Raw genomic sequence first — 57,370 nt, forward strand, 5'->3', positions numbered from 1 at the left:
TAGCGCTTGGGATGATGTTCGTGGGTGCCGTGGACTTCCTGCAGAAACACCACGTCGGCGGCCACGCTGCGCACCGCTTCGCGCAACTCCGGGAGGATGAAACGTCGGTTGAGCGCGGTGAAACCCTTGTGTGTGTTGACCGTCAGCACGGTGAAACGACGCACCGACACTTCAACGCTGGTCTGCTCGTCGGTGAACCCGACCGGCTCTGGACTCATGCCAGCACCCCTTCGGCAGCCGGTTCACCGGGGGTGGTGGCGAGCGATTTATCCAGCTCGAATCGGTGGAGCAAACTGCGCGCGTCGTAGGGCGCGCGGACTTTGATGTCGTTGTCGAAATAGCAGAACACTTCGCGGGATGTACGCGCCCGCGGCTTGAGGCGCGGCGCGATCAGATGCGCATCGCCCGGTTGCCGGCCGTGATGCCAGGCGTCGATGCGTTCAGCCCATTTGTTCAACGCGGCGTCGGTGTAGCCGCTGGCGTACAGCTCTTCGGCGCCGTGCAGGCGCAGGTAGACGAAATCGCTGGTGAGGTCTTCGCGGTACGGCCATTTGCCGGCGGTGTCGGCGATCACCAGAGCGGTGTTGTAGCGTTTCAACAAGCGCACGAAGTCGGGGTCGATGAACGTGTCATTGCGCACTTCCACGGCATGGCGCAGCGGTTTTTTGCGCCAGGCTTTGAGGCTGGCGTGGCCGTGAAGATGTGAATCGTGTTGGCGGGCGAGGGCGGCGGCCGCTGCAGTATCGTGGGGCAACAATGAGAGGAAGTGTTCGAAGCGCTCGGGGTCGAATTTGAAGTTCGGCGGAAACTGCCAGAGGATCGGCCCGAGCTTTTCCTTAAGCTCCAGCACCCCGGAGGCGAAGAAATTCGCCAGCGGCTTTTCGATCTCGCGCAGGCGCCGGACGTGGGTGATGAAGCGCGGCGCCTTGACGCTGAACACGAAGTCGTCCGGCGTTTCGTTGTACCACTGGGCGTAACGTTCGGGCCGTTGCAGGGCGTAGAACGATCCATTGATTTCGATGCTGTTGACCGCCCGCGAAGCGAACTGCAATTCGCGCTTCTGCGTCAGTCCTTTCGGGTAGAAATCCCCTCGCCACGGAACGTAGCGCCAGCCGGAAATACCGATGTGAATCGTTGCCATGCCGCCCTCCCGTTGTCAGTCCTCGTACAGCCTGTGTCTGTTGATGACTGCGGGCGGTTCGGGAAAGTTTCGGTGGCGTTACGGACGGTACATCCCTGAGAGCAACACAAAGCTAATGTGGGAGGGGGCTTGCTCCCGAAGGCGGTCGTTCAGTCAACATCAATGGCGACTGATACACCGACTTCGGGAGCAAGCCCCCTCCCACAGAGTGACTCAATGCCCCGTGAATACTCGGCCTTGAGCCGGTTCGGCATAGGCCGGACCGAGGCGATCCAGTCGCCCGCTCCACGCGGTCAGCGCCAGCGCCAGCAACACCACCAACCCACCGATCCACGCCGTGTGAATCAGGCCCAGATGTTCGACGATCAGCCCGCCGCCCCACGCCCCGCCGGCAATCCCTAGGTTGAACGCAGCAATGTTCAGCCCGGATGCCACGTCCACTGCCTGCGGTGTGTGATGTTCAGCCTGACGCACCACATACACTTGCAACCCCGGCACGTTGCCGAACGCCACCGCGCCCCACACCAGCACTGTCGCCAACGCCAGCCATGGATTGGCGGCGGTGAAGGTCAGCACGAACAGCACGGCGGCGAGCAGGGCGAAGATGATTTTCAGGGCGCTGATCGGCCCGCGCTTGTCCGCCAGTTTGCCGCCCCAGATATTGCCGACCGCCACCGACACGCCGTACACCAGCAACACCAGGCTGACGGTGCCGGCGCTGAAACCGGAGAGGTCCTGCAGGATCGGCGCGAGGAAGGTGAAGGCGATGAACGAGCCGCCGTAACCGATCGCGGTCATGGCGTACACCAGCAGCAGACGCGGTTGTTTCAGCACTTGCAGTTGCTGCAGCAAGGACGCTGGTTTGCTGTGGGCGATGTTGTTCGGCACATACAGCAGGCTGCCGATGAAGGCGATCACACCCAGCGCCGAGACGGCGAGGAAGGTTTCGCGCCAGCCGAAATGCTGACCGATGAACGTGCCCAGCGGCACGCCGGTGACCAACGCCACAGTGAGGCCGGTGAACATTATGGCAATCGCGCTGGCAGCTTTTTCCTTGGGCACCAGGCTGGTGGCAATGGTCGAGCCGATGGAGAAGAACACCCCGTGCGCCAGACCCGTGACGATCCGCGCCAGCACCAGCGATTCATAACCCGGCGCCATCCACGCCAGCAGGTTGCCGAGGGTGAACAACACCATCAGCGACAGCAGCAACAATTTGCGCGGGACTTTGCCGGTGAGGGCGGTCAGCACCGGCGCGCCAATGGCGACGCCCAGTGCATACAGACTGACCAGCAGCCCGGCGGACGGCAGGCTGACGCCGAGATTGGCGCCAATGGTGGGTAACAGGCCGACGATGACGAACTCGGTCGTCCCGATGGCGAATGCGCTGAGGGTCAGCGCGAGCAAGGCAATGGGCATGACAGCACTCCGGTAGAGGTTTGAATGGAGCGCAGTGTCGGGGTTTGGGTTGTGCGGAAAAATACAGGGTTGGGCATTTGATATTTGCCTTGGACGCAAAGGTCAAAAGCGCTCCCCTCACCCCAAACCTCTCCCCCAAAGGGGCGAGGGGGAAAGGAGCTGATCTCGGTTGCACTCAATATTGAGTTCGGCTGGATAATTCAGGTCGATGTAGCTCGAGAGCTCAATTCGGTCGGCCCCCTCTCCCCCAAGGGGGTGAGGGGGAAGGGAGCGGATCTCGGTTGCACTCAATATTGAGTTCGGCTGGATATTTCAGGTCGATGTAGCTCGAGAGCACAACTCGGTCGGCTCCCTCTCCCTCGGGGAGAGGGCTGGGGTGAGGGTGCTCTTGAACTTGCCAGACAATTACCGATCAGTTCCTTACAGGTTCAGCCAAGAGGGATCGGAGTTTTGATCAAGTTCAGGATCGCCATTTTGCTGGGAGCGCTGCTGTTTCTCGGCGCCAGCGAACTCGAAGCCGCCACGCTGCCGGGTGTTCCGGCCGCTGCTGAAGAACCGGCCAAACCCGAGCCGATTGTGCAGGGCGGTCTGCTCGGCGCAATCAGTTCGAGCATCGACGACGTGCAGGACAAACTCGATCTCAATGAGCATCTGGTCGACGCGTGGCGCCTGCGTGCCGATCGCGCGGCGGATGAGGTCGACAAACTGGTCAACCAGCCGTCGAACCGATCCGGCTGGAGCGTCGCCGGGGATTTCCTGACTCTGTCCGGCGTGTGGCTTGGCGCCTTCGCGTTGCTTACGGTGCTCGGCAGCCTGCTGGCCAAGCGGCTGAGTCAGGGTCGTTGGCTGCGCACCCGCCAGCGCAGTCAGGATCTGGTGGGTTACTTGCTGCCGTACACAGTGCCGGCGCTGATCTGTCTGCCACTGACGCTGTACGTCAGCCACTTTCTGCAAGCCTCGGTGGGTCGGGCGCTGGCGTTGTGTCTGGCGTATGCCACCAGCAGCGGGATTTTCTCCACCTCGATGCTGTTGTGCGTGGTGGTGATGTTCAACGTCGGCCACAAACGGCCGGCCGCGCGGATCATCCGCGACTACTGCCCGAAGCCGCTGTTCCTGATTGGCTTTCTCGCCGCCCTCAGTGACGCGTTGACCAGTCCACAGATCGCCCGTCAGTTGGGTGGCAACATCACCAGCAGCGTCGCGGTGTTCACCGGGCTGATCGCCTCGATCATCTTTGGTCTGCTGGTGATTCGCCTGCGTCGGCCGGTGGCGCACCTGATCCGTAATCGGCCACTGGCGCAACGTCTTAAACAGCCTTCGTTGCAGGAGTCGCTGCGGATTTTTTCCGGGCTCTGGTACTGGCCGATCGTGCTGATGGTGCTGGTTTCGGCGGTGAATCTGATCGGCATCGGCGAAGACAATCAAAAGGCCCTGCGCTGTGCGCTGTTCACCACGGTGCTGCTGATCGGCACGGTGTTCCTCAGCACCATCCTCCAGCACCTGTTCAAGTCGCGCAAAGCCGCAGCGATCCAACGCAGCAGCGCCTACAAGGAGCGCTTTCTCAGCCTGTTGCACGCGCTGCTGCGGATCGTCATTGCGATTGCCTTTATCGACATTCTCGGGCGGATCTGGGGCGTTTCACTGCTCGACTTCGCCCAGAGCAGCACGATCGGCCGCGCGATCAGCAACGCGTTGAGCAGTATCGGCCTGATCTTCCTCGTCACATGGCTGTTGTGGGTGGTGCTCGACACGGCAATTCAGGAAGCGCTGAAACCACCGGTCAGCAAGCGCTCGTCGCGCCAGCCCAGCACCCGGGTGAAAACCATCCTGCCGCTGCTGCGCAATGCGATCAAAATCATCCTGGTGGTGATCTGCGCGATTACCACCATGGCCAACCTCGGGATCAACGTTGCGCCGCTGTTGGCCGGTGCCGGGGTGGTCGGTCTGGCGATCGGTTTCGGTTCGCAGCAACTGGTGCAGGACGTGATCACGGGGTTGTTCATCATCATTGAAGACACGCTGTCGATCGGTGACTGGGTTGTGCTTGATTCCGGACATGCCGGCACCGTCGAAGGCCTGACCATTCGCACCCTGCGCCTGCGTGACGGCAAGGGGTTTGTGCACTCGGTGCCGTTCGGCCAGATCAAGGCTGTGACCAATCAATCACGGCAGTTCGCCTATGCATTTTTCTCGGTGCAGTTCACTTACGACACCGATGTCGACAAGGCCATCGAACTGATCCGCGAAACTGGCGACTCGATCCGTGAAGACCCGTTCCTCAAGTACAACCTGCAAGGGCCGCTGGATGTGTTCGGGGTGGACAGGATGGACCTGAACGGCGTAGTGCTGACGGCGCAGTTCCGTACCGTGTCGGGCGGGCAATATGCGGTGAGCCGGGCGTTCAACCAGCGTTTGAAAAAGCTTGTGGATAACAGTCCCGACGTGCATTTCGCGCAGACTTATCCACAGCAGGTTTTGTTGCCCAAGCGGCAGGGTGAGGGGGAGTTGGTGGCGAGCGAGGCGCCACAACGGTCGAGTACCTGACCGCCGGATTTTGTGCTGGGATTGCCGGCCTCTTCGCGGGCAAGCCCGCTCCCACATTGGATTTGTGAACGACGCAGATCCCCTGTGGGAGCGAGCTTGCTCGCGAAAGGGCCGGAACTGTCGACATCAATGCCGGATCAGCTTGCTCCGCACCTGTTCCATGGCCATCTGATCCAGCTCACTCCAGAAAACCTGCTTGCCGGCAATCTCCGCCGCCACCGGCAAGCCATCCCTATACACCAACCGATTACTCACCAACGCTGGCACCTTCGCTCCCGGTAACAATGTCCCCGCCAGGTTCAATGGATCCACCCCGCACACCGCGATCAAACTGCCGTCATGCGCCCGCCGCCGTACTTCGCGCAGCAACGGAATCGCCTCGGGCAAGGCAAACTGTTCCCCCGCCAGACCACTGACAAAGCGCCCGCCGCGAATCTCGCCACGGGCCTCCAGCCGATGAAACGTGCGCAGCAATTCGCGCCAGCTCGGCAGCCAGTCCGCTTCGCGCTCCAGCAGACGCCAGAACACCACGCCGTAGCGGCGCAGCAACGTCATGGCGACATGTTCGAGGGTTTCCGGCGAAGCGCTCTGGCTGTTCTCCACGAGCGGCCCGCGCCGCAACAACGCCCAGCGCCCGGCATCGTCCATGCCACCGACAAACGCCCCGCGCCCGCGTCGACTGCTGAGTTGCTGGCGCTTGCTCGCCGGGGTAATCAGGGCGCGCAAACCGGCGAAGCTGTCGGCGTTCACCAGGCCGGCACCGACCAGTTCCTGCAAGGCGATTTCCAGCTCGGTGCGCAGCAGATGCGCTTCATGCATCAACTCATCGAAAAACAACGCGCCGTGCTGACTCAGCGCCTCGTAGACCTTTTGCGTTTTCGCTGACAGTTCGCTGACCGGCGTTTGCTCGGCCAGCGCACTCCACAGTCCGACCTGACTGCGCGGCAGCAGCACAATCGGCGTACTGCGCAACGCCGTGCCGCTGACTTTCTGCCGGGCGCTGAGGCGCGTCCACACCAGTTTGCCGTTGCGGCACAGGTCATCCAGCCAGCTCGGCGAATAGTCTTTCAGGCGTGCCGGGAGAATGTCGCTGTCCCACGCGGAGGCCGCTGCCGGGTAACCTTCGAACTGGCCGACAATCGCCGGCAACACCGCGCTGCCCTGAGCGCGCGTAGCGGAGGACAGATGCTGCCAGTCGAACAGAAAACGCATGAAATCCTGCAGAGCCACCGGCTCGATTTCCCGGCGCAAACGCTTGACCGTGTAGCGATGAATGCGCGCCAGCAGATGCCGTTCGCACCATTCTTCAACCGTCGCGCCCGGGGTGAATTTACCGCGCAGCACGTAGCCTTCGCGCTCCAGTTGCGCGAGGGCCTGATTGACCTGCGGTATCGGCAACGCGAGTGGTTCGGCAATGGCGGCTAACGGCAGCGGGCCAAATGCGCCCAGTCGCGCGCGGAGCACTTCGACCAGCGCTTCCTCTAACGTCCAAGGTTCGTTGAAACCGGGCAAGGCCTCTTGCTGCGGTTGCAGCGTGGCCTGTGGATAAAGCGCCAACAGGCAGGTCAGGCGTTCTCGCGCCAGCCACAACGAGCCAGGCTGTGGATGTGTAGTGACTGTGAGGCCGTCTTCGCGAGCAGGCTCGCTCCCACAGTTGACAGTGTTCCAACTGGCGGAACGCGGTTGAATGTGGGAGCGAGCCTGCTCGCGAAGCTTTTCTTTTGCCGTTACTGGCGGAACGGCCAAGCGGCAGGCGCGACCGCTCGCAGTCAGCGCGTCAAGCCATTCGCGCCAGTGTTCGCCAGCCTGAACTTCAAGGTCGCTGATGCAGGCCAGGCTCATCAGCGCCTCGTGCATTTCATCGACGTTGGCCGGCGTCGGCCATGCTTCCTCGCGCACCGCGTTGATAGCGTCCGCGTCCAGCGCACCGAGGTCATCGGTGGATTGCGGATCGCTCCAGCGCCGGTTGAGCACCGCTTGGGTGCGGCGTTCTTCCAACGGCGCATCGTCGAGAAAGCTGTACGGCCGCGCGCTGAGAATTTCTGCCGCCAGCGGTGACGGCGCCGGCAGATCGCGGCTGATTAACCGCACCTCGCCGCGCTCCATGCGCCGCAGCAGATTGAGCCAGCCGTCGCTGTCCATGGCCTCGTGCAGGCAATCGTCGAGGGTCTGTTCCACCAGCGGATGTTCGGGAATTTCCCGTTCGCCGGCGAGGTTTTCCAGGCATGCGATCTGGTCGGGGAACACGCTGGCAATCAGGTCTTCGCTTTTTATCCGCTGCAATTGCGGCGCAACTTTGCGCCCGCCAGTAAAACGCGGCAACGCCAACGCCACCCCGGCATTCCAGCGCCAGCGCACACCGAACAATGGCGCGTCGAGAATCGCCTGAATCAGGATGTGCTCGGCGCTGTTGCTGTGCAGGTACCGCCAGACGTCATCCAGTTCGAAACTGTGGCTGGTGGACAGCGACAGGACAATCGCGTCTTCGCTGGCGGCAGCCTGCAATTCGAAGTTGAACGTGCGGCAGAAACGCTTGCGCAGCGCCAGGCCCCAAGCGCGGTTGATGCGGCTGCCGAACGGTGAATGGATGATCAATTGGGTGCCGCCGGACTCATCGAAAAACCGCTCCATCAGTAACGTGTCCTGCGAGGGCAGGGCGCCGAGGGTCAGGCGAGCGCGGGCGAGATAGTCCACCAGTTGTTCGGCGCTGGCGCGGTTCAGGCCGAGGGTTGCGGTCAGCCAGTCGAGCGCCGGTTGCAGATCGCCGGGGCTGGCGCCGAGCAACAGGTCGAGAGTCGCTTGCAGCCGCGCCACCGCCGCAGACAATTCATCGCTGCGCCCCGGGGCTTCGCCGAGCCAGAACGGAATGGTCGGCGGCTGGCCCTGAGCATCCTCGACCCGCACCTTGCCGGTTTCAACCCGCAGGATTCGGTAGGAGGTGTTGCCGAGCTGGAACACATCACCCGCGATACTTTCCACGGCAAAGTCTTCGTTGACGCTGCCGATGCTCAGGCCCTGCGGTTCGAGCAGCACGCTGTAGTCGGCGTTGTCGGGGATGGTGCCGCCGCTGGTCACGGCGGTCAGTTGCGCGCCGCGACGGCCACGCAAGGTGCGGCTGACGGCGTCGCGGTGCAGGTAGGCGCTGCGAATGCCCTGACGACCGTTGTAGCCTTCGGCGAGCATGGTCAGCAGCGCCTGATAGTGTTTTTCGTCGAGATCGCGATACGGCGAGGCTTTGCGGAACAGCGCCAGCAATGCGTCCTCCGCCCATTCCTTGCAACTGACTTCGGCGATGATCTGCTGCGCCAGCACATCCAGCGGCGCTTCGGGAATGTGCAGGGTGTCGAGTTCGCCACGGCGCACGCAGTCGAGCAGGGCGGCGCACTCGATCAGGTCGTCGCGGGTGGTGGCGAACAAGCGGCCCTTGGGTGTGCCGCCGACCTGGTGCCCGGAGCGCCCGACCCTTTGCAGAAACCCGGCAATCGAACGCGGCGAGGATATTTGGCAGACCAGATCGACTTCGCCGATATCGATGCCCAATTCCAGCGAAGCGGTGGCGATCAGCACTTGCAGTTCGCCGCGCTTGAGCCGCTGTTCGGCGTCGAGGCGGAATTCCTTGGCCAGGCTGCCGTGATGCGCGGCCACCGCGTGTTTGCCCAGACGTTCGCTGAGGTGTCGGCTCAGGCGTTCGGCGAGGCGCCGGGTATTGACGAAAATCAGCGTGGTGCGGTGCTCGCGGGCCAGTTCGGCGAGCCGGTCATAAACCAGCTCCCAGACGTCGTTAGCCATCACTGCCGACAACGGCACCGGCGGCACCTCGATGCCCAGATCCCGTGGCCGGGCGTGGCCGATGTCGATGATTTCGCAGGGGCGATCGGTGCCGACCAGAAACTCCGCCACGGCGTCGATCGGTTTTTGCGTGGCGGACAAGCCGATGCGGGTCAGTGGTTCTGCGCACAGCGCCTGCAGGCGTTCGAGGCTCAGCGCCAGATGACTGCCGCGTTTGCCAGCAGCGATGGCGTGGATCTCGTCGATGATCACCGTGCGTGTGCTGCCGAGCATTTTGCGTCCGGACTCGGAGCCAAGCAGCACGTACAGCGATTCCGGAGTGGTCACCAGAATGTGCGGCGCGCGCTTGCGCATGGCGGCGCGGTCTTTTTGCGGGGTGTCGCCGGTGCGCACAGCGGTGGTGATTTGCAGTTCGGGCAGGCCCGTCTGGCGTAATTGTTCGGTGATTCCCGCCAGCGGGTTCTGCAGGTTGATGCGGATGTCGTTGGACAACGCCTTGAGCGGTGAGACGTAGACGACGAGGGTTTCGTCTGGCAGGCCTGCGGGGTTTTCCAGACCCCGGTGGACGAGGGCGTCGAGCACGGCGAGAAACGCGGTAAGGGTTTTACCGGAGCCGGTGGGCGCGGCGATCAGCGTCGAGCGGCGCTGGCGGATCAACGGCCATGCGCGGGCCTGGGCGGCGGTGACCGTCGGGAAAGTGCTGCTGAACCAGGCGCTGACGGCGGGGTGAAAGCCTGCCAGGGCCGCGTCCTTGGGGATGGGCAGATTCATGGCTCAAGTTATGCGGGTGGGGGCGGCAAGATGCAAGTACCGCTGGGATCTTCAGCGTTTGGCCGGGCCTCTTCGCGAGCAAGCCCGCTCCCACAGGGGAATGCGGTCAACTGTGGGAGCGGGCTTGCTCGCGAAGAGGCCTGCTGCAACGCCAAAAATGCCAGGGATCTACACTTTACGGGTGACGGTTGCGCACTAAACCCGCAAAATGCAACGATTCCGGCAATTATCGATGACGGTGTCACCAGCACCGTCGCTAAAGCCATCGTTCCAATCAGACTGGGCCTGCTGACTCTATGCGAATGCGCCTTATGTTACTGGGCGGCGGAAATGCCCTTGGGCAGGCGCTGATTCGCCTCGGTGCGGAAGAAGACATCGGTTTCCTCGCCCCCCGCCCGCCAGAAGACGGCTGGGATGCCGCGAGCCTGACGCAACTGCTCGACGATACCCGTCCGGATGCGTTGATCAACCTCGCCTACTATTTCGACTGGTTCCAGGCCGAGACCGTCAGCGAAAGCCGTCTGGCCGGTCAGGAACGCGCCATCGAGCGACTGGCCGAGCTGTGCCAGCACCACAACATCATCCTCGTGCAGCCTTCCAGCTATCGGGTGTTCGACGGTTCGCGGGCGACTGCCTACAGCGAAAAGGACGAGCCGGTGCCGCTGGGCCTGCGCGGCCAGGCGCTGTGGCGCATCGAGCAAAGTGTTCGCGCCACTTGCCCGCAACACGTGTTGCTGCGCTTCGGCTGGCTGCTCGATGACAGCCCTGAAGGTACCCTCGGGCGCTTCCTCGCCCGCGCCGAACAACCGGACGAATTGCTCATGGCCGATGACCGCCGGGGCAATCCGACCCCGGTGGATGACGCGGCACGGGTGATCATTTCGGTGCTCAAGCAACTCGATTGCGCAGCGCCGCTGTGGGGCACTTACCATTACGCCGGCCACGAAGCGACCACCCCGCTGGCGCTCGGGCAGGCGATTCTGACCGAGGCGCGCAGCCTGCATCAGCTGGCAATCGAAGCGCCGACCGCTCAGGCCCATGCCGCGCGGCCGGACGCCGCCGAGGAACCGCAACACGCGGTACTCGCCTGCAAGAAAATTCTGCACACTTTCGGGATCAAGCCCCGCGCCTGGCGCGCCGCACTCCCGGCTTTACTGGATAGGTTTTATCGTCATGGCTGAAGGCCCTGTTTTAATCACCGGCGGCGCCGGTTTCATCGGCTCGCACCTGACTGACGCGTTGCTCGCCACCGGCCACTCGGTGCGGATTCTCGATGATCTGTCGACCGGCAAACGCAGCAACCTGCCGCTGGACAACCCGAAGGTCGAACTGATCGTCGGTGACGTCGCCGATGCCGCGCTGGTCGCGCAGGTCATGCAAGGCTGCAGCGCTGTCGCGCATTTGGCGGCGGTGGCCTCGGTGCAGGCGTCGGTGGACGATCCGGTGAAGACCCACCAGAGCAATTTCATCGGCACCCTGAATGTCTGCGAAGCCATGCGCCAGGCCGGGGTCAAGCGCGTGCTCTACGCCTCGAGTGCAGCAGTGTATGGCAACAACGGTGAAGGCGAGTCGATTGACGAAGAGACGCCAAAAGCCCCGCTGACGCCATATGCCTCGGACAAACTGGCCGGCGAGCACTACTTCGATTTCTACCGTCGTCAGCATGGTCTGGAGCCGGTGATCTTCCGCTTCTTCAACATCTTCGGCCCACGCCAGGATCCGTCCTCGCCGTACTCCGGGGTCATCAGCATTTTCAGCGAGCGGGCACAGAAAGGCCTGCCGATCACCGTGTTCGGCGATGGCGAGCAGACCCGTGATTTCCTCTATGTCGAGGATCTGGTCGACGTGCTGGTGCAGGCAATCGACAAGCCTGAAGTGGAAGTGGGGGCGATGAACGTCGGCTGGAATCAGGCGATGAACCTCAAGCAGATGCTGCAAGCGCTGCAGGAAGTGGTCGGCGAGTTGCCCCCGGTCAGCTACGGCCCGGCGCGCTCCGGCGACATCCGTCACTCGCGGGCGAATAACGCGCGTTTGCTGCAACGCTTCAAGCTGCCAGAGCCGACGCCGATGCGTGTGGGGCTGGCGCGGTTGCTGGGCAAGTAGGTTTATCGCAGACATGAAAAAGGCGCCTTGTTACAGGCGCCTTTTTCACGGCCGGAATGTGTCGCTAATCCTGTGGCGAGGGGATTTATCCCCGATCGATCACGAAGTGATCGTCGTCAGTTCTAAGCCTGCTCACCCAAAGCCTCATTCACCACCACGTGAACGTTCCTGGTTGAATCTGCCTTAGAACTTGTAGCCCAGACCCACCATGTACACAAACGGATCGACATCAACATTGACCTTGGCACGGGTGCCCGGTGCCACCGCGTTGTTCTCGACAGTCGCGCGGGTGTCGATGTCGATGTAGCGCACCTGGGCGTTGAGCATGATGTTGTCGGTCAGCATGTAATCGGCGCCGACCTGCCAGGCCAGGCCCCAGGAGTTTTTCGCCTTGAAGTTGCTGAAGCCGTTGGACTGGGCTTCGCTGCCGACGTGCTCGTCGTAGATCCAGGTGTAGTTGATGCCGCCGCCGATGTACGGCTGGAACGGCGATTTCGCATCCAGCGGGTAGTACACGACGCTGAGGGTGGGCGGCAGGTGTTTCAGGGTGCCGAGTTTGCCGTTGGCGGCTGGCAGCGCGGTGCCTTTGATTTTCACGTCATGTTCGAACGGCGAGGCGGCCAGCAACTCGATACCGATGTTGTTGGTCAGCATGTAAGCGAAGTTAAGACCCAATTGGGTGTCGCTGCTCATGGTCGCCTTGCCGCCCAGGTTGGTGCCGCTCAACGGACCCTGATCGACCTTGACATTGGAGCTGTCGGCCTTCGGGTTGACGGTGATCGCACCGGCGCGAACGATGATATCGCCGGCTTCGTGGGCGTGGGCGAGCGGGGCTGCGAGCGCGACTGCAAACAGCGCGGCGCTGAGCAAGGACTTGTTCATGGGAGCTCCAAAAGGACGTTAAAAATGTCTGATGTCCTATGGTATGAAGCCAACTGATACGGTCTTTTGACTCAGCTCAATGAAACAGTGATGCCGCGGTTTTTTGTGGAACCTTGGCCGGCCCCTTCGCGAGCAAGCCCGCTCCCACTTTGGAACGCGGTCACCTGTGGGAGCGGGCTTGCTCGCGAAGAGGCCGGATCAAACAATACAAAAACTACCGGGATTCACTCCGGCAGCTCATACACATAAATCTTGTCCGCCGCCATCTGATACCCGGCATCGGCCAGTTCGCTGGTGGACGCCTTGACCTGCAACGGTCCCTCGACCCAGTACGGCTGATACAGCTCGTCGAGCTTCACGCCCAGCTCGCTTTTCACATGCACGATCTGGTTCGACGGCGGTGGCGGTACATGGATGCAAGCGCCGAAGTACGGCACCAGCAGGAAGTCGGTGGTACGTCCCTCTTCGTTGACCTCCAGCGGCACGATGTAGCCCGGCAGGCGGATGTTCTGCCCATCGAGACTCTGCACTACCGGTGCATTGGGCATGTCCTGTTTGGCGGCTGGCGCCGACTCGGCGGACAGCGCATCACTCATCTTCGACATGTCGTGCAACGGCGTCATGTTCGGCACTTCCGGCGCGGCGTCCGGCGGGATCATCTCAGACCAGGTCAGGTCTTTCGGCGCCGCTGCCCACACAGGCAGGGCAACCAGCAACAGCAGCGCAAGCACGGCGCGGGGCATGGTGAACATCCTCATAAACGGATCGACAGGCCATCGGCCAGGGATTGGCGATACGCGCGCCAGGCCGGCACGCTGCCCATCAGCAGCGCGGCCGCCAGAATGCCACCGAGCAGCGTCCATTCATACTCGCTCGGCCACGCCAGCGGCAGATACAAACCGTAATTGGCCTGCACGTAGCCCTGCGCGGCGGCGATGCCGATGTACAGCAACGCCAGTCCGGCGATTACGCCGGTCAGCGCCAGGGCAAAGGCTTCCAGCACCAGCAGACTCGCGATGTGCCACGGCCGCGCACCGACCGAACGCAGAATCGCCATCTCGCGGCGGCGCTCGTTGAGGCTGGTGAGAATCGCCGTAAGCATGCCGATCAACCCGGTCAGCACAACGAACAGCGAGACCACGAACAAGGCTTTTTCCGCCGTGCTCATCAGGCTCCACAACTCCTGCAAGGCCACGCCCGGCAGGATCGCCAGCATCGGCTCACCACGGAATTCGTTGATCTCGCGTTGCAGGGCAAAGGTGGAAATCTTGCTGTTGAGGCCGAGCATGAACGCGGTGATCGCCTGCGGCGTCAGGTCCATGTTGCGTGCCTGATCTGCGGTGATCCGGCCGTTGCCGCGCGCCGGCACGCCGTTGTGCCAGTCGATATGAATCGCTTCCATGCCGCCGAGGCTGATGTGCAACGTGCGATCCACCGGGGTACCCGTGCGCTTGAGAATGCCGACCACGGTGAACGGCTTGTCGTCATGCTTGACCAGACTGATAGCCGCCACACCATGGGCCAGCACCAGCTGGTCGCCGAGCTTGTAATGCAGCGCCTCGGCCACTTCGGCGCCGAGCACCACTTCGAACGGATCGGTTGCAAACGCCCGGCCGTCAGCCAGTTCCAGGTGTTGCTGGCGGCCGTACTGGTAATGCTCGAAATAGGCTTCGGTGGTGCCCATCACCCGGTAGCCGCGATGCGAGTCGCCGAGGGACATCGGGATCGCCCATTTCACTTTCGGGTTGCTGGCGAAATGTTCGAAGCTGTCCCAACGGATGTTGTTGGTGGCGTTGCCGATGCGGAACACCGAATACAGCAGCAGGTTCACCGAACCGGAGCGGGCGCCGACGATCAGGTCGGTGCCGCTGATGGTGCTGGCGAAACTGGCCTTGGCCTCGGTGCGCACGCGCTCGACGGCGAGCAACAGGCACACCGACAGGGCAATGGCGAACGCGGTGAGCAGGGCGGTAAAGCGGCGGTTGGCCAGGCTGGCCATGGCCAGACGAAACAGATACATCTCAGACCTCGGCAGACGTGGCGGCGCGATTGAGCTCGGCCAGGGACAGGTGACGGTCGAACAGCGGTGCCAGGCTCTGGTCGTGGCTGACGAACAACAGGCTCGACCCGGCTTCGCGGCATTCGGCGAACAGCAGACGAATGAAGTTTTCCCGAGCGTCGTAATCCAGCGCCGAGGTCGGTTCGTCGGCGATCACCAGTTCCGGTTGGCCGATCAAGGCACGAGCGGCGGCGACCCGTTGCTGCTGACCGATCGACAGCGAATCGGCGCGACGACCGAGGATGCTTTCATCTTTCAGGCCCAAGTGGGCGAGCAGGGTGGCGGCGGCCTGATCGACGCTGCCGTGACGCTGTTTCGCCCGCTCGGCACGCAATCTGGAGAAGTGGCACGGCAACTCGACGTTCTCGCGTACCGAAAGAAACGGCAGCAGGTTGAACTGCTGGAAGATGTAGCCGGTGTGATCGACGCGAAAGCGGTCGCGGGCGCCGGCACCGAGTTCGGTCAGCTCCTGGCCGAGCAGACGAATGCTGCCGCGACCGGGCTTCTGCACCCCGCCCAGCAGGCCGAGCAGGGTGGTCTTGCCGCTGCCGCTGGGGCCCTTGAGGAACAGGGTTTCACCCGGTTCCAGGCGAAACGCCGGGATGTCCAGCAGCGGCGGGTGACCGGGCCAGTTGAAGCCCAGGTCGGACAGTTCGATGAGTGCTTGGGTCATGGCACCAATTTCATGAAGTGAACACGTAACCCCTTGTGGGAGCGGGCTTGCTCGCGAATGCGGTGGATCAGCCAAATCCATGTTGACTGACCCACCGCATTCGCGAGCAAGCCCGCTCCCACAGGGGATTGTCGGTGTGATCAGAATTTCAGGGCAGCCGCCTTGGCCGTCACTTCCGTACCCTGCTGGCCGCTCGGGCCGATCAGTTGTACCTGAATTTTCTGAGTGGCCGGGAAGGTATTGAAGACGTTCGCCAGATCCAGCGTCTTCAAGGCACCTGGTGCAGCGCAACTGAATTGGTAGTGTGCGTGGATTTCGCTGTGATCGTGGTGATGCGCTTCACCACCCTTGGCATCTTCGTCGTGGTCATCATCGTCATGCTCGTCGGCAGCCGGTTTGTCGCCGAACAGCGGGCTTTCCAGTTCCTGGCTGGTGACCTTGCAACCGGCGGCGGCTGGCAGGCTGAACAGCGCCAGCGGGTTTTCCAGTTTGGTGCGCGCGGCCACGACTTTGGCTTTGTCGGCGTCGCTGGCGGCGGCGTGTTCGAAGCCCACCAGGTTCATCGCCGGGCTTTCCAGTTCCAGCTCCAGGGTCTGGCCGTCGAGTGCGGCGTTCAGTCGGCCTACACCGTGTTCGTGGGCGCCGAGGCTGCCGTGCTCATGGTCATGATCGTGTTCATCGGCGGCATGGGCGATGGCCAGCGGCAACAGGGCAAACGGCAAAGCGAGCAGCAGACGACGCATGGCGGTCTCCGGAAAGTAAAGTGAAGAGTTTGTTATGTAATCTTATAACGAAAGTTCGCAGAGTTTGCCCGTGCGCTTGGCGTTGCACAAGTCCCGTGGGAGCATGCAGGTCAGAAATGTGCAGGAGCGAAGCAGATGTTGCGGATACGCGGAACCGTTGGCGCGACGCCGGTGGATTTGACGGTGGAGCTGGATGACAGCGATTGGGTGAAGCTCGGCGCAGCCCTTGGCGCGCAGCCGCAGGGTGATCAGCCTGAAGCGGCATTGAGCACGCCGGCAGTGAAACCACTGAACCAGGACGATGCGTTGTGGCAGGTCGCGCAGGATCTGTTGCGCAAGGCCGGGCAGCTCAGCGGGCCGGATCTGCTGGAGCAGCTTGAGGGATTGACTGGCAGCGCGGCCGCAGGCAAGCGCCTGCTGGTGCGCTTGCGCCACAGTTCACAGGTGAAAGTGGCGAGCGGCGGCGATACGCCGCTCTACAGCTGGGTCGAGTGAGCGCTTAGTACAGTGCAGCGAAGACCTTGCGCCGGTAAGCGGTCACCAGCGGATGATCGTTGCCCAGCAGTTCGAACACCTGCAGCAAGGTCTTGTGCGGCAACCCTTCGCCATAACTGCGGTTACGGATGAACAGCTTGAGCAAGGCCTCCAGCGCCGCCTCGTATTGCTGACGCGCCAGTTGCTGGATCGCCAGTTGATACACCGCTTCGTCGTCTTGCGGATCTTTGGCCAGACGCGCCTTGAGGTCGGCAGCATCCGGCAGATCACGGGCAAGTCCCAGAAATTTGATCTGCGCCTTGGCGCCGGCCAGTGCAGCCTTGTGCTCATCGCTCTTGACCGCGTCGAGCACGGTTTGTGCCTCGCCCAGTTCGCCGCGCTCGGTCAGGCAGCGGGCGTAGAGGATCAGCGCCTTGGCGTTGCTGTTGTCTTCGGTGAGCATGACCACTAGCGCCGCTTCCGCGTCAGCGAAACGCCCTTCATCGAACAGCGCCTGCGCCTGTTCGAACGGATCGGCGGCGGCCGGCGGCGGCATTTGCACATGCGGCTCAAGCAACGCGCGCACTGCGGATTCCGGTTGCGCACCGGCAAAACCGTCCACCGGTTGACCGTCCTTGAACAGCACCACGGTCGGCAGGCTGCGGATGCCGAAGCGGGCGACGATGTCCTGTTCGATGTCGCAGTTGACCTTGGCCAGCAGCAGTTCGCCCTGATAGCTCTCGGCAATGCCTTGCAGCATCGGCATCAACGCCTTGCACGGCGCACACCACTCGGCCCAGAAATCCACCAGCACCGGTTTGTTGAAGGAAGCTTCGATCACCGACTGGTCGAAATCGGCAGTCGTGGCGTCGAAGATGTACGGCGTTTGCTGACTCATGGGGGATCTCGTAAAAGCGTGGATGGGGCAACTATACGGCTTGGCGGGGTGTGGCCGGAAGCGGGGGCAGGTTTAGAGATGTGTTGCCTGATAGGACGCCTTCGCGAGCAAGCTCGCTCCCACATTTGGAATGCGTTACCCCTGTGGGAGCGGGCTTGCTCGCGAAGCTTTTTAGCTCCGCCGCGCGTGGTACAGGCTCACATGCCGAAATTCTTCCGGCTCCGCCAGATCCGGCAAGGTCATCGCCTCAAGCATTTCGATTCGCTCATACAACGGATGGCGAAAATCCCGAACCCGCGAATCCGCCACCAGCGCCTCGCGGCCACGGCTGAGAAACGCATCGAGCAGCGGCAGGTTCTCGCGGTCGTAGAGCACATCCGCCACCAGAATCAGATCAAAGCGATCAGCCTCGGCAAAGAAGTCCGTCGAATAACTCATCTGCACATCATTGAGTTCAGCGTTGGCCCGACACGCAGCAATCGCCAGCGGATCCAGATCACAGGCCACCACCTCCAACGCCCCGGCCTTCACCGCAGCAATCGCGGCGATCCCGGAACCGGCGCCGAAATCCAGCACCCGCTTGCCGCGCACCCACTCGGGAAACTCCGCGAGATAGCGCGCCACCGCCAGACCGCTGGCCCAGCAGAAACTCCAATAGGGCGGCTCGTGGAGGATGCGTCGGGTTTCATCCGGGCTGAATTCACGATCCATGTTGTCGCCGTCGATCAGCCACAGCTGCAAATCGGTGCCCGGTAAAGCGCAGGCCTTGAGCCGCGCATCACCGAGCAATTCACCCAACGCCTGTTGCAGGTCGAGCGGTACGGTCATGGTGCTTTGACAAATTGCAGCTGGCCCAGCGCCTGGGTGGTCGGCTGGGTAATGGTTTGCGACGGCAGGTGCAGGATCAACTGGCCCGACTGCGTGGCACGACCGCGCAGCTCAACCCGTGCGCCGGCCGGAAATGACTCCGGATTGAAGCGCAGGCGAAACGGCAGAATCTGGTTGTTGCCGATCAGGCTGGAACTGGCGAGCAGCTGTTGCGGGCGCGACTTTTCATCGATCACCAGCAGCGCCAGTTCGACTTCGGCCCCGGCCGGCACGCCTTGCAGGGTGCCGCTCAGTTCCCGTTGATAGGCCGGCAGCGGACCAAGGTCAGCGGCCTCGCGGGCTTTTTTCTGCGCCTGTTGTGGTGCAGGGCCCGGTGTTGGCGGTTGCGGCTTGGGCTTGTCGCTGCCACAGGCCACCAGCAGGGCGAAAAGACTGAGCAAAACGAGCGGTCGTAGCGACATTGGCAGCTCCAGAAAATGAAATCCGTGGATCAAACGATCATGGCAGTCTGTATACCGCAAACCCTATGGCTTGTCTTGCCACCGGGATGCGCTACCATGGCCCTCCCTTTTTTTGTTGCCAGCCACCATGCACTGTCCCTTCTGCGGTGCCAACGACACCAAGGTCATCGACTCGCGTCTGGTCGCCGAGGGCGAACAGGTGCGCCGCCGGCGTGAATGCCTGGCCTGCGGCGAACGTTTCACGACATTCGAGACGGCCGAACTGGTGTTGCCGCGCCTGATCAAAACCGACGGCAGCCGCCAACCGTTCGACGAAGAAAAACTCCGCGCCGGCATGCAACGCGCGCTGGAGAAACGTCCGGTGAGCGTCGAGCGCCTGGAATCCTCTCTGGTTCACATCAAGCACAAGCTGCGCGCCACCGGCGAGCGCGAGGTCAAATCCCTCGTGGTCGGCGAACTGGTGATGGCCGAGCTGCAAAAGCTCGATGAAGTGGCCTACATCCGTTTCGCTTCGGTGTACCGGCGCTTCCAGGACCTCAACGAGTTCCGCGAAGAGATCGACCGCCTCGCCCGCGAACCGGTGAAAGAATGACCCGCGCCGCCGAGCAGGCGATCCTCGACGCCCACTTCATGGCGCGCGCGCTGGAACTGGCGCGCAAGGGCCACTACACCACCCATCCCAATCCACGGGTTGGCTGCGTGATCGTGCGTGACGGGCAGATTGTCGGCGAAGGCTTTCACGAGCGCGCCGGCGAACCCCACGCCGAGGTCCACGCCCTGCGCGCTGCCGGTGAACTGGCCCGGGGCGCCACGGCTTACGTGACCCTTGAGCCGTGCAGCCACCATGGCCGCACACCGCCGTGCGCCGATGCGTTGGTGACTGCCGGGGTTGCTCGGGTGGTCGCCGCGATGCGCGATCCGAACCCACAGGTCGCCGGGCGTGGCTTGCAGCGTCTGAGCGATGCCGGGATCGCCACCGAAAGCGGCGTGCTGGAAGCCGAGGCGCGCCAGCTCAATCAAGGTTTCCTGAAACGCATGGAGCACGGCTTGCCGTTCGTGCGGGTCAAGTTGGCGATGAGTCTCGACGGTCGCACGGCGATGGAAAGTGGCGAGAGCCAGTGGATCACCGGGCCGGCCGCGCGTTCCGCTGTGCAGCGTTTGCGCGCGCAGGCGGCCGTGGTGCTGACCGGCGCCGACACCGTACTGGCCGACGGTGCGCGCCTGACCGTGCGCGCCGACGAACTGGGTCTGGATGCTGAACAAACCGCACGGGCCATGAGCCGTCCGCCGCTGCGGGTGCTGATCGACGGGCGCTTGCGAGTGCCGCTGGATGCGCCGTTCTTCAAGGCCGGCCCGGCGCTGGTCGCCACCTGCATGGCGGTCGAAGAGCAATACGCCAATGGCCCGGAATGCCTGATCGTGCCGGGTGACGACGGTCAGGTCGATCTGCATCAACTGCTGATCGAACTGGCCAACCGTGGCGTCAACGAAGTGCTGGTCGAGGCCGGCCCGCGTCTGGCTGGTGCATTCGCTCAGCTCGGTCTGGTCGACGAGTTCGTGATCTTTATCGCCGGCAAGTTTCTCGGCTCCACGGCGCGGCCGTTGCTGGACTGGCCGCTGGCTTATATGAAGGACGCTCCCGAGCTGAAAATCACTGAAATCCGCGCGGTTGGCGATGACTGGCGAGTCACTGCGACGCCAGTCGTTTCGGCGAGCGTATAATTCCCGGCCATCGCCTTAGCGCTGGCTTCGTTCTCAAGGAGAACCCCATGTTTACCGGCATCATCGAATCCATCGGCAGTATCCGTGCACTGACCCCAAAGGGCGGTGATGTGCGGGTGCATGTCGAAACCGGCAAGCTCGACCTGAGCGACGTCAAACTCGGCGACAGCATCGCGGTTAACGGCGTGTGCCTGACGGCGGTTGAACTGCCGGGCAACGGTTTTGCCGCCGACGTCAGCCGCGAAACCCTCGACTGCACCGCCATGAATGACCTGAAAAGCGGCAGCCCGGTCAATCTGGAAAAAGCCCTGACCCCGACGACCCGTCTCGGCGGGCATCTGGTCAGCGGTCACGTCGACGGTGTCGGCGAAGTGGTATCGCGCAGCGACAATGCCCGCGCCGTGGAATTTCGCATTCGCGCGCCGAAGGAACTGGCCAAGTACATCGCCCATAAAGGCTCGATCACCGTCGACGGCACCAGCCTGACCGTGAACGCGGTGGATGGCGCCGAATTCCTGCTGACGATCATTCCGCACACCCTGAGCGAAACCATCATGGCTTCCTACAAGCCGGGCCGCCGGGTGAACCTGGAAGTCGATTTGCTGGCGCGTTATCTGGAGCGTTTGCTCCTCGGCGACAAGGCTGCTGAGCCAAGCGCTGGCGGTATTACTGAAAGCTTTCTGGCCGCCAACGGCTATCTCAAATCCTGACTGAAGGGGGTGCCTTGTGGCGCTCAATAGCATCGAAGAACTGGTTGAAGACATCCGCCAAGGCAAGATGGTCATCCTCATGGATGACGAAGACCGCGAGAACGAAGGCGACCTGATCATGGCCGCCGAATGCTGCAAGGCCGAGCACATCAACTTCATGGCCAAGCACGCCCGTGGCCTGATCTGCATGCCGATGAGCCGCGAGCGCTGCGAGCTGCTGAAGCTGCCACTGATGGCGCCACGCAACGGTTCCGGTTTCGGCACCAAGTTCACCGTGTCGATCGAAGCTGCCGAAGGCGTGACCACCGGTATCTCCGCCGCCGACCGTGCGCGCACCGTGCAAGCGGCGGCGGCCAAAGACGCCAAGGCTGAAGACATTGTCAGCCCGGGCCACATCTTCCCGCTGATGGCCCAGGCCGGCGGCACCCTGGCGCGTGCTGGTCATACTGAAGCGGCCTGCGACCTGGCGCGCATGGCCGGTTTCGAACCAAGCGGCGTGATCTGCGAAGTGATGAACGACGACGGCACCATGTCCCGTCGCGCCGAGCTGGAAGCGTTTGCCGCCGAACACAACATCAAGATCGGCACCATCGCCGACCTGATTCACTACCGGATGATCCACGAACGTACCGTTCAGCGGATTGCCGAGCAGCCGCTGGACAGCGAACTGGGCCAATTCAACCTGGTGACCTATCGTGATTCGGTGGAAGGCGATGTGCACATGGCCCTGACGCTGGGCACCGTTTGCGCCGAGGAACCGACCCTGGTTCGCGTGCACAACATGGACCCGCTGCGCGACCTGCTGATGGTCAAGCAACCGGGCCGCTGGAGCCTGCGCGCCGCGATGGCTGCGGTGGCCGAGGCCGGCAGCGGTGTGGTGCTGTTGCTCGGCCACCCGCTGGACGGCGATGTACTGCTGGCGCACATCCGCGAAACCGCTGATCAGGCGGCGGTGAAAAAACCGACCACCTACAGCATTGTCGGCGCCGGTTCGCAGATCCTGCGTGACCTCGGCGTACGCAAAATGCGCCTGATGTCGGCACCGATGAAATTTAATGCGATATCCGGTTTCGATCTGGAAGTTGTAGAATACGTGCCCTCCGAATAATGACCCGGTAAATTCGGCATTGTTGATGTAGATCCTTGTGGTGAGGGGATTCATCCCCGACGGGCTGCGTAGCGGCCCTATTTGGTTGGGACTGCTGCGCAGTCCATCGGGGATGAATCCCCTCGCCACAGGGGTGTAGTCGAACAGCAATGCGGTGTTTCCGGTCATGAATTTGTGGCTAATATCACTGAGGGATGCGTACGAAACGTGTCCCGGCTCTTTAAGAGATCTGACGAATGACCCTGAAGACCATCGAAGGTACCTTCATCGCCCCTAAAGGCCGCTACGCTCTGGTAGTGGGCCGTTTCAACAGCTTCGTGGTTGAAAGCCTGGTCAGCGGTGCAGTTGATGCCCTGGTTCGCCACGGCGTGAGCGAAAGCGACATCACCATCATCCGCGCGCCTGGCGCCTTCGAAATCCCGCTGGTTGCGCAGAAAGTCGCCCAGAAAGGCGAGTTCGCAGCCATCATCGCCCTCGGCGCGGTCATTCGTGGCGGCACTCCACACTTCGAATACGTGGCAGGCGAATGCACCAAGGGTCTGGCCCAGGTGTCCATGGAGTTCGGCGTACCGGTCGCGTTCGGCGTCCTGACCGTTGATTCCATCGAGCAAGCCATCGAACGTTCCGGCACCAAGGCCGGCAACAAAGGTGCTGAAGCTGCCCTGTCCGCTCTGGAAATGGTCAGCCTGCTGGCGCAGTTGGAGGCCAAGTGATTAGCGACGATAGCGATCGTTTCAACCCGCGCGATCCGAAACCTGCGGATGCCGGCAAGCCATCGAAAAGCGTCAAGCGTCGCGAAGCCCGTCAGCTCGCGACTCAGGCCCTGTATCAGTGGCACATGGCCAAGGCTTCGCTGAACGAGATCGAAGCGCAGTTCCGCGTTGATAACGATTTCACCGATGTCGATGGCGCGTATTTCCGCGAAATCCTCCACGGGGTTCCGGCGAGCCGCACCGAAATCGACACCGCGCTCAAGCCGTGCCTGGACATCGAAATCGAAGAGCTGGACCCGGTTGAACTGGCGGTTCTGCGCCTGTCCACCTGGGAGCTGCTCAAGCGCGTCGATGTGCCGTACCGCGTTGTGATCAACGAAGGTATCGAGCTGGCGAAAGTCTTCGGTTCGACCGACGGCCACAAGTTCGTCAACGGCGTACTCGACAAGCTGGCTCCGCGCCTGCGTGAAGCTGAAGTGAAGGCGTTCAAGCGCTGATACGCGCTTGAGACCTCATGGGCGAGTTTGAGCTGATCCGCAATTTCTTCGCCGCCGCGCCTTGTGCGCAGGGCGGCGAGGGCGTTGCCCTGGGGATCGGCGACGACTGCGCCTTGCTCGCGGTTCCCTCCGGGGAACAGCTGGCGATTTCCACCGATACGCTGGTGGCCGGCGTGCATTTCGCCGATCCCTGCGATCCGTTTCTGCTCGGTCAGCGCTCGCTGGCCGTCGCGGTCAGCGACCTGGCCGCCATGGGTGCCACGCCCGTTGCCTTTACCCTTGCCCTGACTGTGCCGACGGTGACCGCCGATTGGCTGCAAGCCTATGCCCACGGTTTGAACCGCATGGCGCAGAACTGCAGCATCGCGCTGGTCGGCGGCGACACCACGCGCGGCCCGTTGAGCCTGACGGTCACGGTGTTCGGTCGGGTGCCGGCCGGGCAGGCCTTGACCCGCAGCGGCGCACAACCGGGCGATCTGCTCTGCGTCGGCGGCGAGCTGGGCAATGCCGCCGGTGCCTTGCTGCTGGTGCTTGGCCAGCGTGAAGCCGAACCGGATATCGCCCAGCCGTTGCTCGATCATTACTGGTCGCCCCAGCCGCAACTGGCTCTTGGTCAGGCGCTGCGTGGCAAGGCCACTGCCGCTCTCGACATCTCCGACGGCCTGCTCGCCGACTGTGGGCATATCGCCCTGGCCTCGCAGGTTCGCCTCGAAGTTGAACGTGAGCGCGTACCGTTGTCCGATGCTTTAGTGGCGTTTCTCGGTCAGCGCGGTGCCGAACGGGCGGCGTTGAGTGGCGGCGATGACTATGTACTGGCCTTCACGCTACCGTCCGTCGAGTTGCCGGCGCTGCTGGCCGATGGCTGGCCGATCCATGTGATCGGGCGTGTGGCGCAGGGCCAGGGTGTGGTCCTGCTGGATCGCGAAGGACACGACATCACCCCGCAAATCCGGGGTTATCAACATTTTCAGGAGACACCGTGACAGATCACCCGAAACAGGTTCCGGCCGAATTCGTTCCGCCGTCGGTCTGGCGCAATCCCTGGCATTTCCTCGCGTTCGGCTTCGGCTCCGGCACCTTGCCGAAAGCGCCGGGCACGTGGGGTTCGTTAGTTGCGCTACCCTTTATCCCGTTGTGGCAGATGTTGCCCGACTGGGGTTACTGGCTGATGCTCGGAATCACCATGCTGTTCGGCTTCTGGCTGTGCGGCAAGGTCGCCGACGATCTGCGGGTCCACGACCACGAAGGCATCGTCTGGGACGAAATGGTCGGGATGTGGATCACCCTGTGGCTGGTGCCGGAGGGCTGGTACTGGTTGCTCGCGGGTTTTCTGGTGTTCCGTTTCTTCGACATTCTCAAGCCGTGGCCGATTCGCTGGATCGACCGGCATGTCCACGGCGGCGTCGGCATCATGCTCGACGACGTGCTGGCCGGCGTATTCGCCTGGCTGGCAATGCAGGGACTGGTGTGGATTTTCGCCTGATCCGGATCGTCAGGGTTAAGTGAGGAAACTAGGGATGGCTCGACGCTGGTTGGCGCTTGTGATGTTTACCTTGCTGGGCACTGTCGCCAGTGCGCAGGAAGCTGCGCCGACGCCCGCGGTCATCCATCTGGCCAGCGAAGACTGGGAAGACTACACCGCCGCCGACGGCCATGGCCTGGGCTGGGACGTGCTGCGCAAGGTGTTCGAGCCGGCCGGGGTGAAACTCGACATTCGCAGCGAACCGTACACTCGTTCAGTTGGGCTGGCCCAGCGTGGCGAGGTCGATGCTTGTGTCGGTTCTTATCATGAAGAATTCAGCGACCTGCTCTATCCGCGCTGGAATTTCGACACCGACCACATCTACGCCCTGGGCCTGGCGAGTAATCCAGCACCGACCCCGGAAACCCTCGGTCAATATCGGCTGGCCTGGGTTCGTGGTTACGACTATCAGAATTATCTACCCGGCGTGCGCAACTTCAACGAGGTCGTGCGACGTACCGGGATCCTCTCGATGCTCACCCACAACCGCGCCGACTATTACATCGATGCTTTGACCGAAATCGATTACGTGCTTGGCCGGGCCAGGGAACCGACGCAGTTTCGCAAGACGCATATCGCCGAACTGCCGCTGTACCTGTGCTTCGCCAACACACCGCAAGCGCGCATGTTGATGGCAGTGTTCGACCGGCGCATGGAGCAGTTGGTCAAGAGCGGCGAGCTCAAGCCAATTTTCGAACAGTGGAAGCAGCCGTATCCGTTCGAGCCGAACTGACAGGGCCGTCCCCCCTGTGGGAGCGGGCTTGCTCGCGAATGCGGTAGTTCAGCCAGCCTATTGCCGACTGACACGACGCCTTCGCGAGCAAGCCCGCTCCCACAGGGGGGGGCAAGCAAGCCGGGTGTTATCAAACTTTTTGATCGTTATGCCCGATAATTCAGCCTAAGCGTCTGCAGGAACCTGCTGTTACAATGCCGGCCTGCGAATTTTCAGAATTTTTAGATCAGGAGCACACCGGTGCCTGTCGTTTTTGTCGCCGCTTCCAAGCTGCCAACGCCTTTTGCGCAATTCACCATGCACGGTTTTCTCGATGAGGCTACCGGCCGCGAGCACGTTGTGCTGAGCCTGGGTGATTTCGCCGACGGTGCCCCGGTTCTCGGCCGGTTGCACTCCGAGTGCCTGACCGGTGACGCCCTGTTCAGCCAGCGCTGCGACTGTGGCTCGCAACTCGAAGCGGCGCTCAAGGCCATCGCCCGTGAAGGCCGTGGCGTGCTGCTGTACCTGCGTCAGGAGGGTCGCGGCATCGGTCTGCTGAACAAGATCCGCGCCTACGAGTTGCAGGACGGTGGCGCCGACACCGTTGAAGCCAACGAGCGTCTGGGCTTTGCCGCCGATCAGCGTGACTACGCCATGTGCCTGCCGATGCTCGAGCATCTGGGTGTGAAGTCGCTGCGTCTGATGACCAACAACCCGCGCAAGGTCAAAGCCCTGACCGACATGGGCATCGTCGTCGCCGAGCGCGTGCCGCTGCACACCGGCCACAACCCGCACAACAAGCTGTACCTGGCGACCAAGGCCAGCAAGCTCGACCACATGATGGGCAACGAGCATCAGGGCGAGGTCGACCGCGCGTGACCCGCGGTCAGGTGCGTCGCCGTCTGGCGGTCGACTGGTGGAAATACCTGGCGCTGGCGCTGGTACCCCTGTTTGTCCTGAATGGCCTGTTCGGCCAGGGCGAAGGCATTCTGCCGGTGCTGGCTATGCCGTTATTCATTGCCGGCGTTGCGTCGATGTTTGTCAGCCTGAAGTTCTTCGGGCGCTACAAACACGCGTTGATCGCCACGCAGAAAGCCCTCGACACCCCTGATGAACCGGCGGCCTGGATTGCTTTGGCCACTCAGCGCCGTATTGCATTGCTCGCGGCATCGTTGCCGGCATGGATCGGTGCGCTGGCGGTGTTCGTCGGCCTCGAAGCCGTACCGCTGATGCTGCTGGCGTTGTCCACGGCGGTGCTGTTCTACCTCTACCGTATCCCGCGTCAACTCGGCTGATGCGTCGTCTGTGGCTGGCGGTTCTGCTGCTGGCCTGCGCCGGCCCGGTGCTGGCGAGTCTGCGAGTGGTCAGTCTCGCGCCTTCTCTGTCTGAAATCGTTGTCGAGCTGGGCTCGGCTGATCTGCTGGTTGGCGTGCTCGATGCCGGCGAGCGTCCGGCTGCCATTGCCGATGTTCCCTCGGTGGGGCGTTATGGCCAACTCGACATGGAGCGCCTGCTCAGTCTCAAGCCGGATTTGCTGCTGCTGTGGCCCGGCAGTGTCGGCCCGGCACAACGCGATCAGCTCAAACGCCTGAACATTCCGACCTACGTCGCCGAGCCGCACAATCTCGAACAGCTGTCTGCGCAGATCGAGACGATTGCCGCGCAACTGGGGCGACCTGAGCGTGGGACGAAACTGGCGGCGGACCTGCGCCAGAAGCTCGATGACCTGCGCCAACGCTATCGCCGGGACACGCCGATGACAGTGTTTTATCAAGTCTGGGACAAGCCGCTGTACACCGTCGGTGGCGGGCAGATCATCAGCGATGCGCTCGAAGTCTGTGGCGCACGCAATGTGTTTGCCGATCTGAGTTTGCCGGCGCCGCAGGTCAGCATCGAAGCCGTGTTGCAGCGTGATCCGCAGGTGATTCTGGCAGGTGATCAGGGCCAGCTCGATGCGTGGAAGGCCTGGCCGCAGGTGAGTGCGGTGGCACATGGTCAGTTGCTGCTGATCAGCGACAAAGGCCTGGAGCGCCCAAGCGGCCAGATGATCGAAGCCACCGCCAAACTCTGCCATTTGATTGCGCCTGAGCGCTGAGACCGAGGTGAATTCTTCGCGAGCAAGCCCGCTCCCACAGTTGGAATGCGTTACCCCTGTGGGAGCGGGCTTGCTCGCGAAGAGGCCAGTCAAAACAGCGTCAATTCCGGATCAAAGCCCCGGTGTCCAGGTCACCCCAAACACCCACGCCCGACCTTCCTCGCGATAGCCATACTGGCTGCCGTCATAGCTGTACAACGCGCGGCTGTAACCCTTGTCCAGCAGATTCTCGACCTTCAGATCCAGTTTGATCTCGCGATTCAGCGCCCAGTTGCTGCGCAGTCCAAGCGTGCCGTAGCCACCCAACGGCTGGGTGTTGTTCAGATCGTCGTAACTGCCGCTGACCAATTGCCAGCTCGCGCCGACGCCCAACCGGTCAAACTGTCGATCCAGATCCCAACTCATCGTGCGCCGCGCACGACGCGCCAACGTGTGCCCGCTATCGCGATCACGCGGGTCGATAATCGCCACACCGAGATTGCTCTGCCAGCCGAACAGTTCCTGTTTCAGCGCCGCTTCAAAGCCATTGATCCGCGCCGAGGCCACGTTCTCCGGGCGTGAGTTGCTGCCGAAGATGATCGCGTCTTGCAGATCCGTGCGGTAAATCGACGCCTCCAGCCGACTGCAATCGCTCAACTGACTGCGCCATTGCAGCTCGTAGCTTTTCGAGGTTTCCGGCTTCAGATCCGGGTTGCTGAAGTCCGGGTAGTACAGGTCGTTGAAGGTCGGCGCGCGGAAGCCTTCGCTGTAGCTCAGCAGCACATCGTTGTCCGGGTTCAGCGGCAGGGTAAAAGTGCCGCTCCAGGTGTTTTGGCTGCCGAACTGCTGGTTGTCGTCGTGGCGCAGGCCCAGTTCGGTGGAGAAGCTGTCGGCCTGATAACGATGCTGGATGAACGCGGCGCGGTTCCAGCGGCTGTCTTCGTCCAAGGAGCTGCGCTTACCGAAATCGTCGAAATCACTGTTGATTCGATCTTCGTACCAGTCTCCACCCAAAATCAGGCTGTTGCGCGCATCCAGGGTCAGGTCGTTCTGCCAGTTCACCGAGTCGCGATAGGTATTGAACACCGTGCGCTCGTCGCTGAGCTTGTCGAGGGTCTTTTCGCGGTTCTCGGTGTGGCCGAGTTCGACGCGGGTTTTCCAGGTGTTGTTGACCCGTGCGTCGAAGTAACTATTGATGCTGCTGACGTTGAAGTCGCTATATGGCTGCTGTTGGTAGGTGCCAAACGGACTGTCGAACTCGCTTTTGCCGCGGTTATCCAGCAGGTTGGCGCCGACCTCGATGTCATCGGTCAGCGCATGACTGAGACTCAGGCTGACGGATTGATTGCGATAGGCATCGTGATCGCTGTCGCTGGGGTATGACTCATGAGTACGGTCGAGGCCGGCGGTGTCATCGAGGCTGGCACCCAGGTTGAAGCGGGTCTTGTCATCGCCACCGGACAGGCCGAGGCTGCGTTCCCAGGTCTGGTTGCTGCCGAAGCCGACGTGCAAGCGCGGCTGCAAGCCTTGCTCGTTGCCGCGGCGGGTGAAAATCTGAATCACCCCGCCAATCGCATCGCTGCCGTAAATCACCGAGCGCGAACCGCGCAACACTTCCACGCGCTCGATCTGGTCGATGTTCAGGTGCTGCAGATTGCTGTCGCCGGAGGTCGAACTGCCGATGCGCTGGCCATCGACCAGCACCAGACTCTGCGCCGATTGCGTGCCGCGAATGTAGATCCCCGGCAGGCTACCGCGCCCACCGGCCTGCGCCACTTGCACACCCGGCACCCGCTGCAGCAGATCGGTGACGCTGCCCGGTTGCAGGCGGTCGATGTCTTCGCGGGTGAACACGGTGTTGGCGGCGCTGCTGTCGTTGCGCGCTTCGACCTGGCGGTTGGCGCTGATCAGCGTGTCGGGCAGCTTCAGGGCCTGATCGCGTTCGAAGCTGTCGGCGAGGGTGCTGGTGGCTGGCAGCAGGAAGAAGGGCAGGGCGAGGCGCGAGAGGTTCATCGGTGTTCCAGTGGATATTTCTGATGTACACAAATCAAATGTGGGAGCGGGCTTGCTCGCGAAGGCGCCGGTTCAGTCAACTCATCATCGACTGAACCGGCGCCTTCGCGAGCAAGCCCGCTCCCACATAGGTATTGCGTGTTACTTGTTGAGCAGTTCCAGACGCTCACGAATCGAAGCTTCGATTCCCGCTTCGTCCAGCCCGCACTCGGCCAGCATCTGCGCCGGTTTCGCGTGTTCGACGTAAATGTCCGGCAAGCCCAGATGCAGCATCGACTTGAGGATATTCTCGCGCGCCAGGAACTCGCTGACCGCGCCACCGGCACCGCCCATGACCGCGTTCTCTTCGATCGTCACCAGCAATTCGTGGTTGCCGGCGATTTCGCGCACCAGTGCCTCATCCAGCGGCTTGACGAAGCGCATGTCGACCACGGTCGCATCCAGCTTCTCGGCGACTTTCAGCGCTTCGGTCAGTTGCACGCCGAACACCAGCAGGGCGACTTTGCTGCCCTGACGACGGACGATGCCCTTGCCGATTTCGATCGGCTCGAGATCCTTGTCGATGGTCGCATTCGGGCCGGTGCCGCGCGGATAACGCACTGCCGCCGGGCCGTTGTACAGGTGGCCGGTGGTGAGCATCTTGCGCAGTTCGTTTTCATCGCTTGGGGTCATGATGACCATGCCCGGAATGCAGCGCAGGTAAGACAGATCGAAGCTGCCGGCGTGAGTTGGGCCGTCTTCACCCACCAGACCGGCGCGGTCGATGGCGAACAGCACGTCGAGGTTCTGCACCGCGACGTCATGCACCAACTGGTCGTAGCCGCGTTGCAAGAATGTCGAGTAGATCGCCACCACCGGTTTGGCGCCTTCGCAGGCCATGCCGGCGGCGAACGTCACGGCGTGCTGTTCGGCAATCGCCACGTCGAAGTAGCGCAGCGGGAAACGTTCGCTGAACGCCACCAGATCCGAGCCTTCCTTCATCGCCGGGGTGATCCCGACCAGACGCGGGTCAGCCGCGGCCATGTCGCACAGCCATTCGCCGAACACCGCCGAATACTTCGGCCCGCCGGCCTTTTTCGGCGCAGCGGCCGGGGCGTCGAGCGGTTCGAGCTTGGTGATCGCGTGGTAACCGATCGGGTCGACTTCCGCCGGGGCGAAGCCTTTACCTTTCTTGGTGACGATGTGCAGAAACTGCGGGCCTTTCAGATCGCGCATGTTGCGCAGGGTGGCGATCAGGGTCGGCAGGTCGTGGCCGTCGATCGGGCCGATGTAGTTCCAGCCCAGCTCTTCGAACAGGGTGCCGGGAACCAGCATGCCTTTGGCGTATTCTTCGGTGCGACGGGCGATTTCCCAGGCGCCGGGCAGGCGCGACAGGACTTTCTTGCTGCCCTCACGCATGCTCGCGTAAGTGCGGCTGGAAAGAATCTTCGCCAGATAATTGGACAGGCCACCGACGTTGCGCGAGATCGACATGTCGTTGTCGTTGAGGATCACCAGCATGTTGGCGTTGACTTCCGGCGCGTGGTTCAGCGCCTCGAAGGCCATGCCGGCGGTCAGCGCGCCGTCACCGATCACCGCAATCGCCTTGCGATCGCTGTTTTGCAGGCGGGCGGCAATCGCCATGCCCAGCGCTGCGCTGATCGAGGTGCTGGAGTGGCCGACGCCAAAGGTGTCGTATTCGCTCTCGGCGCGACGCGGGAAGGCGGCGATGCCGTCCTTCTGACGCAGGGTTTCCATGCGCTGGCGGCGACCGGTGAGGATCTTGTGCGGATACGCCTGATGACCGACGTCCCACACCAACCGGTCATCCGGGGTGTCGAAGACGTAATGCAACGCGATGGTCAGCTCGATGACGCCCAGGCCGGCACCGAAATGCCCACCGGTCTGGCCGACCGTGTAGAGCAATTCCAGGCGCAACTCATCGGCCAGGGTTTCCAGCTCGGCTTCGCCTAACCGGCGCAGGCCGTCCGGCGTGTTCGCGCGGTCGAGCAGGGGCGTGGTCGGGCGCTTGCGGGGAATCTCATGAAACGTCGTGGGCATCAGGCGAATCGTTATAGGTATAAAAGATGCGGCAGTTTACCTGATGCATCGCCCCCTGCCCACGCGTTGGTCTTTTTTGGCAGGTTGGCGTTCAGTTGCGCCGCTCGACGATATACCGGGCCAGGTCGCGCAAAGGCTCGGCTGCCGCGTCAAACGGTCGCAGCGCGTGCAGGGCCTGATCGCGCAGTTCCAGAGCGTAGGCTTTGGCGGCGTCCAGCCCCAGCAAGGCCGGGTAGGTCGGTTTGTCGCGGGCGATGTCGGCGCCCTGGCGTTTGCCGAGGGTTTCGGTATCGCTTTCGACGTCGAGAATGTCGTCCTGCACCTGAAAGGCCAGACCGATGGCCTGTGCATAAGCCTGCAGGGCTTTGAGTTGATCCTGCTCGGCGCGGCCGCTGGCCAGGGCGCCGAGCTTGACGCTGACTTCGATCAACGCGCCGGTCTTGTGCCGGTGCATTTGCTCCAGCGCTTGCTGATCCAGCTTCAGGCCGACCGAGCCGAGGTCGATGGCCTGACCGCCGACCATACCCGCCGGGCCTGCCGCGTGCGCCAGCGCCGTGACCTGTTGCAGACGGATGTCAGCGTCGAGGCTGCTCAGGCGCGGGTCGAGCAGGGCGCTGAAGGCCAGGCTCTGCAAGCCGTCACCGGCGAGAATCGCGCAGGCTTCGTCGAATTTCTTGTGGGTGGTGGGCTGGCCGCGACGCAGATCGTCGTCGTCCATCGCCGGCAAATCGTCGTGCACCAGCGAATAAGCGTGGATCAGCTCCACCGCGCAAGCCGCACCGTTGGCTTGCTCAGCCTTGCCGCCCAGCGCTTCGCACGCAGCGTAGGCGAGTAGCGGACGTACGCGTTTGCCGCCGATCATCACACTGTAGTGCATCGCCTCATACAGGCGCGACAGCTCCGGCAGCGGAGCCTTGAAGAGGATTTCCAGTGCTGCATTGACCCGCGCCTGGCTGGTCGCCGAATACGCCGCAATCATTCTGGCTGTTCCGCGTCGAAGGGTTCCTCGGCGAGTTCGCCATCGCGCTCCAGCAGCACTTGCACCTTCTGCTCGGCCTGGGCCAGCGCTGCCTGGCAGTCACGGGTCAGACCGATGCCCTGCTCGAAAGCGATCAGCGAGTCTTCCAGCGACAATTCCCCGTTCTCCAGGCGCTCGACCAGTGTTTGCAGGTCGGCGAGGGACTGTTCGAAATCCAGTGCAGCTTTTTTGCGGGCCATGGCGGCGATTTCCGGTTGACGTTAAACCGGCGCGACACTAGCAGATAGGGGGTTTATGGGCAAATGAGCGGGGCGCGGCCGACCCTTATCCCCTCACTACAGACGCCAGTGGTCAGTTTGAGGAATCGCCCGGGTAATTGATTTTGTAGCGGGTACTCCGTCCCCCCCCCGGCATTCTTTGCAGGCAGCCCTTTTCCAGCAGTTCCGCCAGATGGCGGGTTGCCGTGGCTTTCGAGACCTTGGCCACCGCTTGATACTGTGCCGCGCTGATGCCGTGCTCGAAGCCTCGTTCTCCACCGTCGAGCAGGCGATTGAGCACTTTACTCTGCTCCACCGAAAGCTCGGATTCACGGTGCGCCTGCCAGAAGCGGGTTTTACCCAGCACACTTTCGATACGCGCGATGGCTTGCTGCAGACTGCGTAAAAGAGTCTGCAGAAACCAGGTGAGCCATTGGGTGACGTCCAGCGTGGCCTTTTGGCTGGCCTCGAGTACTCGGTAGTAGCCGTTGCGGTCATCGAGGATGCTGGCCGACATCGCGTAAAAGCGGATCGCCTGGGCTTCACCTTGCGCCAGCGCCAGATCGGTGATGGTCCGAGTCAGGCGACCGTTGCCGTCATCAAACGGATGCAGCGTGACAAACCAGAAATGCGCAATGCCAGCACGCAGCAACGGATCCAGCGCTGTTTGATGCTGGCTGGCCTCGAACCAAGTGAGAAATTTATCCACCTGCCGTTCGAGACCTTGGCGCGCAGGGGCCTCGAAATGCACAGTGGGACGGTCGAGACGACCGGAAACTACCTGCATCGGTTCGTCACCGCGAAGCGCACCGACATGCATCGACCTTGCGGTGAAGTCGCTTTCCTGATCCGGAAACAGCCATCGATGCCATTCCAGTAATCGCTCCAGCGTCAGTGGTTCAGCGAAGCGCCGGGTGGCGTCGAGCATCAGTTGGGCCAGGCCTTCGCTCCGTTGACTGACTTTATCGCTATCGGGCAACTCCAGCCCCAGGCGTCGAGCCAATGACGAGCGCACCGAGCCGACATTCAACTGTTCACCCTCAATGGCCGAAGAGGTCACGATGTTTTGCAACAGTGCGTCGAGTTCGGTCTGAGCGCTCAGGGAGTTGCCCACGGATCCAGCCATGCCCATCAATTGGCCTTGTGCCTGAACGCATTCACGCAGCAGCGGCGCCAGACGTTCTGCCTGCCAGTTGAAGTCGGGCCAATTCGGTTGCTGCCAGATCCATTGAGTGGTCATCGGTTACTGCCTGTAATAGGGCCGTGAGCCGAATAGAAATGCTATTCGGCTCATTTAGTGAGCCGAATATGACGGCTATTCGGCTCACCGTCTACTTTACGGCGTGATTCCCACCGCAAATCCAGATGTATCCGATTGTTAAAAAACTGCCGAATCGCTAATCTTCGCGCCTTCTACGACCCGCTAGTCACGGGGTCTTTCAGACGAAACGCAGTTTCCACCGCTGTGAAGTACCGAGGATCGGGTGCAAGGTTTCGTTCAGGCATGGCAGGAGGCATTACATGCGTTCATTTCTTTGGCTGCTGATCGGTTTGGCCTGCGCGCCTGCGCTGTGGGCGGCGCCGACTGCCGAGCTGTCTGAGCCATCCGGTGGCTGGCGTTATAACGGTCTGCTCGACCGCAGTGAAAACCCGCAAGTCGCCTATCCCACGCCGCCGATCGATCGCGGCATTCAGCGCAATCGCACGATGATTCAGGGCCAGCTCAAGGCCATTGGCAATCAGCGCGGGCCGCACACGCTGGCGGTCAACGGCAATCCATTGAATCTGTATACCGACGATGACGGGCGTTTCGCCCGGCCGTATGCGTTCGGCGCCGGTTCCAACAGTGTCGAAGTGCGCAGTGCCGAGGGCCAGTCGCTCAAGCGTGTGCAGTTCTACGAAGCGAACAACCTGCGCACTCCGGCGAAAATCCGTGTGGTGCTGGGTTGGGACGATCCCAAGGCCGAACTCGACCTGCACATCATTACGCCCGACGGTCAGCACGCGTTTTTCGCCCACACGGCGCTGACCAACGGCGGCGGTCTGGACCCGGACGGCGTCGATGGCCCCGGCCCGGAAATGTTCACCATGACCGCGCCGCTGCATGGCACCTATCTGGTTTACGTCAACTATTGGGGCAACTTCGGCGACGGCGGCTATAACTTCGAGGAGGCCAGCAATCAGAACGAGGTCATCACCTCGCAAATCACGCTGGTGCTCAACGAAAACACGGTCGACGAAAAACGCGAAACATTCATCGTGCCCCTGCGGGCGATCGGTGATCTGCTACTGGTCAAGACTTTCAACTATTAAGCATCCCGCTCCACGGATGAACTTCGGGTTTTGTGAACATGAGTGATAACGCTGCTTCTCCGGCCGTCCCGACACCTGCCGGCCAACCTTCCCGGCGCTGGCCGGCGCTGCTGATCGGCCTGGTCCTGGTAGCCGGGGTGGCCGGTGGTCTTGGCTGGCTCCTGCACAAGCCCAAGGTGCCGGCGGCGGCACTTGCCAGCGACAAGCTCGGCCTGAGTCGTCCGGATGCGCTGCTGGAAACCCGCTCCTTGAGCCAGTTGCCCAAGGACCTGCTGACGGTGCCGTTCCTCAAGGCCACGCTCACCGAGGATTTCGTCTTCTATTACGAAACCCACGCCGATCGCCTGGGGCTGATCGGCAGCCTGCGGCGGATCATCTACGAGCACGACCTGAAGCTGCAGGACAGCCTGATCGAACAGCTTTTCGATCAACCGGCAGATGTGGCGTTGTGGCGCGGTGCGGATGGCCGGCTCAAGGATTTCCTGCTGGTGATGGATCGCGGCGGCCTGGCGAAGCTTCTCGAACCGTTGGCGAAAGTGGCGCTGGACGATTCGCAACTCAGCGTCTTTGGCAGCCTCAAGGTCGGCGGTGACGAAGTACCGCTGTACCAGCTCAGCTACAACGCCAGCAAATCGCTGCTGTTCGCGTCGCGCGGCGACAAACTGGTGGTGCTGTCCAACCCGAACAAATATTACGACCCGGCCAGTGGCGAATCGGAAGAGTCCGGGCACGTCTCGCCACAAGCGCTGGCAGCGCTGCTCAACGGCGACAAACTGTTCCCCGAGGCTTTCGGTCTGCCGGCCAAGGCGCCGGAGATCAAACAGCGTCTGTCGGTCAATTCCAGCGTCCTTGCGATGGGCTATCAGCGCTTCATCCCGAACTTCGCCGGGCTGCGTTTCGACATGGACGACAAGGGCTGGCACAGCTACCTGGCCATGGATGAACTGGATAACCAGCCGGACTTCGATTTCAAACCGGTGTGGCAAGCCATGCCGCTGGGCGCCAGTGCCTGTGTGACTCTGCCGGTGGCGGCCGAGCCGCAGAAACCGCTGCTGGTGAAACTCGGCGCCGACGAAGCGGTGGCGCAGAAGCTCACCGAGCATGTGGCTGGCGCGGCGGGCCTGTGCTGGTACGCCGATTCGCGGTTGTACACGCCGTTGCTGGTTGCCAGCCTGAAGGACGAGGACAGCGGCAAGCTCGATGGCGACCTGGGCACGTTGTTCGGTTCGATGGTGGGCGCCTACGAGACGAATGTCGATGAACACGCATTCCCGGTGGTCGAGAAACAGGAAGGCCAGAGCCATGTCTGGCAGCGTCAGGTCAGCTCCAATTTCGGCCCGTACGCCGCCAAGACTGCCGAGAATCCGGACGCGATCAGCGGTAAAGCGTTCATGAAAGTCAGCCTCGCCCGTCACGGTTCGACGCTGCTGTTTTCCCTCGACGACAAACTGGTGGACAAGGCTCTCGGTACTCTCGACAAGCGCTTCCCGCCGATGGCCGACGTGCTGCCGAAAGATGTGCTGATGCCGATCTACTTCGGTCCGGATTCGATGGCGCAACTGATGCAGCAGGAAACCCTCGACAGCCTGCCGCAGGACATGGAGCCGGTGTTCTACAACGCCGCGCAAACGTACCTGATTCCGAAACTGCGCACCCTCGGCGGCTACGGCAAATACGCCCTGACCCTGCCCGAAGGCAGCGAGCCTGACGGCCACTGGCAATGGCTGCCGCTGGAATGGAAAGCGCTGTGACGACACTGATCCGCAGCCTCGGCCTGCTCGCGCTACTGCTCAGCGCGGGCGCCCGCGCCGTCGAAGCACCGGCGCTGGATCCGGCGCAGTCCCAGGTGTTCCGCGCCTGGTTCGTGCGCATCGCTCAGGAGCAACTGAGCCAGGGCCCGAGCCCGCGCTGGTATCAGCAGGACTGCGCAGGCCTTGTGCGTTTTGCCGCCAACGAAGCGCTGAAAGTCCACGACGACAAATGGCTGCGCAGCAATGGTCTGTCCAATCGCTACCTGCCGCCGGAGCTGACGCTCAGCGATGAGCAGCGCAAGCTCGCCCAGCAATGGCAGCAGGGCGGCGGCAAGGTCGGGCCGTACGTCAACGCGATCAAACTGATTCAGTTCAACAGCCATCTGGTCAGCCGCGACGTGTCCCAGGCACGCCCCGGCGACCTGATGTTTTTCGATCAGGGCGACGACCAGCACCTGATGATCTGGATGGGCCGCTACATCGCCTATCACACCGGCACGACCACCCCCACTGACAACGGCATGCGTTCGGCAAGCCTGCAGCAACTCATGACATGGAAGGACACCCGATGGATACCCGACGCAGCCAACCCCAACTTCATCGGCGTCTATCGACTGAACTTTCTCTCCCAATGACCGGTGCCCGCATGCTGCGACTCTGCGCTCGAATTCCCCTGCTGCTGGCGCTGTTGCTGCCATTGGCGACCGTCAACGCTGAAGATTCGGTGGAGCCGAGCGGCTACTCGCCGGTCGCCGGTGAAAGCTTCTTCCTGCTGGCCGACAGCAGTTTCGCCGCCGACGAGCAGGCAATGGTGCGTCTCGAAGCGCCGGGCCGGGACTATCGTCGTTTCCGCATGGAGCCGTACGGCGGCGCCGACATTCGCGTATACCGCATCGACAAACCGCTGGATTTCCTCAAGCGCCAGAAGAACCTGCACCGCGTGGTCAGCGACGGTCAGTTCAAGGGCGAGGGCTTGTCCAACACCCTCGCGTATCTGTGGGACAACTGGTACCGCAAATCGCGGCGGGTGATGCAGCGCGCGTTCTCCTACGAGTCGCGCAAGCAGGTCACCGAGGAAGTGCCGGAACTGAAGATGGGCAACGCCATCGCCGCGCCGACGCCGTACGACGCGCAGCCGCAATTCGCGCTGATTCCGGGTCTGCCGGTGGTCAGCCAGTTCCGTTATCCGCTGTGGCAGGCCAAACCGATCCAGCCGCCGGCCGGTGTCAATCTGGCCGGGTCTTCCAGCGAGTTCGTCAGCGTTGCGCCGGGTAACGTGTACATCCCGTTGGGCAACCTGAAGCCGGGCCTGTACCTGGTCGAAGCGCTGATCGGCAAGTATCGCGCGACCACCATGGTGTTCGTTTCCAACACCGTGGCGGTGAGCAAGATTGCCGGTGATGAATTGCTGGTCTGGGCCGCACGCAAACACGAAGGCAGTTCGGTGCCGAAGGTCAATGTGCTGTGGACTGACGGCCTCGGCGTGATGAGCAGCGGTGCCACTGATGCCGATGGTTTGCTGCGCCTGAAACACGTCAGCCCCGAGCGTTCGTTCGTCATTGGCGAGGACGAAGAGGGCGGGGTGTTCGTCTCGGAAAACTTCTATTACGACAGCGAAATCTACGACACCAAACTCTACGCGTTCACTGATCGACCGCTGTATCGCCCGGGGGATTGGGTGTCGCTGAAAATCGTCGGTCGCGAGTTCAAGAATGCGCGGGATTCGGTGCTGCCGGGCGCTGCTGACGTCAACGTCAGTGTGCTTGATGCCACCGGCACCGAGCTGCAACGCCTCGACCTGAAACTCGATTCCAAGGCTGGCACTCAGGGCCGGTTCCAGTTGCCGGATAACGCCGTGGCCGGTGGTTACGAGATCCGCTTCAACTACAAGGATCAGGCCTACAGCAGCGCCTTCCGCGTGGCCGACTACATCAAGCCGCACTTCGAAATTTCGCTGAATCTGGCCAAGCAGGATTACCGCACCGGCGAGCCGGTGAAGGGCAGTCTGGTGCTGCTGTACCCGGACGGCAAACCGGTGGCCAACGCCAAACTGAGCCTGAGCCTGCGTGCCCAGCAACTGTCGATGGTCGACAACGAGTTGCAATACCTCGGGCAATTCCCGGTGGAGTTGACCAGCACCGAACTGACCACTGACAGCAAGGGCAACGCGACCCTCGACCTGCCGGCCGCCGACAAACCGAGCCGTTACATGCTCACCGTGTTTGCCAGCGATGGCGCGGCGTATCGGGTCAAGACCACCAAGGAAATCCTCATCGACCGTGGCGCCGCGAGCTTCCGCCTGAGTGCGCCGCAACGTTTCAGCGCAGTCAACGACAAAGTCGCGTTCAGCTACGCCAACGAGGGCGGCAGCGAGCAGAGCAAAGTCGTGACCCCAAGTAGCTACAGCTGGGTGCGTCTGGAAGACCAGAGCACTGGCGAAGGCAAACTCGCGGCGACTGACAAAGGCTTTAGTCTGGCCTTTGAACGTCCGGGTACTTACAACCTGACGCTGAAAGATCAACACGGTCGCGTCCTCGGCGCCACCGGCCATTCGGTCACCGGCGACGGTGTCAAAGCGGTGCCGGGCACTGTGGAAATCGTCCTCGACAAGCCCGAGTACAAGGCCGGCGATGAAGCGCTGGCACTGATCACCTTCCCTGAGCCGGTCAGCGATGCACTGCTGTCGCTGGAGCGCGACAAGGTCGAAGCCACCGCGCTGCTGGCCAAGGGCGGCGACTGGCTGAAACTGGAAAAACTCAGCGACACCCAATACCGCGCGCGCATTCCGGTGAAGGACAACTTCGCGCCGAACCTGACCTTCTCGGTGCTCTACACCAAGGGCGGGCAGTACAGCTTCCAGAACGCCGGGATCAAAGTGATTGCCCCGCAAATCGACGTGGCGATCAGCACCGACAAACAGGTGTATCTGCCGGGCGACACGGTGACCGTCGACCTGACTACGCAGTTCGCCGGTAAAGCAGTTCCGGCGCATCTGACGGTGAGTGTTGTCGATGAAATGGTCTACGCGCTGCAACCGGAAGTCGCGCCGACCATCGACCAGTTCTTCTACCACCCGCGTCGCAATAATGTGCGCACCAGCGCCAGCCTGTCGTTCATCAGTTACGACGTGGCGTTGCCGGGCAGCCCCGGCGCGCCGGGCAAGGCCAACCGCAGCGAACGTGGGGTGAAAGTGCTGGAGCGCCCACGTCGTGAAGACGTCGACACCGCCGCGTGGCAGCCGGAATTGCTCACCGGTGCCGACGGCAAAACCCGTTTCACCTTCAAGATGCCGGACTCGCTGACCCGCTGGCGCATCACCGCCCGGGCTATCGCCGACGACGGCCAGGTCGGGCAGAAGAAGCAGTTCGTCCGTTCGGAAAAACCGCTGTACCTGAAGTGGAGCGGGCCGAGCAAATTCCGCAAGGGCGATCAGCCGCAACTCGGTGTGTTCGCCTTCAGCCAGGCCGAAAAACCGGTCAAGGCTGAGCTGATCACCCATTACGCTGGCGCCGAACAACGCCTGCCGGTAACCCTGAACAACGGCATCAACTACGTGCCGCTGCCAGCGTTCGCCCTGGCCTCGGGTGAGTGGACCGCCGAGCTGGTGCAGGACGGCAAAACCGCTGACGCCCTCGCCGTGCGCCTGAGCGCGACCGGTGACGGCTGGCAAGTCACGCAAACCCAGAGCCTCGACGTGGCCAGCGGCGACACCCCGTTGAGCCTGCCGGCCGACGCCACCGACATTCGTCTGCGTCTGGATGACAGTCCGCAAGCGCTGTTCCGTTCCGCGCTCGATGATTTGCTGAGCTACCCGTACGGCGGCGTCGAGCAGACCGCCAGCCGCTTGCTGCCGCTGAGCATCGCTTATCCGTCGCTGGCGTCGAGCCCGCAGATCCGCGATCGCCTGCGCCTGATCATGCAGAACAGCCGTCTGCGTCTGGTGCAAATGGCCGGGCCGTCGGCGAGCTTCACCTGGTGGGGCTTCGACGGCGAGCCGGACGCGTTCCTCACTGCTTACGCCTACTACGCCGACTGGAACGCCAGTCAGGTGCTGGAACTGACCTTGCCGCCGGAGCATTGGCAGCGAGTGCTGGAGGTCTACGCCAAGCAAGCGCCGAACACGCCACTGCTGCAGCGGGCGCTGATCCTGTCGTTCGCCAAGCAGATGCACCTGCCGGTGAATACCCTGCTCAGCGGTTTGATGGACGATCTGGCCAAGGCCGGTGAGGGCAATGCCGAAAACCTGATGAACGACGGTGAAGACAGCCTGGTGATGAGCGACCCGGATTCGGCGCTCGGTCTGGCGGCGGCGCGGGTGTTGACCGCGGCGCTGGCCACGCAATCGAAAGTCGCGTTGCCGGAGGCATTCAACCGTCTGGTTGGCGCGGCGCAACAGCGTCTGGCGGTCAGTTCGCAGCCGTTTGCCGAAGCGCTGAACCTGTCGCTGCAACCGTTTGATCAGGCGCGGGCGACGGCGTTGTTGCAACGTCTGTTGCCACAGCAATCGACCCTCGAACGCGCCCTGGCGCTGAGCTGGTTGCAACGCAGCATCGCTCAGGCCTCGCCGACCATCGCGCTGATGCCGGGTGAAGGCTGGAAGAAAAACTACGGCGCGACCGGCGAGATGTTCTGGACCTGGCAGGGGGCGACACCAGTGCCGAGCGTGTTGTCGGTGTCCGGTACTCAGGAGCGACCGCTGCGGGCGGCACTGAGCTTCCAGACCCAGCAACCGGCCGTCGATCCAATGGCCGTGACTATCACCCGCCGTTTGTCGCGGCTGGTGCCGGGCGATGAAGCCTTCACCTTCAAGCTGGAACCGGTCGGCAGCAAACCGCTGTCCAGCGACAGCCTGTACCTGGACGAAGTGATCCTCACCAGCAAGGCGCCGAAACCGCTGCGCTACGGCATGCTCGAGGTGCCGCTGCCACCGGGCGCCGACGTCGAGCGCACCACTTGGGGCATCAAGTTGCAAGGCAAGGACGGCACCGAACCGACCGCGCTGGAAAAGGCGCGCTTCGAACCGGGGCAATTGGCCTACGCGGTGCCGGTGGATGCGCTGAGCGGCGAATTGCGCCTGCGCCATCTGGTGCGCTTCTCGCAGAAGGGTCAGTTCAACCTGCCGCCGGTGCGTTTCACTCAGGTCTACGCGCCGCAGCATCAGGCCCGGGAAGCGAAAGCCGCCCTCGGTCAGGTCACGGTCAACTGACATGAACCGGCCGCTGCTGTGGCTGCTGATGTGTGTGATGCCTGCGCTGGCGACGGCGCAGGATGAGCCGCTGCGGCTGGCGTACAAGGGCGAGTTGCTGTCGTTGAATCACACACAGCTGATCGCCCGCGAGCCATTGCCGTCGACGCTGGATACGCCGCTGGGCAGTCTGTGGAAATTGTTCGTCTATGCGTGGCTGGTGGATACCGGCGCGCGCGAGCCGGCGTATGAATGTCGCGGGCAGTCAAAGGAAGAGGTTTATTGCTGCTCGGCGGGCGGCAAGATCGAGCGTGATCAGGCGTTGGTCAAATCCTGCGGGTTGTACTTTGAGCCGGCGAGATTGGGCATTGCTGCTGCCGATTGGCGCACCTATTGGCAGGCGCGGCAGGCGCCGTCGTGGTTGCTGGATTTGCCGACCGTGCAACCGGCTACTCGGGTTTCCGTGACTGACTTGCTGAAGGTGTTGTCGGTGCTGCCAGCGCAGGAGCAGATGCGCCGGGTGTTGCTCGACGTCGTGCTGAATGCGGCGGACGGCAATGTCGTCGGCGAACTCGGTGGTCGCCTGCGGGTGAAAACCTGGAGCTGGCTCGGCGATCAGGATCCGCAATCGCGCCAGGGTGGTTTTGCCGGTTGGACGGCGGACGGCTCGCCGATCTGGGCCGGTGGGCGTGGCACCAGTCAGATGGTTTTGCGCCATTACGGTCAGGCGCTGGCGACGGTGCTGCCTTCTTCGTGGCCGGCGGAAGCAGGGCGTTGCGTTGAGGTCGGTCTGTTTTCGCGTTATCCCGTTTCCCGGGTTCTGGCCGGTGATCGGGTGGTGACTTCGGGCCCATTGCAGGGCGATTACCGCGTCGAATTCGCCAACGGTAACGCGCTGGATATCCACAGCGCCGGCGAACTTTTTCTGCTCGACGACAAACTGGTCGCCAGACTTGATCGCGAAGAATACGTCGCCCGCGTCCTTGAGCGCGAAGCCAAACCTGAACCCGCCGAAGCTGCCAAGGCACTGGCCGTGGCGATCCGCACCTATCTGCTGCAAAACGCCACGCGCAACGGCGATTGCCTGAGCATCGGCGACAGCAGCAACCGTCAGCGCGTCGCTCCGCGTCCGGCCTCCGCCGAGTCGCGCAACATCGCCGCATGGACAGCGGATCTGGTGCTGGCCGGCAGCACCGTCACCTATCACTCCGAGCAACCCGGCCCGGACAAACTGGCCTGGCAACAAGCCGTCGAGCAGGCCAACGCCGGCCAGCGCTACGACGCGATTCTGCTGCACGCCTATCCGCGCGCCAGCCTCAGCCGTTGGGACAACCCGGTTGCTTCCTGCGAAGCACTGCCCGCCGCACAGGACTGGCTGCAAAAGCAGCGTCGCGGCTGGCGTCCGACGCTGGAAAGCGAAACCGGCTACAACGAAGTCAGCTCGTTCGCCGTGTGCAAACTTGCGTTCGGCCGCCCGTTTGTCGATCGCGAACGCCAGCGCATTTACGTGCGCGGCGTGCTCACGCTGCAGGATCGCCTCGACCTGACTCACGAATACCTGCACCTGGCCTTTGAAGCACATCCCAATGGTCAGGATGAAACCTACATCGAAGGGCTCGCCCGTCACCTCTTGCTGGAATAGACCATGACACTCCGTTATCCACAGGTCTTGCTGTTGCTCTGTGCGTTCAATGCATTGCCGATGGCAATGGCCGCCGACAGCGTCAAACTCGACACCCCGGTCGGCGGCTGGCGCACCGGCGCGCCCGAGGGCGAAGGCGAAAATTTCCGCCAGACCGTCAACTACCCGGCTTCCTCGGTCAACACTCCGGTGGGCCAGGCCAACACGGCGCGCATCAGCGGCGAAATCAAAGCCACCCCCAAGAGCAAGGATCCCGGCCGGCTGATCGTCAACGGTGTCAGCATGCCGCTGAAAATCGACGACAGTGGCCGCTTCGACCGCCCGTTCTCCTTCCCCAACGGCAGCAACAGCATCGAAGTGCGCAGCCCCGACGGCCAGCAACGCCATCGCACGCAGTTCCTCAACGCCAGCGGCGGCGCCACCCCGGCCAAACTGCGCGTGCTGCTGTCCTGGGACAGCGACGGCACTGACCTTGACCTGCACCTGATCACCCCGGACGGCGCGCACATCTGGTACGGCGACCGCGTCGCACCCAATGGCGCAGCACTCGACGTGGACGTCACCACCGGCTACGGCCCGGAAATCTTCGCCATGCCGGCGCCGATCAAGGGCCAATATCTGGTGTATGTGAACTACTTCGGCGGAGGTTATCGGGGGGATGATGAAGGCGGGGAGGAGGCGGTGCAGCCGCTGACCACGGCGCAGGTGACGGTGATTACCGAGGAAGGCACGCCGAGCGAGAAGATGGAGACGTTTGTGGTGCCGATGCGGGCGGTGGGTGAACTGACGCTTGTGAAGTCGTTCAGCTATCCCTGAGCAGCAGCCTGCTCAGGGTTGCACTAGAAACCAGGCGGAATGTAACCAGGCACGAACGGCACGTTGATGCACTTGCCGTGAATGATCTTTCCGTCCTCGATCCTGAACAGCACGATCTTTTTCGCCTTGTTGACGGTGGCTTCGAGTTTGCAATCGGAACTGTGACCGACCGTCTCGTAGTACTCGGTGTAAACCATGCCGTTACCGGTGTGATTCATTGAAGTACCGGCCGCTTCCGTGGTGGTCCAACTGGACGATTTGTACCAGGTGAGCACAGCCAGATTCTCGCCGTTGGCCCCGGTCTGTTTTTTCATCGAGTCAGGTTTGCCGAACAGATCGAGCGCTTCCTGAACATCGCGTCCTTCCCAGCGCGACTGGGCAATCAAGTGGCAGCCACTGGTCAGCAAAACAGCGGGCGTTATCAGCAGCGCCAATAACGTTTTAGTCCATGGGTTCATCGTAATTCCCGCCGCTTACTTGTTGCCCAGGATAGAGTCGAGGTTATCCATCATCTGGCCTTTCTCCTGAATCGGCGCCAGTTTGAAGAACATCTGCTGCAGGCCCTGAATCATCTGCAAGTACTCCATCTTGCCCAGCGCGATCATGTCCTTTTTGGCAGGTGAGCAAACGAACTCGCTGGTGCGCTGCACCCAGAACTCCTTCGGCTGCTGCCATTGGTCGTTAACTTTGAGGTTGCGCATCATGTAAGCGATGCGATCAACCGACTGGCCATTGAGCATTCGGACCTTGTTCGTCGAACACTGAACTTCGAGGTTATAGGCATCGATCATCGGTTTGCCGGGTTCCTCATACACCAGCGTTACGGCCACCAACTTGGCGCCTTTGGTGTGTTTCGACGGCACGACTGAAGTGCTGTCGGCGACATACATGATGTTCTTGTGGGGAACACCGTTGCCGTAAATGATCCACCAGTCACCGACGAGCTTCTGCTCCTCTGCCATGGCTGAAGAGGTAGCGGTCAGGAGTGCGATCAGTAGAACAACGGATTGATTGAGTTTGAAAAACGACGACATGGTGTTGCTCCATTCCTTGGCGCTTTTGTAATGCACAAAAACAGAATGGAAATTTAGTGGTGAGGTTGGGCGCGGGGCAATTAGGGCGGATGTGCTAATGGCTTATTGCGATGCCTGAGTGGCGGGCGCTGCCCGCTTAATCTGTCGAGCTCGTCAAGATAACGTTGCTTTCAGGCAGGCATTAAAAAGCCGGCTTGTGGCCGGCTTCTCGGGGACTGGCTTGGTTTATTTTTGGTAAACCGCGTCAGCCTTCAAAACGTACACCCGGATCTGCGTCCGGCTGTGGGACTTGGTCAGACGTTGGTCTGCCGCGTCAGGCGTCATCTGGGCCGCGGGAGCGGGGCGATGCGCAAATGTGGGGCGCAGGATACTGAGTTTTGTTGGGGATTCCCAGCCTCAACTGCGGAATAGAGCCACCGCGGGGGGCAAAATTCGCAATTTGTACTGATTTTCGGGGCCTCTTCGCGAGCAGGCTCGCTCCCACAGGGTTTGGTGCAGGGTTGAAGATCCGTATCCGATCAGAGAAACGGTACCACCGGCCGGCGTTTGCCCAGGGTCGACCACCAGAATACCCAGCCCAGAATGTGTATCCGCTGCTCATCGATTTGTGCTGCGCGGAAGATTTCGTCCGGGTATTCGGCGCTGTTGTGGCTGCGCAGGCGCAGGGCGTTGCCGGGCATGCGGTGCAGGTATTTGATGCGCAGCATGCCGTCGTGTTCGATGGCGTAGATTTCGCCGTCGACCACCTGGGTCAGGCCGCGGTCGATGCCGACAATGGAGCCGTCTTCGATGCGCTCGGCCATGCTGTTGCCGATCATGTGCGCGCAGATGGCGTCGCCGGGACGGATTTCCAGTTGGGCGAGATGCGCGCGGGGCAGGCGGACGGTTTGCTCGGGGTCGAGGATGACGTGGGTTTTGTCGGCGCCGGCGCTGAGCGGTGTTTCCTTGAAAAACGGCAGTTCGATGTCGTTGGGGTTGATGATGGAATAGACGCCGTTGACGGACTGCGCGTCGAAGGTGTCGCCGTTGCTGGCAGGCGTTTGCAGGCGGGGTGACTCTTTGCTGCCTTCGCCGGTTTTCAGCCACTCGCTGTTGACCGAGAGCAGGCGTGAGACTTCCTCCATGCGATACGCCGGGACGCCCCGGGTGTACCAGTTATGAATGTTTTGGGCTTCCGTGCCCCAGAACTTTGCGAATCCCGTGGTGGTGATGTTCGCTGCTTCCAGGAGTGCCTTGAATCTTGGACCGCTAGTGTTCTTTCTCATAAACACCGAGTCTACGGCCGTGCCAGAGCGGTTTGAATAAACCGGCTGTTCAAAAAAAGCCTGTATTTTGCGACTGGATGTAAGACGTGCTTGTGGGAAATCACTCACTTCGAAACTTTTCTGTAGTCCGCAATAAACACACTGTTTAAAGCGGCGTTTCTCAGGCACAAAAAACCCCGGATCAACCGGGGTTTTCTTCAAGCGTCATGCAGCCAGCCGGCGCTTAGCCCTTGTAGGCAGCAACCGACTTGGTGATCGCGTCGCGAGCGGCATCAGCGCCAGCCCAGCCTTCGATCTTGACCCACTTGCCTTTTTCGAGATCTTTGTAGTTCGCGAAGAAGTGCTCGATCTGCTGGATCAGCAGCGGTGGCAGGTCGGTATATTCCTTCACGTCGACGTACAGCTGGGACAGCTTGTCGTGTGGGACTGCGATGACTTTGGCATCGCCGCCGCCGTCGTCGGTCATGTTCAGGATGCCGACTGGACGTGCGCGAATCACCGAGCCTGGAGCAACCGGGTAAGGGGTCACAACCAGCACGTCGAGGGGATCACCGTCGTCAGCCAGGGTGTTCGGGATGTAACCGTAGTTGGCCGGGTAGAACATTGGGGTGGCCATGAAACGGTCAACGAACAGGCAATCGCTGTCTTTGTCGATTTCGTATTTGATCGGCGCGTGGTTGGCCGGGATCTCGATCGCGACGTAGATGTCGTTCGGCAGGTCTTTGCCAGCCGGAATCTTGCTGTAGCTCATTGGGCGTTGCCCCCGTAGTTGACCAAAAACACTTGGCCGGATTGACCAAAAAGTGGCGGCGATTATAGGCATATTCCTACGTCGACGCCACGTACCAGAAGTCGTGCAGCGCTTACTCGTGCGCCTGATAGACCGGGTCTGTGGCCTGAAGTTGCCGCAGCCTGCCCAACGGATCCTGCCGGTAGAAAAGCTGCAGTTGCAAGTAGACCTGTGGATAAGCCGCGTGCAGCAGATCCGGAGCGCTGAAGAAGTATTCGCTGGTGACCGCAAAGAACTCCGCCGGGTTTTCCGCGGCGTACGGGTCGATGGTGGTTTCGGCGTCGGGGTTGCGGTCGAGCTGGCGGTTGAGGTCGTCGTAGGCGTGTTGCATGACCTCGGCCCAGTCGCTGACGCGCATGTCGGCGTGCAGCGGCGGCAGGCCGTTGGCGTCGCCGTTGAGCATGTCGAGTTTGTGCGCCAGTTCGTGGATCACCAGGTTGTAGCCTTCCCAGCCACCACTGGCCATCACCCCCGGCCAGGCGAGGATGATCGGCCCCTGTTGCCAGGCTTCGCCACTGTGTTCGCCGTCCCACTCGTGCTCGACCCCGCTGGCATCGCGATGCCGTTGCGGGCTGAGGAAGTCGTCGGGGTAGAGGACGATTTCGTGGAAACCCTGATACCAGTTCAAGTCGCCCAGATTGAGCAGCGGCAACTGGGCCTGGGCGGCGAGCAGCAGGCGTTGTTCCTGATGCAGTTCGACACCGGGCAGGGCGGTCAGGTGTTTTTCTTCGAGAAACAGCACGCTGGCTTCACGCAACCATTGGTCTTCGGCGGCGTTGATGCCGTCGAGAAAGCTCAGGTGATGGCGCACCCGTTGCCACAGGTCGTCGGCAATCGGGTGCCTGGCCAGAATGCGCCGGCGACGCCAGGCGCTCATTGACCACATCGGATCAGTGGGTTTCGGCTTTCGCGCCGCCGAAACGGCTGCGCACCACACCGATGATCATCGGCACCAGCGACAGCAGGATGATGCCGACCACCAGCAACGACAGGTTCTTCTTGATGAACGGCACGTTGCCGAAGAAGTAACCCAAGGTCACCAGGCCGCCGACCCAGAGGATGGTGCCGAACACGCTGAACGCGAAGAAACGCGGGTAGGGCATCTTCCCGACGCCGGCGACGAACGGGGCAAATGTACGGATGATCGGCAGGAAGCGCGCCAGGGTCACGGTTTTGCCGCCGTGCTTGTCGTAGAAATCGTGGGTTTTTTGCAGGTAGTCGCGACGGAAGATTTTCGAGTTCGGGTTGCTGAAGAGTTTTTCGCCCGCCGTTCGGCCGATCACATAGTTGGTGCTGTCGCCGAGGATCGCCGCGAGCATCAGCAGCCCGCCCAACAGCACCGGATCCATGCCACCGCCCGCCGCCACGGCACCGGCGATGAACAACAGCGAATCACCCGGCAGGAACGGCATCACCACCAGACCGGTTTCACAGAAGATGACAGCGAACAGAATCGCGTAGATCCACGGCCCGTAGTTGGTGACCAGCAAATCGAGGTACACATCGAGATGCAGGATAAGGTCGAGCGGGTTGAAATCCATGGGGGCACCTGTGGTGACGGCCCGACTCGGCAGGCCTGTGCGGATGATTCGGGTGTAAGCCTACAGCGAGGTGTAGTTTTTCTTACAAGCCGGAAAGCTCGGGATTATACGGTCTGAGAGGTGAAAAGCGCGTTGGTTTTGTAGCGAGGGATGTCGGGGTGTGAACAAATGTCAGGCAGGCATTGATGGTGGCGGCAAGGTGGGTGTGGCGAGGGAGCTTGCTCCCGCTGGAGGGCGGAGCACTCCCAAGCCTTGATTTGCCTGACCTGTTGAGATGACTGAGGTGGGGCCGCTTCGCAGCCCGGCGGGAGCAAGCTCCCTCGCGACAACAGGCCCTTGATGAGTGCTAGAGCTCGTCGCTGATCGGCAGCACGTAGTTCTTGAACTCGGTGTCTTCCTTGAAGCCAATGGATTCGTAGGTTTTCTGCGCCACCTCGTTGTTGCTGCTGGTGGAAACGCGCATGCGCACGGCCTGGGTTTCCTTGGCCATTTTCTTCGCGGTGCGGATCAGGTTGTCGGCCACCAGTTGGCGGCGGGCGTCTTCGGCGACATAGATGTCGTTGAGGATCCACACGCGCTTGAGCGACAGCGAGGAAAAGCTTGGATACAGCTGGCAGAAACCCATGAGCTTCTTGTCGTCATCATCGGCCAGGGCCAGATAAATCACCGACTCCTTGCGACGCAGGCGTTTTTCGAGAAACGCGCGGGAGGAATCCGGGTAAGGCAGGGAACCGTAGAACTCGCGATATTTGACGAACAACGGGGTCAGCAAATCCAGGTGTTCGAGGGTCGCTTGAATAATCCGCATGATAGGTCTCGTCTTCAAGTGGCTGTCTTCAACTGCTCTGACGGCGATGGGAAACCCTGCGGCCGTGCATCGATCCTGCCTGAAAGCAGCGCAGAAACGCAATGCGGAAACGGTTCAGGTTGTGGGCGGATCGAGTAGGAAGTTTCCCTTCATGTCCGCACCGGCGTCCGACTCCAGCGTCTGCACCTGTGCTTCGTCCTTCAGATTGACCCCCGACAGCTGCCGCCGACAGGCTTCGCGCATCAGATACAGCAGGCGATGCGCCGCCATGCCGTAGCTCAAGCCCTCAAGCCGCACGTTGGAGATGCAATTGCGGTAGGCATCGGTCAGCCCGACTTTTGGATTGTAGGTGAAATATAAACCGAGGCTGTCGGGCGAGCTGAGGCCCGGACGCTCTCCGATCAGCATGACGACCATTTTTGCACCCAGCAACTGACCGATCTCGTCACCGATGGCCACTCGACCCTGCTCCACCAACACCACGGGGGCAAGCGACCAGCCGTCGGCGCTCATCTGCTCCTCCAGGCGGGTCAGAAACGGCAGGGTATGCCGATGCACCGCCAGTGCCGACAGACCGTCCGCCACCACAATCGTCAGATCGACCCCGCCGGGGTTTGCCTGCGCGTAATCCCGCAGGGACTGCGCCGAGGTGTCGCTGAGCTTGCGCCCCAGATCCGGGCGTTGCAGGTAGCTGTTGCGATCAGTCGCGGCGCTTTGAAGCAACAAGGTCTCGCGCCCGTGTTCGCTCAGTTGCGCGCTGAGCCCGGCATGATCGAACGGCAGATGCACCGCATCCCGAGCCTGAGCGTGGGCGAACTGGAAATCCAGCTGGGCGCTGGTCGGCAGGCTGGTGCCGGTGCGGCCGAGGGCGATGCGCGCCGGGGTCAGGCGGCGCAGTTCCAGCCACGGGTTTTGCGGATCGACAGGCGGTTTTTCCATAACACTCATCCCAGTTGCGCCAGCGCCTGGCGGAAGGCCGGCGGCAGGTTGTTGCCAAAGCGAACCTTGCCGTCCGCCTGGGTGAAAATGCCCATGTTCGCCAGCCATTGCTCGAACTCCGGCGCCGGTTTCAGGCCCAGGGTCTGGCGCGCGTAGAGCGCGTCGTGAAACGAGGTGGTCTGGTAGTTGAGCATGATGTCGTCGGAGCCGGGGATGCCCATGATGAAGTTGATCCCGGCCACACCGAGCAGGGTCAGCAGGGTGTCCATGTCGTCCTGATCGGCTTCGGCGTGATTGGTGTAGCAGATGTCGCAACCCATCGGCACGCCGAGCAACTTGCCGCAGAAGTGGTCTTCGAGGCCGGCGCGGATGATCTGTTTGCCGTTATAGAGGTATTCCGGGCCGATGAAGCCGACCACGGTATTCACCAGAAACGGCTTGAAATGCCGCGCCACGGCGTAGGCCCGGGTTTCGCAGGTCTGCTGGTCGACACCGTGGTGGGCATTGGCCGAGAGCGCGCTACCCTGACCGGTCTCGAAATACATCAGGTTCTGCCCGAGGGTGCCGCGCTTCAGGCTCAGGCCCGCGTCATAGCCTTCCTGCAAGACATTGAGGTTGATGCCGAAACTGGCGTTGGCCGCTTCGGTGCCGGCAATCGACTGGAACACCAGATCCAGCGGCACCCCCCGGTTGATCGCCTCGATCGAGGTGGTGACGTGGGTCAGCACGCAAGCCTGGGTCGGGATGTCGTAGCGCTGGATGATCGCGTCGAGCATCTCCAGCATCGCGCAGATCGAGGCGATGCTATCGGTGGCCGGGTTGATCCCGATCATCGCGTCGCCATTGCCGTACAGCAGACCGTCGAGAATGCTCGCGGCGATGCCGGAGGGCTCGTCGGTCGGATGGTTCGGTTGCAGCCGGGTCGACAAGCGCCCGCGCAGGCCGAGGGTGCCGCGAAATTTTGTGACCACGCGGATCTTCTGCGCCACCAGCACCAGATCCTGCACGCGCATGATCTTTGACACGGCGGCGACCATTTCCGGGGTCAGTCCGGGGGCGAGGGCGCGCAGGCTGGTTTCGTCCGCCGCATCGCTGAGCAGCCAGTCGCGGAAACCACCGACGGTGAGGTGGCTGACCACGGCGAAGGCTTGTTTGTCGTGGGTGTCGATGATCAGTCGGGTGACTTCATCGGCTTCGTAGGGAATCAGCGCTTCCTGCAGAAAATGCGTGAGCGGGATGTCGGCCAGCGCCATTTGTGCAGCCACGCGTTCGCCGTCATTGAGCGCGGCAACGCCGGCCAGAAAGTCACCGGAGCGCGCCGGGCTGGCCTTGGCCATGACGTCCTTGAGGCTGTCGAAGCGGTAGGTCTGGGCGCCGACGGAATGGGCAAATGCGGCCATGGGGCGGTGTCCTCCTGATTCTGTGGGTAACTCGGTCTCCCTGTGGGAGCGGGCTTGCTCGCGAAGGCGTCGTGTCAGACGACATCGTTGTTGGATGACACGACGCCTTCGCGAGCAAGCCCGCTCCCACAGGGGGATTTTCATGCACTTCTATATAGCGGGCACCGGGCGACAGGCCCGGTGCCGGTGCAACTAGATACCTTCGAGCATAGCGTCTGCCGGGGCTTCGGCGCGTTGCTTGGCGGTGAGCTGGAAGTACAGATAACCAGCGGCCATGAAGCCAAGGAACACACAGCCGATCAGCGTGTTGAACCACGCCATCGCCACCAGGCACACCACGGCCAGAAACAGCGCAATTGCTGGCACCACCGGATAGCCCGGGGCGCGGAAGGTGCGTTCCAGGTTCGGTTCGGTTTTGCGCAGTTTGAACAGGCTGAGCATGCTGATGATGTACATCACGATCGCGCCGAACACCGACATGGTGATCATCGCAGCGGTCAGGGTCATGCCTTGCAGATTGACCAGTCCATCGCTGTAGATCGCCGCGATGCCGATCACACCACCGGCCAGAATCGCCCGGTGCGGGGTCTGGAAGCGTGACAGCTTGGCCAGGCTTTTCGGTAGATAACCGGCGCGGGCGAGGGCGAAGAACTGTCGTGAGTAACCGAGGATGATCCCGTGGAAACTCGCCACCAGACCAAACAGGCCAATCCACACCAGCATGTGCATCCACGATGAGTTATTGCCGACCACCGCTTTCATTGCCTGTGGCAGCGGGTCGTTTATGTTCGACAGTTGGCGCCAGTCGCCGACGCCGCCGGCCATCACCATCACGCCGATGGCGAGGAACACCAGGGTCAGGATGCCGCTGACGTAAGCCTTGGGAATCGTGCGTTTCGGATCCTTGGCTTCTTCGGCGGCCATGGCCGCGCCTTCGATGGCGAGGAAGAACCAGATCGCAAACGGGATCGCCGCAAAGATTCCGGGGATCGAGCCCATCGTGAACTCGTTGGAACCCGACCAGCCGTTGAGCACGAAATTGCTGAAGCTGAAGCCCGGTGCGACCACGCCCATGAACACCAGCAGCTCGGCGACCGCCAGCACGGTGACCACCAGCTCAAAAGTCGCGGCGATGCTGACGCCGAGGATGTTCAGGGTCATGAACACGAAATACGCGCCGACCGCTGCCACCTTCGGATCAAGCTCCGGGTACTGCACGTTGAGGTAGGCGCCGATGGCCATGGCGATCGCCGGTGGGGCGAAGACGAATTCGATCAGCGTGGCGATGCCGGCGATCAGTCCGCCTTTTTCGCCGAACGCCCGGCGGCTGTAGGCAAACGGTCCGCCCGCGTGGGGAATCGCGGTGGTCAGTTCGGTGAAGCTGAAGATGAAGCAGGTGTACATGGTCGCGACCATCAGCGCCGTGACCAGAAATCCGAGGGTGCCTGCGGTGCCCCAGCCGTAACTCCAGCCGAAGTATTCGCCGGAAATCACCAGGCCGACGGCAATGCCCCAGAGGTGCAGGGTGCCGAGTGTGGGTTTGAGCTGTGTGGTGGAAGTCATAAGTCCTCTCTGTTTTTTATTGTTCGATCTGTTGGACTTTCGGGTGCAGTGGTTGAGGTGGATGGATGCTGTTCACGCAGCGGCAGTTTTTGTGCAAATCCTGAATGACGGGTACGCAAGGGCCGTGCCAGAGCGGCCAGGCCTTGTGTCGTGTCATTGAGGACGCCATCGCTGGCAAGCCAGCTCCCACAAGGGATTTGTGCCGAACCCAACATCCCCTGTGGGAGCGGGCTTGCTCGCGAAGACGATTGAACAGGCAACACAGAATCATCTGTGTTGCCTAGGGTTTTAGAAGAAGCCCAACGGATTGATGTCGTAGCTCACCAGCAGGTTTTTGGTCTGCTGATAGTGATCGAGCATCATCTTGTGGGTTTCACGGCCGACGCCGGACTTCTTGTACCCGCCGAACGCGGCGTGCGCCGGGTACAGGTGGTAGCAGTTGGTCCACACACGACCGGCCTTGATCGCGCGGCCCATGCGGTAGGCGCGGTTGATGTCGCGGGTCCACAGGCCGGCGCCGAGGCCGAACTCGGTGTCGTTGGCGATCGCCAGGGCTTCGGCTTCGTCCTTGAAGGTGGTGATGCTCACCACCGGGCCGAAGATTTCTTCCTGGAACACACGCATTTTGTTGGTGCCCTTGAGCAGGGTCGGCTGGATGTAATAGCCGGTTGCCAGATTGCCCTCGAGTTTTTCCACCTTGCCGCCGGTCAGCAGCTCGGCGCCTTCACCCTTGGCGATTTCCAGGTACGACAGGATCTTGTCGAATTGCTGCTCGGACGCCTGCGCGCCAACCATGGTGTCGGTGTCCAGCGGGTCGCCGCGTTTGATCTGCAGGACTTTCTTCATCACCACTTGCATGAATTCGTCGTAGATCGACTCCTGTACCAGCGCGCGGGACGGGCAGGTGCAGACTTCGCCCTGGTTGAAGAATGCCAGCACCAGACCTTCGGCAGCCTTCTCGATGAAGGTCGGTTCGGCCTGCATGATGTCTTCGAAGAAGATGTTCGGCGACTTGCCGCCCAGCTCCACGGTCGATGGAATGATGTTCTCGGCCGCGCATTTCATGATGTGCGAGCCGACCGGGGTCGAGCCGGTGAAGGCGATCTTGGCGATGCGTTTGCTGGTGGCCAGGGCTTCACCGGCTTCTTTGCCGAAACCTTGCACCACGTTGAGCACGCCCGGTGGCAGCAGATCACCGATCAGCTCCATCAGCACGCAGATGCCCAGCGGGGTTTGCTCGGCAGGCTTGAGTACCACGCAGTTGCCGGCAGCCAGTGCCGGGGCGAGTTTCCAAGCGGCCATCAGCAGCGGGAAGTTCCACGGGATGATCTGCCCGACCACGCCCAGCGGTTCATGGATGTGATAGGCCACGGTGTTGCCGTCGATTTCGGCAGCGCTGCCTTCCTGCGCGCGCAGGCAGCCGGCGAAGTAGCGGAAATGGTCAGCCGCCAGCGGGATGTCGGCGTTGAGGGTTTCGCGGATGGCTTTGCCGTTGTCCCAGGTTTCGGTGATCGCCAGCAGTTCGAGGTTCTGTTCGATGCGGTCGGCGATTTTCAGCAGGATCAGCGAGCGCGCCTGCACCGAGGTCGCGCCCCACGCATCGGCAGCGGCGTGGGCGGCGTCCAGTGCCTTGTCGATGTCTTCGGCAGTGGAGCGGGGGAATTCGGCAATCGGTTGGCCATTCACTGGCGAGGTGTTGGTGAAGTACTGACCTTTGACAGGCGCGACGAACTCGCCGCCGATGTAGTTACCGTACTTGCTCTTGAACGAGACTTTGGCGCCTTCAGTACCGGGGTGAGCGTAACGCATGATTTGTTCTCCTTGGCTTTGTACTTATTAGAGAAACGCGCAAGTGCGCTTGCTATAAGCGTAGAGCAAAGGTCGGGCCACTGCCGTGCAGGGCAGGCAAATCAAGGCTTTGCGTATTTTTTGTCGGACGGGCGGGCGGCGCCTGTGATGGTTTCGGTACAGAGGGGGTGACAGTTTGTACCGCTTTTGGCACAGCCAGTGACCGGCTGGTCTTGCCAGCATTGCAATGCGCCGATGGCTGGAGGATGCTGACTGCCAATCGCCCAGATGCACCTTTGTGGTGAGGGGATTTATCCCCGATGGGTTGCGAAGCAGCCCCAATAAAAATTGTGGCGACTCAGATTCACCGCGTATGCCGGATTTACGACTGCTGCGCAGCCGATCGGGGATAAATCCCCTCACCACAAGGTATGTGCCAGCCAATAAAGAGGCGGCACTGATCTCGGGGAGAATAATAAGAAATGCACGATAACCATTTGAGTCGCCATGCCCAGCAGGTTCTCACCGTCAGTCAGGGCAAGCCGCACCTGCACGGGCCCGGTGCCGATCCGTCGATTGCCCGTTCGTGGCTGCGCTGTCTTGAGGACTATCATCTCGATCCGGCCCTGACCATGGCGCCCACCGTGCTTGAGCACGGGCGCGTGCTTGAAAGCCGCGAACGCCTGCAACAGGTGTTGCAGATCGCCGGCAATGAAATGAGCAGCCTGCATCAACAACTGTCGGGCGCCGGTCATGCGGTGCTGTTGACCGACGCGCGCGGGGTGATCCTCAACTGCGTTACCGCACCGGCCGAGCGCAAGATTTTCGAACGTGCCGGTCTCTGGCTCGGCGCCGACTGGAGCGAAGCCTGCGAAGGCACCAACGGCATCGGCACCTGTCTGGTCGAGCGCCAGGCACTGACCATCCATCAGGACGAACACTTTCGCGGCCGCCACACCGGCCTGACCTGCTCGGCGAGCCCGGTGTTCGACCCGCACGGCGAACTGCTGGCGGTGCTCGACGTGTCCTCGGCGCGCCACGATGTCTCGCGGCAGAGCCAGTTCCACACCATGGCGCTGGTCAATCTGTCGGCGAAGATGATCGAGAGCTGCTATTTCCTGCGCTGCTTCGATAACCAATGGCTGCTGCGTTTCCATCTTCAGGCCGAATCCGTCGGTTTGTTCAGCGAAGGGCTGCTGGCGTTTGACGGGGAAGGGCGGATCAGCGCGGTCAACCAGAGCGCGCTGAACCTGCTCGGGCATATTCGCGGAGGCTTGCTCGGCAAGCCGGTGGAAGCGTTCTTCGATTGTTCGCTGGACGAGTTGCTCGGTCGGGCCAGCGCCAATGCCAGCGCCAGTTGGCCGCTGCGCACCCGCGACGGGCGGCATCTGTTTGCCTTGTTG

At 62.0% G+C, this 57,370-nt stretch carries 51 protein-coding genes (2 of these 51 only partly in view); 23 read left to right on the plus strand and 28 right to left on the minus strand.

Going from position 1 to position 57,370, the window contains the following annotated elements:
* The 3 genes from M0808_RS10355 to M0808_RS10365 form a co-directional block, all read right to left on the minus strand.
* Positions 1 to 218: the beginning of an endonuclease/exonuclease/phosphatase family protein gene (locus M0808_RS10355; RefSeq protein ID WP_247840972.1), read on the minus strand. Its footprint begins 577 nt before the window's first position; only the first 218 of its 795 coding nucleotides appear in the window; it begins with the start codon at positions 216 to 218; the stop codon falls past the left edge of the window.
* The gene (locus M0808_RS10360; protein WP_247840974.1) at positions 215 to 1,141 is read right to left on the minus strand and encodes a DUF72 domain-containing protein; all 927 of its coding nucleotides are present in this window, start codon (positions 1,139 to 1,141) and stop codon (positions 215 to 217) included. Before M0808_RS10360 ends, M0808_RS10355 begins: the two co-directional genes overlap by 4 nt.
* 213 nt (positions 1,142 to 1,354) lie before the next feature.
* The gene (locus M0808_RS10365) at positions 1,355 to 2,560 is read right to left on the minus strand and encodes an MFS transporter (RefSeq protein ID WP_247840976.1); all 1,206 of its coding nucleotides are present in this window, start codon (positions 2,558 to 2,560) and stop codon (positions 1,355 to 1,357) included.
* A gap of 450 nt (positions 2,561 to 3,010) precedes the next feature.
* Here M0808_RS10365 and M0808_RS10370 point away from each other — a divergent pair, with 450 nt between their 5' ends.
* Positions 3,011 to 5,104 carry a mechanosensitive ion channel family protein gene (locus M0808_RS10370; RefSeq protein WP_247840977.1) on the plus strand — a complete coding sequence of 698 codons (2,094 nt, stop codon included), beginning with the start codon at positions 3,011 to 3,013 and terminating at the stop codon, positions 5,102 to 5,104.
* A 126-nt stretch (positions 5,105 to 5,230) separates the two neighbouring features.
* Here M0808_RS10370 and M0808_RS10375 read toward each other — a convergent pair whose 3' ends face one another.
* Positions 5,231 to 9,664: a DEAD/DEAH box helicase gene (locus M0808_RS10375; RefSeq protein ID WP_247840979.1), complete on the minus strand. Its 4,434-nt coding sequence runs from the start codon at positions 9,662 to 9,664 to the stop codon at positions 5,231 to 5,233.
* Between the two features lie 296 nt (positions 9,665 to 9,960).
* Here M0808_RS10375 and M0808_RS10380 point away from each other — a divergent pair, with 296 nt between their 5' ends.
* Both M0808_RS10380 and M0808_RS10385 read left to right on the plus strand, forming a co-directional pair.
* Positions 9,961 to 10,845 (plus strand): sugar nucleotide-binding protein, encoded by an 885-nt coding sequence (locus M0808_RS10380; protein WP_027612945.1) that lies wholly within the window; start codon positions 9,961 to 9,963, stop codon positions 10,843 to 10,845.
* Positions 10,838 to 11,767: an NAD-dependent epimerase/dehydratase family protein gene (locus tag M0808_RS10385; RefSeq protein WP_247840981.1), complete on the plus strand. Its 930-nt coding sequence runs from the start codon at positions 10,838 to 10,840 to the stop codon at positions 11,765 to 11,767. Before M0808_RS10380 ends, M0808_RS10385 begins: the two co-directional genes overlap by 8 nt.
* A gap of 183 nt (positions 11,768 to 11,950) precedes the next feature.
* Here the strand turns inward: M0808_RS10385 and M0808_RS10390 are convergent, their stop codons facing one another.
* From M0808_RS10390 to M0808_RS10410, 5 genes are all read right to left on the minus strand, one after another.
* A complete protein-coding gene (locus M0808_RS10390; RefSeq protein WP_247840983.1) occupies positions 11,951 to 12,649 on the minus strand; it encodes an OmpW family outer membrane protein in 699 nt (232 codons plus the stop codon).
* Positions 12,650 to 12,873: 224 nt separating this feature from the next.
* Positions 12,874 to 13,392, minus strand: coding sequence for a DUF3299 domain-containing protein (locus M0808_RS10395; RefSeq protein ID WP_003228673.1), 519 nt, complete (start codon positions 13,390 to 13,392; stop codon positions 12,874 to 12,876).
* 11 nt (positions 13,393 to 13,403) lie between these two features.
* A complete protein-coding gene (locus M0808_RS10400) occupies positions 13,404 to 14,669 on the minus strand; it encodes an ABC transporter permease (RefSeq protein ID WP_247268921.1) in 1,266 nt (421 codons plus the stop codon).
* A gap of 1 nt (position 14,670) precedes the next feature.
* On the minus strand, positions 14,671 to 15,381 hold the full coding sequence (locus M0808_RS10405) for an ABC transporter ATP-binding protein (protein ID WP_003228669.1): 711 nt from the start codon (positions 15,379 to 15,381) through the stop codon (positions 14,671 to 14,673).
* 140 nt (positions 15,382 to 15,521) lie between these two features.
* Positions 15,522 to 16,124: a DUF2796 domain-containing protein gene (locus tag M0808_RS10410; protein ID WP_027612940.1), complete on the minus strand. Its 603-nt coding sequence runs from the start codon at positions 16,122 to 16,124 to the stop codon at positions 15,522 to 15,524.
* A 135-nt stretch (positions 16,125 to 16,259) separates the two neighbouring features.
* Here M0808_RS10410 and M0808_RS10415 point away from each other — a divergent pair, with 135 nt between their 5' ends.
* Entirely contained in the window at positions 16,260 to 16,619 is a 360-nt protein-coding gene (locus tag M0808_RS10415; protein ID WP_115988796.1) for a hypothetical protein, read from the plus strand.
* Positions 16,620 to 16,623: 4 nt separating this feature from the next.
* Here the strand turns inward: M0808_RS10415 and trxA are convergent, their stop codons facing one another.
* From trxA to M0808_RS10430, 3 genes are all read right to left on the minus strand, one after another.
* Positions 16,624 to 17,496, minus strand: coding sequence for a thioredoxin (gene trxA, locus M0808_RS10420; RefSeq protein WP_096796332.1), 873 nt, complete (start codon positions 17,494 to 17,496; stop codon positions 16,624 to 16,626).
* A 171-nt stretch (positions 17,497 to 17,667) separates the two neighbouring features.
* On the minus strand, positions 17,668 to 18,324 hold the full coding sequence (locus M0808_RS10425) for a 50S ribosomal protein L11 methyltransferase (RefSeq protein ID WP_139055387.1): 657 nt from the start codon (positions 18,322 to 18,324) through the stop codon (positions 17,668 to 17,670).
* On the minus strand, positions 18,321 to 18,785 hold the full coding sequence (locus M0808_RS10430) for a YbaY family lipoprotein (RefSeq protein WP_098965824.1): 465 nt from the start codon (positions 18,783 to 18,785) through the stop codon (positions 18,321 to 18,323). Before M0808_RS10430 ends, M0808_RS10425 begins: the two co-directional genes overlap by 4 nt.
* Before the next feature lie 127 nt (positions 18,786 to 18,912).
* Here M0808_RS10430 and nrdR point away from each other — a divergent pair, with 127 nt between their 5' ends.
* The 12 genes from nrdR to M0808_RS10490 all read left to right on the plus strand — a co-directional run bounded on the left by nrdR (position 18,913) and on the right by M0808_RS10490 (position 27,864).
* Positions 18,913 to 19,377 carry a transcriptional regulator NrdR gene (gene nrdR / locus M0808_RS10435; protein WP_003228656.1) on the plus strand — a complete coding sequence of 155 codons (465 nt, stop codon included), beginning with the start codon at positions 18,913 to 18,915 and terminating at the stop codon, positions 19,375 to 19,377.
* Positions 19,374 to 20,507, plus strand: coding sequence for a bifunctional diaminohydroxyphosphoribosylaminopyrimidine deaminase/5-amino-6-(5-phosphoribosylamino)uracil reductase RibD (gene ribD, locus M0808_RS10440; protein WP_247840985.1), 1,134 nt, complete (start codon positions 19,374 to 19,376; stop codon positions 20,505 to 20,507). Before nrdR ends, ribD begins: the two co-directional genes overlap by 4 nt.
* Positions 20,508 to 20,554: 47 nt before the next feature.
* Entirely contained in the window at positions 20,555 to 21,217 is a 663-nt protein-coding gene (locus M0808_RS10445; protein WP_095139117.1) for a riboflavin synthase, read from the plus strand.
* 16 nt (positions 21,218 to 21,233) lie between these two features.
* Positions 21,234 to 22,325 (plus strand): bifunctional 3,4-dihydroxy-2-butanone-4-phosphate synthase/GTP cyclohydrolase II, encoded by a 1,092-nt coding sequence (ribBA, locus tag M0808_RS10450; RefSeq protein WP_007966103.1) that lies wholly within the window; start codon positions 21,234 to 21,236, stop codon positions 22,323 to 22,325.
* Positions 22,326 to 22,561: 236 nt separating this feature from the next.
* A complete protein-coding gene (ribE, locus tag M0808_RS10455; RefSeq protein WP_003228649.1) occupies positions 22,562 to 23,038 on the plus strand; it encodes a 6,7-dimethyl-8-ribityllumazine synthase in 477 nt (158 codons plus the stop codon).
* Positions 23,035 to 23,535, plus strand: a complete 501-nt coding sequence (gene nusB / locus M0808_RS10460) for a transcription antitermination factor NusB (protein ID WP_003228643.1) — start codon at positions 23,035 to 23,037, stop codon at positions 23,533 to 23,535. Before ribE ends, nusB begins: the two co-directional genes overlap by 4 nt.
* Positions 23,536 to 23,552: 17 nt before the next feature.
* A complete protein-coding gene (thiL, locus tag M0808_RS10465) occupies positions 23,553 to 24,518 on the plus strand; it encodes a thiamine-phosphate kinase (protein WP_247840987.1) in 966 nt (321 codons plus the stop codon).
* Positions 24,515 to 25,018, plus strand: a complete 504-nt coding sequence (locus M0808_RS10470) for a phosphatidylglycerophosphatase A (protein ID WP_007910933.1) — start codon at positions 24,515 to 24,517, stop codon at positions 25,016 to 25,018. The genes thiL and M0808_RS10470 overlap by 4 nt, the downstream gene beginning before the upstream one ends.
* 34 nt (positions 25,019 to 25,052) lie before the next feature.
* Positions 25,053 to 25,790: a transporter substrate-binding domain-containing protein gene (locus M0808_RS10475; protein WP_247840989.1), complete on the plus strand. Its 738-nt coding sequence runs from the start codon at positions 25,053 to 25,055 to the stop codon at positions 25,788 to 25,790.
* A 240-nt stretch (positions 25,791 to 26,030) separates the two neighbouring features.
* The gene (ribA, locus tag M0808_RS10480) at positions 26,031 to 26,648 is read left to right on the plus strand and encodes a GTP cyclohydrolase II (protein WP_027612931.1); all 618 of its coding nucleotides are present in this window, start codon (positions 26,031 to 26,033) and stop codon (positions 26,646 to 26,648) included.
* Positions 26,645 to 27,064: an MFS transporter gene (locus M0808_RS10485; RefSeq protein ID WP_135296655.1), complete on the plus strand. Its 420-nt coding sequence runs from the start codon at positions 26,645 to 26,647 to the stop codon at positions 27,062 to 27,064. Before ribA ends, M0808_RS10485 begins: the two co-directional genes overlap by 4 nt.
* A complete protein-coding gene (locus M0808_RS10490; protein ID WP_139055382.1) occupies positions 27,064 to 27,864 on the plus strand; it encodes a cobalamin-binding protein in 801 nt (266 codons plus the stop codon). The genes M0808_RS10485 and M0808_RS10490 overlap by 1 nt, the downstream gene beginning before the upstream one ends.
* 111 nt (positions 27,865 to 27,975) lie before the next feature.
* Here M0808_RS10490 and M0808_RS10495 read toward each other — a convergent pair whose 3' ends face one another.
* The 5 genes from M0808_RS10495 to M0808_RS10515 form a co-directional block, all read right to left on the minus strand.
* Positions 27,976 to 29,856 carry a TonB-dependent receptor gene (locus M0808_RS10495; protein ID WP_247840991.1) on the minus strand — a complete coding sequence of 627 codons (1,881 nt, stop codon included), beginning with the start codon at positions 29,854 to 29,856 and terminating at the stop codon, positions 27,976 to 27,978.
* A gap of 141 nt (positions 29,857 to 29,997) precedes the next feature.
* Positions 29,998 to 31,896 carry a 1-deoxy-D-xylulose-5-phosphate synthase gene (gene dxs / locus M0808_RS10500; protein ID WP_247840993.1) on the minus strand — a complete coding sequence of 633 codons (1,899 nt, stop codon included), beginning with the start codon at positions 31,894 to 31,896 and terminating at the stop codon, positions 29,998 to 30,000.
* A gap of 91 nt (positions 31,897 to 31,987) precedes the next feature.
* Entirely contained in the window at positions 31,988 to 32,875 is an 888-nt protein-coding gene (gene ispA, locus M0808_RS10505; protein ID WP_098965811.1) for a (2E,6E)-farnesyl diphosphate synthase, read from the minus strand.
* Positions 32,872 to 33,114, minus strand: a complete 243-nt coding sequence (locus M0808_RS10510; protein WP_083367802.1) for an exodeoxyribonuclease VII small subunit — start codon at positions 33,112 to 33,114, stop codon at positions 32,872 to 32,874. The genes ispA and M0808_RS10510 overlap by 4 nt, the downstream gene beginning before the upstream one ends.
* A gap of 112 nt (positions 33,115 to 33,226) precedes the next feature.
* Complete coding sequence (locus M0808_RS10515) at positions 33,227 to 34,372, minus strand: Fic family protein (protein ID WP_098965809.1); 1,146 nt, start codon at positions 34,370 to 34,372, stop codon at positions 33,227 to 33,229.
* A gap of 281 nt (positions 34,373 to 34,653) precedes the next feature.
* Here M0808_RS10515 and M0808_RS10520 point away from each other — a divergent pair, with 281 nt between their 5' ends.
* The 6 genes from M0808_RS10520 to M0808_RS10545 are packed head-to-tail and all read left to right on the plus strand — an operon-like array spanning position 34,654 to position 44,839.
* Complete coding sequence (locus M0808_RS10520; protein WP_135296650.1) at positions 34,654 to 35,445, plus strand: DUF2135 domain-containing protein; 792 nt, start codon at positions 34,654 to 34,656, stop codon at positions 35,443 to 35,445.
* Between the two features lie 38 nt (positions 35,446 to 35,483).
* Entirely contained in the window at positions 35,484 to 37,196 is a 1,713-nt protein-coding gene (locus M0808_RS10525) for a DUF2138 domain-containing protein (RefSeq protein ID WP_135296649.1), read from the plus strand.
* Complete coding sequence (locus tag M0808_RS10530; protein ID WP_003228618.1) at positions 37,181 to 37,831, plus strand: DUF1175 family protein; 651 nt, start codon at positions 37,181 to 37,183, stop codon at positions 37,829 to 37,831. Before M0808_RS10525 ends, M0808_RS10530 begins: the two co-directional genes overlap by 16 nt.
* The gene (locus tag M0808_RS10535; protein ID WP_247840995.1) at positions 37,828 to 42,402 is read left to right on the plus strand and encodes an alpha-2-macroglobulin; all 4,575 of its coding nucleotides are present in this window, start codon (positions 37,828 to 37,830) and stop codon (positions 42,400 to 42,402) included. The genes M0808_RS10530 and M0808_RS10535 overlap by 4 nt, the downstream gene beginning before the upstream one ends.
* A 1-nt stretch (position 42,403) precedes the next feature.
* Positions 42,404 to 44,023 (plus strand): DUF2300 domain-containing protein, encoded by a 1,620-nt coding sequence (locus M0808_RS10540; RefSeq protein WP_247840997.1) that lies wholly within the window; start codon positions 42,404 to 42,406, stop codon positions 44,021 to 44,023.
* A gap of 3 nt (positions 44,024 to 44,026) precedes the next feature.
* Positions 44,027 to 44,839: a DUF2135 domain-containing protein gene (locus tag M0808_RS10545; RefSeq protein WP_247840999.1), complete on the plus strand. Its 813-nt coding sequence runs from the start codon at positions 44,027 to 44,029 to the stop codon at positions 44,837 to 44,839.
* Between the two features lie 23 nt (positions 44,840 to 44,862).
* Here the strand turns inward: M0808_RS10545 and M0808_RS10550 are convergent, their stop codons facing one another.
* The 11 genes from M0808_RS10550 to M0808_RS10600 all read right to left on the minus strand — a co-directional run bounded on the left by M0808_RS10550 (position 44,863) and on the right by M0808_RS10600 (position 55,988).
* Positions 44,863 to 45,297: a hypothetical protein gene (locus M0808_RS10550; protein ID WP_097089354.1), complete on the minus strand. Its 435-nt coding sequence runs from the start codon at positions 45,295 to 45,297 to the stop codon at positions 44,863 to 44,865.
* Between the two features lie 15 nt (positions 45,298 to 45,312).
* Positions 45,313 to 45,873, minus strand: a complete 561-nt coding sequence (locus M0808_RS10555) for a hypothetical protein (RefSeq protein WP_247841001.1) — start codon at positions 45,871 to 45,873, stop codon at positions 45,313 to 45,315.
* Positions 45,874 to 46,391: 518 nt separating this feature from the next.
* Positions 46,392 to 47,138, minus strand: a complete 747-nt coding sequence (locus M0808_RS10560; RefSeq protein ID WP_095139154.1) for a helix-turn-helix transcriptional regulator — start codon at positions 47,136 to 47,138, stop codon at positions 46,392 to 46,394.
* Between the two features lie 223 nt (positions 47,139 to 47,361).
* Positions 47,362 to 47,889 (minus strand): inorganic diphosphatase, encoded by a 528-nt coding sequence (gene ppa / locus M0808_RS10565; protein WP_008052339.1) that lies wholly within the window; start codon positions 47,887 to 47,889, stop codon positions 47,362 to 47,364.
* Between the two features lie 112 nt (positions 47,890 to 48,001).
* A complete protein-coding gene (locus M0808_RS10570) occupies positions 48,002 to 48,814 on the minus strand; it encodes a zinc-dependent peptidase (protein ID WP_247841003.1) in 813 nt (270 codons plus the stop codon).
* Between the two features lie 4 nt (positions 48,815 to 48,818).
* Positions 48,819 to 49,469, minus strand: coding sequence for a DedA family protein (locus M0808_RS10575; protein WP_003228594.1), 651 nt, complete (start codon positions 49,467 to 49,469; stop codon positions 48,819 to 48,821).
* 346 nt (positions 49,470 to 49,815) lie between these two features.
* Entirely contained in the window at positions 49,816 to 50,277 is a 462-nt protein-coding gene (locus M0808_RS10580; protein WP_003228592.1) for a GNAT family N-acetyltransferase, read from the minus strand.
* A gap of 114 nt (positions 50,278 to 50,391) precedes the next feature.
* Complete coding sequence (eutC, locus tag M0808_RS10585; protein WP_247841005.1) at positions 50,392 to 51,216, minus strand: ethanolamine ammonia-lyase subunit EutC; 825 nt, start codon at positions 51,214 to 51,216, stop codon at positions 50,392 to 50,394.
* A 5-nt stretch (positions 51,217 to 51,221) separates the two neighbouring features.
* The gene (locus M0808_RS10590; protein WP_096796313.1) at positions 51,222 to 52,616 is read right to left on the minus strand and encodes an ethanolamine ammonia-lyase subunit EutB; all 1,395 of its coding nucleotides are present in this window, start codon (positions 52,614 to 52,616) and stop codon (positions 51,222 to 51,224) included.
* A 192-nt stretch (positions 52,617 to 52,808) separates the two neighbouring features.
* Entirely contained in the window at positions 52,809 to 54,179 is a 1,371-nt protein-coding gene (eat, locus tag M0808_RS10595) for an ethanolamine permease (protein ID WP_025108674.1), read from the minus strand.
* A 288-nt stretch (positions 54,180 to 54,467) separates the two neighbouring features.
* Complete coding sequence (locus M0808_RS10600; protein ID WP_025108675.1) at positions 54,468 to 55,988, minus strand: aldehyde dehydrogenase family protein; 1,521 nt, start codon at positions 55,986 to 55,988, stop codon at positions 54,468 to 54,470.
* A gap of 461 nt (positions 55,989 to 56,449) precedes the next feature.
* Here M0808_RS10600 and M0808_RS10605 point away from each other — a divergent pair, with 461 nt between their 5' ends.
* Positions 56,450 to 57,370 carry the 5' portion of a sigma-54-dependent Fis family transcriptional regulator gene (locus tag M0808_RS10605; RefSeq protein WP_247841007.1) on the plus strand. The gene runs 987 nt beyond the window's last position, so the window shows 921 of its 1,908 coding nt (coding positions 1-921); its start codon is at positions 56,450 to 56,452; its stop codon lies beyond the right edge, outside the window.

The sequence above is a fragment of the Pseudomonas sp. MWU12-3103b genome, assembly GCF_023100615.1.
Lineage (GTDB): Bacteria > Pseudomonadota > Gammaproteobacteria > Pseudomonadales > Pseudomonadaceae > Aquipseudomonas > Aquipseudomonas putida_A.

Excerpts from the sequence above, each read along its gene's own strand:
- M0808_RS10405 (WP_003228669.1), bottom strand. The coding sequence starts at position 15,381 with ATGACCCAAGCACTCATCGAACTGTCCGACCTGGGCTTCAACTGGCCC.
- M0808_RS10400 (WP_247268921.1), bottom strand. The coding sequence starts at position 14,669 with ATGTATCTGTTTCGTCTGGCCATGGCCAGCCTGGCCAACCGCCGCTTT.
- M0808_RS10525 (WP_135296649.1), top strand. The coding sequence starts at position 35,484 with ATGAGTGATAACGCTGCTTCTCCGGCCGTCCCGACACCTGCCGGCCAA.
- M0808_RS10395 (WP_003228673.1), bottom strand. The coding sequence starts at position 13,392 with ATGCCCCGCGCCGTGCTTGCGCTGCTGTTGCTGGTTGCCCTGCCTGTG.
- M0808_RS10475 (WP_247840989.1), top strand. The coding sequence starts at position 25,053 with ATGGCTCGACGCTGGTTGGCGCTTGTGATGTTTACCTTGCTGGGCACT.
- M0808_RS10410 (WP_027612940.1), bottom strand. The coding sequence starts at position 16,124 with ATGCGTCGTCTGCTGCTCGCTTTGCCGTTTGCCCTGTTGCCGCTGGCC.
- thiL (WP_247840987.1), top strand. The coding sequence starts at position 23,553 with ATGGGCGAGTTTGAGCTGATCCGCAATTTCTTCGCCGCCGCGCCTTGT.
- ribD (WP_247840985.1), top strand. The coding sequence starts at position 19,374 with ATGACCCGCGCCGCCGAGCAGGCGATCCTCGACGCCCACTTCATGGCG.
- M0808_RS10570 (WP_247841003.1), bottom strand. The coding sequence starts at position 48,814 with ATGTGGTCAATGAGCGCCTGGCGTCGCCGGCGCATTCTGGCCAGGCAC.
- nrdR (WP_003228656.1), top strand. The coding sequence starts at position 18,913 with ATGCACTGTCCCTTCTGCGGTGCCAACGACACCAAGGTCATCGACTCG.
- M0808_RS10520 (WP_135296650.1), top strand. The coding sequence starts at position 34,654 with ATGCGTTCATTTCTTTGGCTGCTGATCGGTTTGGCCTGCGCGCCTGCG.
- M0808_RS10365 (WP_247840976.1), bottom strand. The coding sequence starts at position 2,560 with ATGCCCATTGCCTTGCTCGCGCTGACCCTCAGCGCATTCGCCATCGGG.
- M0808_RS10495 (WP_247840991.1), bottom strand. The coding sequence starts at position 29,856 with ATGAACCTCTCGCGCCTCGCCCTGCCCTTCTTCCTGCTGCCAGCCACC.
- dxs (WP_247840993.1), bottom strand. The coding sequence starts at position 31,896 with ATGCCCACGACGTTTCATGAGATTCCCCGCAAGCGCCCGACCACGCCC.
- M0808_RS10510 (WP_083367802.1), bottom strand. The coding sequence starts at position 33,114 with ATGGCCCGCAAAAAAGCTGCACTGGATTTCGAACAGTCCCTCGCCGAC.
- M0808_RS10545 (WP_247840999.1), top strand. The coding sequence starts at position 44,027 with ATGACACTCCGTTATCCACAGGTCTTGCTGTTGCTCTGTGCGTTCAAT.
- M0808_RS10555 (WP_247841001.1), bottom strand. The coding sequence starts at position 45,873 with ATGTCGTCGTTTTTCAAACTCAATCAATCCGTTGTTCTACTGATCGCA.
- M0808_RS10385 (WP_247840981.1), top strand. The coding sequence starts at position 10,838 with ATGGCTGAAGGCCCTGTTTTAATCACCGGCGGCGCCGGTTTCATCGGC.
- M0808_RS10600 (WP_025108675.1), bottom strand. The coding sequence starts at position 55,988 with ATGCGTTACGCTCACCCCGGTACTGAAGGCGCCAAAGTCTCGTTCAAG.
- ppa (WP_008052339.1), bottom strand. The coding sequence starts at position 47,889 with ATGAGCTACAGCAAGATTCCGGCTGGCAAAGACCTGCCGAACGACATC.
- ispA (WP_098965811.1), bottom strand. The coding sequence starts at position 32,875 with ATGATTGCGGCGTATTCGGCGACCAGCCAGGCGCGGGTCAATGCAGCA.
- M0808_RS10535 (WP_247840995.1), top strand. The coding sequence starts at position 37,828 with ATGACCGGTGCCCGCATGCTGCGACTCTGCGCTCGAATTCCCCTGCTG.
- ribE (WP_003228649.1), top strand. The coding sequence starts at position 22,562 with ATGACCCTGAAGACCATCGAAGGTACCTTCATCGCCCCTAAAGGCCGC.
- eat (WP_025108674.1), bottom strand. The coding sequence starts at position 54,179 with ATGACTTCCACCACACAGCTCAAACCCACACTCGGCACCCTGCACCTC.
- M0808_RS10515 (WP_098965809.1), bottom strand. The coding sequence starts at position 34,372 with ATGACCACTCAATGGATCTGGCAGCAACCGAATTGGCCCGACTTCAAC.
- M0808_RS10580 (WP_003228592.1), bottom strand. The coding sequence starts at position 50,277 with ATGCGGATTATTCAAGCGACCCTCGAACACCTGGATTTGCTGACCCCG.
- M0808_RS10445 (WP_095139117.1), top strand. The coding sequence starts at position 20,555 with ATGTTTACCGGCATCATCGAATCCATCGGCAGTATCCGTGCACTGACC.
- M0808_RS10560 (WP_095139154.1), bottom strand. The coding sequence starts at position 47,138 with ATGAGAAAGAACACTAGCGGTCCAAGATTCAAGGCACTCCTGGAAGCA.
- M0808_RS10375 (WP_247840979.1), bottom strand. The coding sequence starts at position 9,664 with ATGAATCTGCCCATCCCCAAGGACGCGGCCCTGGCAGGCTTTCACCCC.
- M0808_RS10530 (WP_003228618.1), top strand. The coding sequence starts at position 37,181 with ATGGAAAGCGCTGTGACGACACTGATCCGCAGCCTCGGCCTGCTCGCG.
- M0808_RS10360 (WP_247840974.1), bottom strand. The coding sequence starts at position 1,141 with ATGGCAACGATTCACATCGGTATTTCCGGCTGGCGCTACGTTCCGTGG.
- M0808_RS10575 (WP_003228594.1), bottom strand. The coding sequence starts at position 49,469 with ATGGATTTCAACCCGCTCGACCTTATCCTGCATCTCGATGTGTACCTC.
- M0808_RS10550 (WP_097089354.1), bottom strand. The coding sequence starts at position 45,297 with ATGAACCCATGGACTAAAACGTTATTGGCGCTGCTGATAACGCCCGCT.
- M0808_RS10490 (WP_139055382.1), top strand. The coding sequence starts at position 27,064 with ATGCGTCGTCTGTGGCTGGCGGTTCTGCTGCTGGCCTGCGCCGGCCCG.
- M0808_RS10590 (WP_096796313.1), bottom strand. The coding sequence starts at position 52,616 with ATGGCCGCATTTGCCCATTCCGTCGGCGCCCAGACCTACCGCTTCGAC.
- M0808_RS10540 (WP_247840997.1), top strand. The coding sequence starts at position 42,404 with ATGAACCGGCCGCTGCTGTGGCTGCTGATGTGTGTGATGCCTGCGCTG.
- M0808_RS10430 (WP_098965824.1), bottom strand. The coding sequence starts at position 18,785 with ATGTCGCTACGACCGCTCGTTTTGCTCAGTCTTTTCGCCCTGCTGGTG.
- trxA (WP_096796332.1), bottom strand. The coding sequence starts at position 17,496 with ATGAGTCAGCAAACGCCGTACATCTTCGACGCCACGACTGCCGATTTC.
- M0808_RS10415 (WP_115988796.1), top strand. The coding sequence starts at position 16,260 with ATGTTGCGGATACGCGGAACCGTTGGCGCGACGCCGGTGGATTTGACG.
- M0808_RS10425 (WP_139055387.1), bottom strand. The coding sequence starts at position 18,324 with ATGACCGTACCGCTCGACCTGCAACAGGCGTTGGGTGAATTGCTCGGT.
- M0808_RS10390 (WP_247840983.1), bottom strand. The coding sequence starts at position 12,649 with ATGAACAAGTCCTTGCTCAGCGCCGCGCTGTTTGCAGTCGCGCTCGCA.
- eutC (WP_247841005.1), bottom strand. The coding sequence starts at position 51,216 with ATGGAAAAACCGCCTGTCGATCCGCAAAACCCGTGGCTGGAACTGCGC.
- M0808_RS10380 (WP_027612945.1), top strand. The coding sequence starts at position 9,961 with ATGCGAATGCGCCTTATGTTACTGGGCGGCGGAAATGCCCTTGGGCAG.